Here is a 56038-nt window from a genome sequence, read left to right on the forward strand (position 1 = left end):
AGGCAGCGTGCCGAGCGGCAGGCGGTAGCCGACCGGCGAATCGCCGGGCACCAGGAACAGCCTGCCGCGCCGCGTCTTCCACTTCTCCGAGCGCCAGCGCGGTCCGGAAGCCTGGCTGTTCCAGCGCTGGACGGGCAGCACGTAGCCCGACGGCTTGGTCAGCCCGCGTTCGAACACCCGCGCCATGCGGCTGCGCTCCTCCGGGTCCTCCAGCTTCGAATTGGAGGGATCGACATTGTCCGGCAGCTTGCCTTCCTTGAGCAGCCATTCGGCCGGGTCCTCATAGGCTTCGCTGACCATCGTCTTGTCGATGCCGAGTTCGTCGGCAATCGCGGTCAGCAGGCTCTCGGCCTGCGTCGGTCCGACATCCGCCTCGCTCTTTTCATGCGCGATCAGTGACGGATCGCTCCACACCGGCTCGCCGTCGGTGCGCCAGTAAAGCGAGAACGTCCAGCGCGGCAGGCTTTCGCCGGGGTACCATTTGCCCTGTCCGTAATGCAAAAAGCCGCCCGGCGCGAAGCGTTCGCGCAGCCGGCGGATCAGCGCATCGGCCTTTTCGCGTTTGGTCGGCCCGACGGCGGCGGTGTTCCACTCGGCCGCCTCGAAATCGTCGATCGAGACGAAGGTCGGCTCGCCGCCCATCGTCAGCCGCACGTCGCCGGCCTGGAGTGCTGCATCGACCTCGACGCCCAGCGCGTCGAGCGCCTGCCAGCTCTCGTCGGAGAACGGCTTGGTGATGCGCGGATGCTCGGCGATGCGGTCGACCCGCATGTCGAAGCCGAATTCGACATTGGCGAAGCTCGCCATGCCGGAGATCGGCGCGGCATTGCGGAAATGCGGCGTTGCCGCGAGCGGCACATGGCTTTCGCCGGTGAGCAGGCCGGAGGTCGGGTCGAAGCCGATCCAGCCGGCGCCCGGCAGATAGACCTCGCACCAGGCATGGAGGTCAGTGAAATCGGTCGCCGTGCCGGGCGGTCCGTCGAGCGCGACGAGGTCGGGTTTGAGCTGGATCAGATAGCCAGAGACGAAGCGCGCGGCGATGCCGAGGTTCCTCAGTATCTGCACCAGGAGCCAGCTGGAATCCCGGCACGATCCCTTGCCGGCGGCCAGCGTTTCCTCGGGCGAGAAGACGCCGGTTTCCATACGCACGATATAGGCGATCTCGCGCTGCAGGCGCGCATTGAGGTCGACGACAAAATTGACGGTATTGGTCGCACTGCGGTCGATGGTTTTGAGGAACGCCTGCAACAGTGGCCCTGCCGGTTCCGGCGTCCGGTAGATGGTCAGATCGTCCCTGATCTCTTCCGGGTATTCGAACGGAAACGTCTCGGCCGACGGTTCGACGAAGAAATCGAACGGATTGTAGACCGTCATGTCGGCAACGAGATCGACCTCGATCTTCAATTCCGCTACCGGCTCGGGGAAGACGAAGCGGGCAAGGAAATTGCCGTAAGGGTCCTGCTGCAGATTGACGAAGTGGTTTGCCGGCCCGACCTTCAGCGAATGGCTGAGCACCTTGGTGCGGGAATGCGGCGCAGGCTGCAACCTTATGACTTGCGGGCCCAATACGACCGGCCGGTCGTATTTGTAGTGGGTCAGGTGATAGACGGCTGCCAGAATTGCCATGGTGCCCCTGAAGTCGGCGTTTCAAAAGGAGTTCGCTGAACCCTGACACGAATGCTGACCATTCTCCAAGCAGAGATGTTGCGCTGCACCTAAATTAAGCAGCCTTCACAGCCTCACAAACGGGGCGCCGACCCTGGGATTCCGCAGCGTGGCGGCAGACGTTGCAACGCTGCAGAGCCGAAGGCCGGTGGGTCAGCACCGGGCACTGTCCCGCCGATATCGATGATCGGCAACCCGCGCGACGCTTGGTCCAAAAGAGCTGAAAAGAAAACCCGCCTCGGTGGGCGGGTCGTCGGTGCCAATTAGCACCATAGCCAAATTAGTAGCATAGCTGCCGGCACAAAGCAAGAACAAAATGTGGCACCGTCGGCGAAAATTGCCGATCTCCCGCTTTGCGAGGGGAGATGCGAAGCAGTGGCGTCCTGGAAGCGGAGGACATCTGCCAATGCTAAAAGAACGCCTGCAACCCGGTCTGCGCCCGTCCGAGGATCAGCGCATGCACGTCATGCGTGCCCTCATAGGTGTTGACGGTTTCCAGGTTCTGGGCGTGGCGCATGACGTGGTAGCCGATCTGGATGCCATTGCCGCCATGCATGTCGCGGGCCTGGCGGGCGATGTCGAGCGCCTTGCCGCAATTGTTGCGCTTGACGAGTGAGATCATCTCCGGCGCCATCTTGCCTTCATCCATCAGCCGCCCGACGCGCAGGCTGCCCTGCAGGCCGAGCGCGATCTCGGTCTGCATGTCGGCGAGCTTCTTCTGGAAAAGCTGCGTGCCGGCCAGCGGCTTGCCGAACTGCTTGCGGTCGAGGCCATACTGGCGGGCGCGGTGCCAGCAATCCTCCGCCGCGCCCATGGCGCCCCAGGAGATGCCGTAGCGCGCGCGGTTGAGGCAGCCGAACGGCCCCTTCAAGCCCGAGACATTGGGCAGCAGCGCGTCCTCGCCGACTTCGACGCCTTCCATCACCACTTCGCCGGTGATCGACGCTCGCAGCGACAGCTTGCCGCCGATCTTCGGCGCCGACAGCCCGTTCATGCCCTTTTCCAGGACAAAGCCGCGAATCTCGTTGTCATGCGCGGCCGATTTTGCCCAGACGACGAACACGTCGGCGATCGGCGCGTTGGAAATCCACATTTTCGAGCCGGAGATCCTGTAGCCGCTCGCAGTCTTCTCGGCCCGCGTCTTCATGCCGCTTGGGTCGGAACCGGCATCCGGCTCGGTCAGGCCGAAGCAGCCGATCCATTCGCCCGACGCCAGCTTCGGCAGGTATTTCTTGCGCTGCTCTTCCGAGCCATAGGCATGGATCGGATACATCACCAGCGACGACTGCACGCTCATCATCGAGCGATAGCCGGAATCGACGCGTTCGACCTCGCGCGCCACCAGCCCGTAGGTGACGTAGTTGGCGCCGAGCCCGCCATATTCCTCGGGGATGGTGATGCCGAGCAGACCGGCCTCGCCCATTTCGCGAAAGATCCCGGCGTCGGTCTTCTCCTCGAGATAGGCTTCCTCGATCTTCGGAGCGAGCTTGTCGGCGGCAAACGCCGCGGCGCCATCACGCACCATGCGCTCGTCTTCCGAAAGCTGGTCCTCGATCAGGAAAGGATCGTCCCAGACGAATGCATTCTTATCGGCGGCCATGGCTCTCGGTCTCCCAAACTCATGCATGTCGCCCAAAGCTTGCCCACGGGCCTGACCCGAGGGTGTTCGGCAGCTTGGGGATAACGACATGCATCAAACAGAAATCTTGAAACGCGCGGCTTATCGGCTTCCGTCCCCAAAAAATCAAACGAAATAGCTTCGCCGATCCATGAGCATTGGTGATGGATCATCAATGTCGAGCGCCGCCTTCTGACCTGGCGTAGCCCTGCTCGCGAATTACTTGCGCTTCAACGCATCGGCCAAAGCGGCGCCGAACGCGCCCTGCTGCGCCGGCCGCTCCGGCTGGCGTTGGGGCGTGGGCGCGCGCGGCACCGGCCTGTTGCCATTGTCGCGCGGCTTCGGTGCGCCACCGTCGCCGTCCTTGCGCATCGACAGACCGATGCGCTTGCGCTTGATATCGACGTCGACGACGCGCACCTTGACCACGTCGCCGGCCCTGACCACCTCGTGCGCGTCCTTGACGAACCGATCCGCCAGTTGCGAGACGTGCACCAATCCGTCCTGGTGCACGCCGATATCGACGAAGGCACCGAAGGCCGCGACATTGGTGACGGTGCCTTCAAGCTGCATGCCGGGCTTCAGATCCTTGATGTCGTCGATGCCGTCGGCAAAGGTCGCGGTCTTGAAGCCGGGGCGCGGATCGCGGCCGGGCTTTTCCAGCTCCGACAGGATGTCGCGCACCGTCGGCAGGCCGAAGCGTTCATCGACGAAGACGCGCGGATCGAGTGCCTTGAGTGCGGCGCTGTCGCCCATCAGCGAGCGGAGGTCGCGCCCGCAGGCGGCGACGATCTTTTTCGCCACGCCATAGGCCTCCGGATGCACGGCTGAGGCATCGAGCGGTTCGCTACCGTTGGGAATGCGCAGGAAGCCGGCGCATTGCTCGAACGCGCGGGGTCCGAGCCGCGCCACCTTCAACAGTTCGCGGCGGCTGGCGAACGGGCCGGAGGCATCGCGATGCGCAACGATCGCTTCGGCCAGCGATGTGCCGAGACCCGAAACCCGCGCCAGAAGCGGCGCCGACGCCGTGTTGAGATCGACCCCGACGGCGTTGACCGCATCCTCGACCACCGCTTCCAGCGAGCGGCCGAGCCGGTACTGGTCGACATCGTGCTGATACTGGCCGACGCCTATCGACTTCGGCTCGATCTTGACCAGTTCGGCGAGCGGATCCTGCAGGCGCCGCGCGATCGACACCGCCCCGCGCAGCGACACGTCGAGGCCGGGAAATTCCGCCGCCGCCGTTGCCGACGCCGAATAGACCGAGGCGCCGGCCTCGCTGACGATCACCTTGAGCGGCTTCGGCCCGGACCCGGCCGGCATATCAGCCAGCATGTCGGCCACCAGCCTTTCGGTCTCGCGGCTGCCAGTGCCGTTGCCGATCGAAATCAGCTCGACCTTGTGCAGCCGGATGAGCTTGGCCAGTTCGGCCTGCGTGCCGCGGACATCGTTCTTCGGCGGGAACGGATAGACCGTCGTCGTCGCCAGAACCTTGCCGGTGCCGTCCACCACCGCCACTTTGACCCCGGTGCGGATGCCCGGATCGAGGCCCATCGTCGGCCGTGAGCCGGCGGGCGCGGCAAGCAGCAAATCCTTGAGATTGCGGGCGAAGACATGGATTGCTTCCTCCTCGGCCCGCTCGCGCAAGTCCCGCATCAGATCGAGCGTCAGGTGCAGCGACAGCTTTATGCGCCAGGTCCAGCCGGCGACCTCCATCAGCCACCGGTCGCCTGGCAACTGGCGGCCGATGGCGTAGGCGTCGGCGATCATCCGCTCGACCGGTTTCACCGGCGAGGCATCGTCGGCATCGACCTCGATATCGAGCGACAGAACCTCCTCGTTGCGGCCGCGCAGCATGGCCAGCGCGCGATGGCTGGGCACGTTGGCCCAGCGCTCGACATGGTCGAAATAGTCGGAGAATTTCGCGCCCGCCTCCTGCTTGCCGTCGACGACGCGCGAGCGCAGGAAGGCGCGTTCCTTCATGTAGGCACGGAGCTTGCCGACCAGGTCGGCATTCTCGGCGAACTGTTCGGACAGGATATCGCGTGCACCTTCGAGCGCGGCCTTGGTATCGACCACGTCTTCGCTGATGTAGGCCAGCGCCAGCTCGGCCGGCACGGCCGCACGATCGGCCAGGATAGTTTCCGCCAGCGGTCCCAGTCCGCGCTCGCGTGCGATCTCGGCCTTGGTCCGGCGCTTCGGCTTGTAAGGCAGGTAGATGTCTTCGAGCTCGGCCTTTGTGACGGCCGCAGCGATCTTTGCCTCAAGCTCTTCCGTTAGCTTGCCCTGCTCGCGGATCGAACCAACGATGGTGTCGCGGCGCGCGTCGAGCTCGCGCAGATAGGCGAGCCGCTCGGCGAGGTCGCGCAACTGCGTGTCGTCGAGGCCGCCGGTGACCTCCTTGCGGTAGCGGGCAACGAACGGCACGGTCGCACCGTCGTCGAGCAAGCCGATCGCCGCCGCGGCCTGTTCGGGCCGGGCGCCGATCTCGGCGGCTATGATGGTTGCGATGCGCTTGATGTCGGATGCCATGTCGATCCTGCTCTTCGTCGAAAAGAGACGCGACCATAGGCGCAGAGCACCGATGCGCCAACTGCGCCATTTTCAACCCGGCGAGAGGTCCACAGGAAAGGCGCGGCTGTCTGGATCGGATCAGACCATCCGGCTCAGCGCCTCGAAGAAAGAAATCATATCCAAATCGAGCGGATCGTCGACCGGTACCGGCTGCGACGACATCTTTGCGATTACCATTTCGGCCTTCGGATTGACGTAAAGCCACTGGCCGTGGATGCCGATGCCGCAGAAGGCGCCGCTTGCCGCGCCCGTCTGGTACCATTTGTTGCGATAGCGGCCACGCGGAAACAGGAACGCCATCGTGCCGCGTTGCCAAGCCTCGGCGTCACCGCCAGTTTCGGTCGTGTCGCGCACCCAGCTCTCCGGCACGATACGGCAGCCATTGGCCATGCCGCCTTGCCGCATCATCTCGCCGACCCGGGCGAGGTCGCGCGGCGTCACCGAAATGCCGCCGGCCGTACGCGCCGTGCCTTCCATGTCCACGGTTACCGAAGCTTCGCTGACAGCGCCGAGCGGCTCCCATAATTTCTCGCGCATCAGATCGGCGAAGCGCCGGCCCGACGCACGTTCGAGCAGGATGCCGAGCAGGTCGGAATTGGGCGAACGGTAGCGGAACGTCCGGCCATGCGGCTCGGCCAGGCCCTGCAGCGTCATGAGGAAAGTGGCCAGGCTCTCGGTGCCCCCGCCTGGATTCCACAGCATGGCGCGGCGATAGCGGGCGAAGGCGCTTTCCGGATCGAGATAGGCCTCTTCGAAGTCGAGGCTGACACTCATGTCGAGCACGTGCCGCACACTCGCATCGCCATAGGCCGAGCCGGCAGCTTCGGGCAGATAGCGGCTTACCGGAGCCTGCGGATCGAAAATCCCCTCGCCTGCCAATATCCCGGCAACAATCGCGGTCAGCGACTTGCTGATCGAAAAGACGATGTGGCGCGCCCCGAATTCCATATGCGGTGCGAACCAGTCGCCAACGAATTTGCCGCTTTTCATGATCGTCAGCGCGTCGGTATCGGAGCGCTTGAGAAAAGCTGCGACAGTCTCCGCGCCGCCTGCAAGAGCGACCTTTTCACCAAGTAGCTCGCCGAAATCCCGCGCCGGCGCCTCGCTGCTGCCCGGCTTTGCCGCCACGGCAGCGCTCGGCACCAGCTCGCCGGCATTCTGGAACGACCACCGGCTGAACGGGCTTTCCCGCCAATTGCCGAGCAGCACCTGGTTTCGGGCAAAGCCATATCTGGTTTCGAACGCGGTCTTGCCGGCCATGGCGCTTCCTTCCGGATTATTGTTGTGCCCTAAGCGAGCACCGCGTCGATGCCGTGCACGGCCGATCGCCGGAAAAACCCGGCGGCAATGCCGCCGGGTGGGCCGGGTTACTTCTGCAATTCGGTCCAGATTTTGCTGTAGATGTCCTGCACCTCCGGGGAACACAGTCTCTGCAGCTCGCCACGCGCTTTGACGGCTTCCGGGATAATGACCTCCGGCGCGTCCTTCATGTCGGCCGGCATGTACTTGTCCGAACCGACAATGCCGTTGGCATAGCGGTGGAAAGCCGACAGGCCGGCGGCGTTCTCCGGATCCATGATGAAGTTCTGGAACAGCTTGGCGTTCTCGATGTTCTTGGCATCCTTCAGGACCATGACATTGTCGCTCCAGAGACCAAAACCTTCCTTGGGATAGAAATAGTGGATCTTGGGGTTCGCCAGCCGCTGGCGCAGAGCCGAGCCGTTCCAGTCGCTTGTCGCCTTGAAATCGCCTGCGCCCATCTTCTCGATTGTGTTGTATTCCATCGCGATCCAGTTCGGCTTGGCCGCGACCAGCGTGTCGCGCACTTTCTTCAGCGTTTCCTTGTCGCTGGCGCATTGCGTGCCGCCGACATATTTGGTCGCCGCGAACATGACGTCGTTCATTTCCGGCACGACGTTGACCTTGCCCTTCAGTCCATCGGGCGTATTGAAGATGATGCCCCAACTGTCCGACGGCCCGTTGTAGGCGTCGGTGTTCACCACGATGCCTACGGTGCCCCAGGCCCAGGGCACGGAATATTTGCGGCCGGGATCGAAATCGGGATTGGCCCATTCCGGCGCCACGTTCTTGAAGTTCTCCATCTTGCCCGGATCGGTTTCCTGAACGAGGCCTTCCTTGATCCAGATCGGCACGAAGGTTTGTGAGGGTACCGCGATGTCGAAGCCGGTGCCGCCCTGGCGAACCTTGGCCAGTGCCGTGTCGTTGGAATCGTAGTCGGTGATGGTCACCTTGACGTTGTATTTTTCCTCGAACTTCTTGATCACGTCGGGGCTGGTGTAGTTGCCCCAATTGTAGATGTTCAATTCGCCGTCGGCGCGAGCCAGGCTCGTCGAGGCGAGCAATGCCAACCCGATGGCGGTCGCTGTTGTCTTCCAGTTCATGTTCTAACTCCCATTTTCATGCTCAGTCCCGTTTCCTGCTGATGAAGAAAAACAACGTCACGATGGCGACCGACAAGAGCAGGAACACGGTCGAAATCGCGTTGATTTCAGGCGTTATGCCTCGGCGTATCTGGCCGAGCATGTAGGTTGGCAACGTGTCCTGGCCGCCGGATTTCACGAACTCGGTGATGACGACATCGTCGAGCGAGATGACGAAGGCCAGCATCAGTCCGGCCAGAATGCCGGGCCACAGCAGCGGCAACGTGATGCGACGGAACGTCCGCCACGGCGTCGCATAGAGATCGGCGGCAGCGCGCTCCAGCGTCAGGTCCATGTTCTCCAGCCGTGCCCGAATCGGCAGATAGGCAAAGGGAATGCAAAAGGCCGTATGCGCGGCGATCAGATAGCCGAGACCCGAATAGCCGGTGAATATCTTTATGCGCGAAAAAAAGATCAGCAGCGCCACGCCGGTGACGATCTCCGGCACCATCAGCGGTTGGTTGATCGCCGCATATTTGAAAGTCAGGCCCGGATAGGCTGCCGTGCGCGTTGTCGCGAGCGCCGCCATGGTCGCCGCGATGGTCGCAAGGGTTGCCGCAATGGCGCCGATCTGGAAGGAACGCAGCGTGGCGTCGATCACCTGCGTATTCTGCCAAGCCGACTGGAACCATTTGAGCGAGAAACCGCCCCATTCGGAGGTCGAAGTCGCGGCATTGAAGGCATAGACGACGAGTATGACGATGGGCAGATAGAGCACGACGAAACAGGTCGCGGCGATCGCGGTGAATCCTGGCTGATGCTTGATTGCGAAGCTTCTAGCCATGGCGCATCTCTGAGCGGCCGGCGTTACGCACATAGGCAAGCAGCGCCACCATGACGATGATCATGACGGCGATCGACAGGGCCGAGCCAAGCGGCCAGTTGCGGCCTTGCCCGAACTGCATCTCGATCAGGTTGGAGAGCATCATGGTCTTGCCGCCGCCGAGCAAGATGGGCGTGACATAGGCGCCGAGCGCTGGAATGAAGACGAGGATCGAGCCAGCGATCACGCCGGGCTTGACCAGCGGGAAAATGATGCGTCTGAGCACCTGAAAGCGCGTCGCATAAAGATCGTAGCCGGCCTCGACCAGCCGGAAATCGAGCTTCTCCATGCTGGCATAGATCGGCAGCACCATTAGCGGGAGATAGACATAGGCCATCCCGATAAGGATCGCTGTGTCGGTGAAGAGTATCTGGATCGGCGCGGAAATGATGCCGAGCTTGAGCAGCACTGTATTGATCAGACCTTCATTGCGGATGATCTGCAGCACGGCGAAAGTTCGGATCAGCAAGTTGGTCCAGAACGGTATGGTGATCAGGAACAGCCAGAGATCGCGCGTCTTCTCGCTGCGCGTTGCCATGAAATAGGCGGTCGGAAAACCGAGCGCCAAGGTGGCGAGCGTGGTCGCGATGGCAAGCTTGATCGAGCGCCAGAAAATGGTGACGTGGGCGGCGGCGAGCGACAGCGTGTCGTCAAAGATGTCGCGTTCCATGAACACCGAAATCCAGGCCTCCGGCGAAAATTGCCACTTCACGTCGCCATAAGGACCCGGCGTCAGGAGCGAATAGACCAGCACGATCAGCAATGGGCCGGTCGCTGCCAGGAAGATGATCAGCAGGGCCGGCGCCGACAGCAGCCAGCGGTCGCGGATGTCGCGCCGTTCGGCCGCCTTGGCGACTTCTTCCGCGCTCGCCATCAATCCCTCAGCACTTGCGCGGCGTCGTTGCCGATCGAGACGCCGACCTTGTCGCCCCGCTCGAAACCGCAGCCTGCGCTGCGCGTGTTCTGCTGGCGCACGGTGAAGGCTTCGCCGCTGTCCAGTTGGACATGAATATGCGTGTCGGTGCCGAAATAGACGATGTTTTCGACGGTTCCGGAAAGATCGCCCTTGCCGCCGGTCAGCTTTGCGTGTTCCGGCCTGACCACCAGGGTGGCATTCGCCTTCGGCTGGAAGCCCTCAGCCACGGTCGCGTCGATCGTCGCGCCGGACTTGAGTGTCGCACGCGCCTTGCCGTTGTCGATGCCGGTGATGGCAGCGGTCAGGAAATTGGTTTCGCCGATGAAGTCGGCGACGAAGCGCTCGGCCGGCTTGTCATAGATGTCCCAGGGCGTGCCGACCTGCAGGATCTTGCCGGCCGACATCACGGCGATGCGGTCCGACATGGTCAGCGCTTCTTCCTGGTCGTGGGTGACGAAGATGAAGGTGATGCCGGTCTGGTGCTGCAGCCGTTTCAGTTCGATCTGCATTTCCTTGCGCAGCTTGTAGTCGAGCGCCGACAGTGGCTCGTCGAGCAACAGCACTTTCGGCTGGGGCGCCAGAGCGCGCGCCAGTGCCACGCGCTGTTGCTGGCCGCCGGAGATCTGGCTGGTGCGGCGGGCGCTCAGCGCCTCCATCTTGACCAGCTTCAGCATCTCGGCGACGCGTGCCTTGATTTCGGTCTTCGGCTTGCCCAGCATCTCCAGCCCGAAGCCGATATTCTCCGCCACCGTCATGTGCGGGAACAGCGCATAGGACTGGAACACGGTGTTGACCGGCCGCTTGAACGGCGGCAGCGGCGCGATGTCCTGGCCGTGCAGCAGGATTTCGCCTTCGCTGGGGAAATCGAACCCGGCGATCAGCCGAAGCAGCGTCGTCTTTCCGCAACCGGACGGCCCCAGCAGCGTGAAGAACTCGTTCTCGCGGATCGACACCGAAACCGTGTCGAGAGCGGCGACTTGTGCGTCCCCGGTACCGAACACCTTGCGGACGCCGCGGACCTCGATTGCACTCTTACCCGGTTGATCCGGCACGCATTACCCCATTTTCATGTCCGCTCTTGATGGCGGATCCAGTTCCCATTCGATTGTCAGCATATGCCGGTCGGCTTGGCAACCATGCATCTGGACCTCGGTTCAGAATGCAAGCTCCGTGCCATCGTCAGCGTCATCATCAACCCTGGTAAGTGATCTTGCCGCCGCAGATGGTGCTGACCGGATGCACCTTGTGTAGCAAACCCGGTTCAGTTGCCTCGATATCGGCCGACAGCACCACCAGATCGGCCAGATAGCCTGGTTTCAGCCGGCCTTTGCGGTGCTCCATGAATTCGGCATAGGCACCTTCGACCGTATAACCGGCAAGCGCCTCGATCAGCGAGAAGCTCTGGTCTGGATCGCCCTCTGCCCAAGGCTTGCGCAGCACCGCCGCCTGAATGCCCAGGATCGGGTCGACCCGCGACACCGGCCAGTCGGAAGCGAAGACGACATGCGCGCCCGCCTGTTTCAGTGTCCGCCAGGCATAGCTCAGCGGCCATCTTTCGCGGCCGATGCGCGAAAGCGTCGGCTCCAGCGGGAAGTCCATGGCGCCGGGCGGGTGCGGCGGCTGCATCGAGGCGATGACGCCGAGTTCGGCGAAGCGCGGCACGTCGGCGGCAGTGGTGACCTCGATGTGCTCGACCCGGTGCCGGCTGTCGCGCCTGCCGTTCTTCCGCTGCGCCGCCTCGTAACCGTCGAGAACCGCGCGCACCGCGCCGCCGCCGATCGAATGCACGGCGATCTGCAGGCCGCGCCGGTCGGCCTCCAGCGCCACCTCGGCGAAATGCTCGGGCGTAAACAGCGGCTCACCGCGCCAGCCCGGCCGGTCGGCATAGTCGTCGACCATGACCGCGGTCCAGCCTTCCAGCACGCCGTCGTAAAACATCTTGACCATGCCGGACGACAGCCATTCCGATTGGTAGGAGTTGGCCATGCTCGATGCCTTTTCCAGCACGTCGAGCGTCATGAAATTCTTGAAATGAAAAGGTATCTTGGTGCGGCAGAGCAGCCGCCCTTCCTGTTCCAGCCCGGCTAGCAGCTGGAGCTGGTAAAAATTGCCGTCCATGTTCTGGATCGAGGTGATGCCGTGGCGGGCGCACCATTCCAACCCGCGATGCATCAGGTCGCGATCGGCAGCGACTTCGGCGGCGGAAGGGTACGGCTCGGGCTCGCCGCCTGTCGCAAGGCCGAGCCGCACGCGGTTCTGCCCGGAAAGCTCGAGGATCGGCCCGAACGCCTCGCCCTCGCGCAATTCGCCCGCCGCCAGGCCATCCGCTCCCATGACGATCTCGTTGCCGGGACCGAGTTGCTTGCCGTGCAGGATGCCAGCCAGTTCCAGCGCCTTTGTGTTGGCCCACATCGTGTGGTGATCGGAAGCCGACATCGCGAACGGCCGGTCGGCGATGATGCGATCGAGATGATGGCGGGTGACCGGCTCTTCCTTGGAAAGGATAGTGTAGTCGACGCCGGCCCCCAGCAGCAATTTGGCGTTCGGCCGTGCCGCCGCGTAGGCGCGGATCGCGTCGCTCAGCGCATCGAAGCCATGCACGCCCTGAAGGTGCAGATTGTCGAGTTCGGCCGCGCCGCCGAAAAGATGCATATGCGCTTCGATAAAGCCCGGCACCACCGACCCGCCTTGCGCATCGATGACCTTCGTGGCCGGCCCTTTCAGCGCCTCGATCGTCCGGCGATCGCCAACCGCCAGGATGTTGCCGTCCTTTATCGCCACCGCGTCGGCCGTCGGATTGCCTTCATCCATGGTCAGCACGCGGGCATTGGTGACGATCAGGTCGGCATTTGAACTCATGATTTCCCACGGTTTGGTTGCGCTGCCGGCAGGCTAGACGACCGGCTGCCGTGCCAGCAAGCCATGGCTGGTTGGCCCAGCGCCTTGTGAAGGGCCATGCAGGACGGTTAGGGTCGCCGCGTCTCACCACGGAAAGATTTCATGAAGACTGTTTTTTCGCCTCTCCATGCCGGCCATTCCGGCAATGTCGAACTGATCGCCGGCGCCATCGTGCCGGCTTTTGAAAAGCCCTCGCGCGCCGAGTTCATCAGGGCGCGGGTGGAGAGCGAAAAGCTCGGTCCGATCCTGTCACCGGAAAGTCACGACCTCGCCGCCGCCAAGAAGGTTCATGCCAGCGACTACATCGATTTCCTGCCGACCGTGTGGCCGCTCTGGGAAGCGTCGGGCCGCACCGGTTCGGCCATTCCCTTCACCTGGCCGACGCGCGGCCTGCGCGGCGACGTGCGCCCGAAAGGCATCGATGCGTTGCTCGGCTTCTACTCCTTCGACGGCGGCGCGACTTTTGTCAAAGGCACATGGGACGCTATCAAGTCGTCCTATGATGTCGCGCTGACAGCCGCCGCGCTGGTCAAGGCCGGTGAGCCTTCCGCCTTCGCGCTGTGCCGCCCGCCGGGGCACCATGCAGGGGCGGCCTTCATGGGCGGCTATTGCTTCATCAACAACGCCGCCGTCGTCGCGCAAAGGTTTCGCGACCATGGCGCCGGGCGCGTTTCGATCCTCGACATCGACTATCACCACGGCAACGGCACCCAGGAGATATTCTATCGCCGCGGCGACGTGCAGGTGCTGAACCTGCATGGCGATCCGATGACCGAATATCCGTTCTTTCTCGGCCATGCCGACGAACGCGGCGAGGGCGACGGCGAAGGCTTCAACGACAATTATCCGATGCCCTTCGGCACCGGCTGGGACGTGTGGAACGCCTCACTCGAGGAGGCCTGCACGAGGCTTTCGGCTTATGCTCCTGACGTCGTCGTGGTTTCACTCGGCGTCGACACTTTCGAGAAGGACCCGATCAGCCAGTTCAAGCTGAAAACGGAAAACTATCCCAGAATCGGCCGCCGCATCGCCAGGCTCGGCCTGCCGACGCTGTTCGTCATGGAAGGCGGCTACGCCGTCGAGGAGATCGGCGTCAACGCCGTCGGCGTGCTGACCGGCTTCGAGGACCGCTAGAAGTGCCGCCGGTGCCTGCAATCATGTAGCGGCGCTCGGCGTGGCAAGCGGTGCGGCCTGCCTGCGCGAGCGGCCAAGATAATAGACCGCCGCCGCCGCGATGACGCCGGCGGCCAGGATGCCTGCCGCCAGCACCGGCCGGTACCAGAACCAGGCGATCGCCATCGTCGTCGTGCCGACCAGGATCGCCAGGAAAAAGGCAATGATGCCGGTGCCCATCCGCGCCACGCTGCCGAGCAAAGGAATAACGTCGAGGACGACGCCAATCGGGCTGAGCAGCAGGGCAAAGCCGATGGCCAACAGCAGCAGGCCGGCGGCGCGCAGCAGCCAGGTGATAAGCATGTTCTGGCTGACCGCGTCGGCGAACATCTTTTCCGCCGGCACATTGCCGATGTCGACCATCAGCAACTGGTCGCCGGCCTTTGTCTGGTAGGGTTCGAGCCCGCCCGCTGCCTGGCGCGCGACGACGCTGACCAGGCCGAGCGGCGCCAGCTCGTAGCCAATGCGATAGTCGCCGAGCGCCGGCGACGTGGTGTTGAAGCCGAGATAGATCTTTCCGTCGACGATGTTGACCCGCTTGGTGCCGGTGTAGGCGGCATCGATGGTAGCCGACTGGTCCGGTGACAGTGAAAACTCCTTGTCGCCGCCGATCAGGTCCAGCACCGGCCGGTCGAGCGTGAAGGCACCGAGCTTGCCGTCCGGGATCTGGAACCTCGTGCTGTGGATCTCCATCGGCGGATTCTCATGGCCGTCCGGCTTCTTGAACTCCGACGAGTTGATCTGGCTGTCGTCCCACACTTTCGAATAGCTGTAGGTCGTCACCGTCTCCTCGCCGCCACCAAGCTTCTTCGTCGTCTCGGATTTCTGTTCTTCTTTCCACTGGTACATCTCGGCGCTGCGCGACAGCCGCAATCCTTGCGCCGAAATGCCAAAGTCCGGATCGGCAAGGCCGCTGCTCGCCGTCACCGCCCCGGTGACATGGACAAGCTTACCGTCATTGCCAGCATCGATGCTATCGGCGCCAACCGAGATCACCGCGCCCGACCCCTCGGCCAGCGAACGCGCCGTCTGCACGGCGCGACCCTCGTTCCAGAACAGGCCGATCACCATCAGCACGATCAAGAGCAAGCCGAAAACGATCCCGCCGACCGCGCGCTTGATCCGCCCGAACCACGAGACGGACGTTATTTCCTGAATTGAATCGCCCATTGTTTCCCCCAATTCCCCAAAGCCAGTTTCACGAATCCGCGCTCTGTCGCGCAGTGGCATGCAACCGGCGTTACCCCAAACCGAGACAGACGCCCCATCCGTCCCGACAGCAGGAGCCTATCGCAATCGACGAACTGCCGATACGGCACACTTGCAGTTGGATCCGACCGCCGCAAAGCACACGGGCGCTTCGAAAATGTACCGTCGGAGCGCCTCGACCGATGGAATTCGTTTCAGTCAAATCGCGTTTGATGTCGGATTCGTCTACGGTTAGATTGTAGCCGAATCAGCCGTTCCTCGGGGGACGCGGCGACCACCAAAACCTCATGTTCCGGAACCATTCCGGAGCCGGATTCGCGCTCCCTGCAACAGGTGCGATTTTGTGCGCGGCGTCGCGTGGTGGTGTCCCTGGTGAAGTGATGCGTATTCGGCAGCTGGCGATGCCAGCATCTGGATCAAATCTCGCAACTCGATCTGTTGAGTTTCCTGACCTGACAACGCCGACGGAGCGGTAGAGCAGCAACGATGTATCAATTCCCCCGAGCCGAAATGCAGACCGCTGCCGGGGCCAGGCATCGGCAGCTTCTTAGCCGTTCGATCCACATGCTGTTGGCGGCGATGGCGGCTGGCCGCGATTCGCTGGAAGCGGCCGAGGCCCTGCATTTCACCAGTCGCGTCTGGACCGCCTTCGTCGAAGATCTCCGCTCTGGCGACAGCGCCCTGCCCACGGAGCTGCGCGCCAATCTCATCTCGATCGGTTTGTGGCTGCTGCGCGAAACCGAAGACATCCGCCAGGGCCGCACCGACAATTTCGAAGGCTTGATCGAAGTGGCGGCGATCGTCAGGGACGGCATGCAGTGAGCCCGCTATGGCGCGCGCGGACGGGCTCCGCGCTCGCTATCTTGTTGTTGGACCATGATCTTTCTCGAGAATGCGTTCGCCCTTTGCGCTGTGATGTTCTATTTTTTGAATCCATGGCTTGAGGGGCCGATTCATCGCAAGAACAAACGCATTTGAGCCCGGGAAAGCATCGATGAACGACGACACACCGGAAAGCGAAAGCGCCTCGGCGCTGGCGCCGTTCCGGCACGGCATCTTCCGGGCGGTGTGGTCCGCCAGCCTCGTCTCCAATTTCGGCGGCCTCATCCAGGGCGTCGGTGCCGCCTGGATGATGACTACGATCGCTACCTCGTCCTACCAGGTCGCATTGGTCCAGGCCTCTACCACTTTGCCGATCATGCTCTTCGCGCTGCTGGCCGGCGCCATCGCCGACAGTTTCAACCGGCGCAAAATCATGCTGATCGCGCAGATCTTCATGCTCGCCGTCTCGGCTCTTCTCACCGTCTTCACCTATCTCGACCTGATGACGCCGTGGACGCTGCTCGCCTTCACCTTCCTGATCGACAGCGGCACCGCGCTCAACAGCCCGTCCTGGCAGGCTTCGGTCGGCGACATGGTGCCCCGTCCCAAGGTGCCGGCGGCGATCGCGCTCAACTCGATGGGCTTCAACCTGACGCGCAGCGTCGGCCCGGCGATCGGCGGCATCATCGTTGCCGCCGCAGGCGCCGCCGCGGCCTTTGCCGTCAACACGCTGAGCTATGTCGGCCTTATCGTCGTGCTGGCCCGCTGGAGACCGGAACTGCCGGCATCGACTTTGCCGCGCGAGACGCTGGGCGCCGCAATGGGCGCCGGCCTGCGCTACGTCGCGATGTCGCCCAATATCGGCAAGGTGCTGGTCAGGAGCTCGGCTTTCGGCTTCAGCGCCGGCGCGGTCCTGGCGCTGCTGCCGCTGGTCGCGCGCGACGTCGTCAAGGGCGATGCGCTGAGCTACGGCATCATGCTCGGCGCCTTCGGCATCGGTGCCGTCGGCGGCGCGCTGACCAGCGTCAGGCTGCGGCAGCTGCTGTCCAGCGAAACCATGGTGCGCATGGCATTCGCCGGTTTCGCTGTCTGCGCCTTCAATGCCGCCGTCAGCGAGAATGCCTGGCAGACCTCACTCGGCCTGCTGGTCGGCGGCGCCTGCTGGGTGACAGCGCTTTCGCACTTCAATGTCACCGTGCAGATGTCGACACCGCGCTGGGTGGTCGGCCGCGTGCTTTCGGTCTACCAGACCGCAACCTTCGGCGGCATCGCGCTCGGCAGCTGGGTCTGGGGCGTCGTTGCCGACGCCCATGGCGCCGAAGTCGCCCTGATGGCGGCCAGCGTCGCGATGCTGGCGGGAGGCGCCATTGGCCTGCTGCTGCCGCTGCCGCAGCAGGCCGTGCTCAACCTCGATCCGCTTAACCGCTTCCAGGAGCCGCATCTGGCGCTTGATCTCAAGCCGCGCAGTGGTCCCATCGCCATCATGATCGAATACGTGATCCGCAACGAGGACGTGCCGGAATTCCTCGCCACCATGGCCGAACGGGGCCGCATCCGCCGTCGTGACGGCGCCCGCAACTGGACATTGGCGCGCGATCTCGAAAATCCCTCGATATGGATCGAGCACTACCACACGCCAACCTGGGTCGAATATATCCGCCACAACAGGCGCGCCACCTACGCCGACGCGGTCATCGGCGAGCGCATAAGGGCCCTGCACAGCGGCAACGAGCCACCCCGCGTCCGCCGTATGATCGAGCGGCCGACGACAGCCGGCACGGCGCTGGTGATGCCGAAGGGACCGATCGAGCATTAATGGCCGGCGGCGCGTCCAGTTGGTCGAGCAAATGAAAATTGCGGCGCTTGGCCCAATCCGCGAATGCACGAATGGGATGGCCATTGTGGAGAGACGGTTTATATCAGTTGATGTGACTATGACCACTAAGGGGAGACGATGCGTTACATACGTCCGCTTTCAATTGAAGACGCCGCCGGCCTGTTGGCCGGCTCAGCCGGCACGGCCGCCATCCTTGCCGGAGGCAGCGACCTCTTGGTGAGAATGAAAGGCGGCTTTATCGAACCCGACCTGATCGTCGACATCAAGGCGATCGACGGGCTTGGCGAGATCAGGGAAACAGCCGAGGGCTTCAGCATCGGCGCGGCGGTCCCCTGCGCAGTGCTGGGCGAGAGCAAGGCCCTGAAGAAGGCATGGCCCGGCGTCGTCGAAGCTGCGAACCTGATCGGCTCGAAGCAGGTGCAGGGACGCTGCACCATCGTCGGCAATCTGTGCAACGCCTCGCCGGCCGCCGACAGCGTGCCGGCGCTGGTGGCCGCTGGCGCCAAGGCGGTGGTCGTCGGCCCGGGAACCAGGCGCACGATTGCAGTGGAAGCGGTACCGACTGGGCCGGGCAAGACGTCGCTGGCCAAGGGCGAGATCATCGAGGCAATCCTGCTCGACAAACGTCTGCCGCGTTCGGGCGATGCCTATCTGCGTTTCATTCCTCGCACGGAGATGGACATCGCGGTGGTAAGCGCCGGCGTGAACCTGATGCTCGATGAGCAAGGTCGCGTCAAATTCGCCCGCCTGGCGCTGGGCGCCGTGGCGCCGACGGTGATTCTGGTCGAGGAGGCCGCCGAGGTTCTCATCGGCTCCAAGCTGGACGAAGCCACGCTGGAGAGGCTCGCCAAGGTCTGCTCGGGGGCCTGTCGTCCGATCGACGACAAGCGAGGCACTATCGAATTCAGACGGAAAGTTGCGGGTGTGCTGGCCAAGCGGGCCGCCACGACCGCCTATGCACGTGCAGGAGGCAAATGATGGCTGGTGTGGCAGTATCAACGACAATCAATGGCGACAATGTCGAGTACCTTTGCCAGCCGGACGAGACGCTGCTCGATGTCCTGCGCGATCGCCTGGGGCTGACGGGCGCCAAGGAAGGCTGCGGCACCGGCGACTGCGGCGCCTGCAGCATCATCCTCGACGACCGGCTGGTGTGCTCGTGCCTGGTGCTCGGCGCGGAGGCTGAAGGGCGGCGCATCGAAACCATCGAGGGCATGGCGCATGGCGACAAGCTGCATCCGCTGCAGCAGAAATTCCTGGAACACGCCGCGCTTCAATGCGGCATCTGCACGCCGGGCTTCCTCATGGCGGCCAAGGACCTGTTGGCCAAGAACCCCGATCCGACCGAGGAGGAGATCCGCTTCGGCCTCGCCGGGAACCTCTGCCGCTGCACCGGCTATGACAAGATCGTGCGTGCCGTTCAGGACGCCGCGAGCGTGATGAAGGGAGCATGACGATGAATTTCGATCCACGTTACTCCGGACGCAATTTCACCTCTGTCGGCACGCGCCCCATCCGTCCCGACGGCGTCGACAAGGTGACGGGCCGCGCACGCTATGGCGCCGACTTCAACATGGCCGGGCAACTGGTCGGGCGCGTTCTCAGAAGCCCCCATGCGCATGCCACGATCAGGAAGATCGACACGTCGAAGGCGGAGAAGCTCGCCGGCGTCAAGGCGGTGATCACCGCGGCCGACCTGCCCGACCTCACCGACGGCGATGCCGCCATGTACGACATCCTCGACAACTGCATGGCGCGCAAGAAAGCGCTCTACGACGGCCATGCTGTGGCCGCGGTCGCTGCAGTCGATGCCCGCACGGCGAGGCAGGCACTGAAGCTGATCGAGGTCGACTACGAGGTGCTGCCGCATGTCACCGACGTCGACGAGGCGATGAAGCACTCCTCACCCGTGCTCAACGACGCCATCTTCACCGAGGGCCTTGAGCAAAAGCCCGTCAAGCCTTCCAACGTCACCAAGCGCACCCAGTACGGCCATGGCGACATCCATGAAGGTTTCGGCCAGGCCGATTTCGTCGTCGAACGCTCCTTCAAGACCGAGCAGACGCACCAGGGTTATATCGAGCCGCATGCCTGCGTCGCCAATTTCAGCTCCGACGGCACCGCCGATCTTTGGGTCTGCACGCAAGGGCATTTCGTCTATCGCCAGCACTGCGCCCAGCTGCTTGGCATGGAGGCCTCGAAGCTGCGCGTCACCTCGTCGGAGATCGGCGGTGGTTTCGGCGGCAAGACCCATGTCTGGGCCGAGCCGGTGGCGCTGGCGCTGTCGCGCAAAGCCGGCCGGCCGGTCAAGCTGGTCATGACGCGCGACGAGGTGTTCCGCGCCTCCGGCCCGACTAGCGCCACCTCGATCGACGTCAGGATCGGCGCCCGTAAGGACGGCACGATCACGGCGGCCGAGGCCACGCTGCGCTATTCCTGCGGCCCCTATGCCGGCATGTGGGCTGAGATCGGCGCCATGACCGCCTTTGCCTGCTACAAGCTCGAGAACGTCAGGACGGTCGGCTACGAAGTGCTGGTCAACCGGCCCAAGACGGCGGCCTATCGCGCGCCGTCGGCACCGATGGCGGCGTTTGCGGTGGAAAGCGCGGTCGACGAGCTGGCCAAGGAGATCGGCATGGACCCGGTCGAGTTCCGGATCAGGAACGCGGCGCAGGAAGGCACCAGATCGTCCTACGGCCCGGTATACGGCCCGATCGGCATCGGCCCAACGCTGGAGGCGGCGAAGAGCCATCCGCACATGAAGGCGCCGCTCGGCAAGAACCAGGGCCGCGGCATGGCCTGCGGCTTCTGGTTCAACTTCGGTGGCCAGACCTGCACCGACCTCAACATCGGCATGGACGGTTCGGTCTCGCTTGCCGTCGGAACCGTTGACGTGGGTGGCTCGCGCGCCTCGCTTTCGCTGGTGGCGGCAGAGGAGCTCGGTATCCCCTATGAGCAGGTCAAGGCGGTGGTCGCCGATACCTCCAGCCTCGGCTACAACGATATGACGGACGGCAGCCGCGGCACCTTCTCGTCTTCGATGGCGACGATCTCCGCCGCTCGCAACGCCATCAAGATCCTGCGGGATCGCGCCGCGCAGACGTGGGACATCCCGGTCGACGACGTGGTCTGGGAAAAGGGCCACGCGATCGCTAGGGGCGAGAAGTACGGCAACCTTGCTGCGCTGTCGCTGAAGGAGATCGCGGCCGCTTCCGGAAAGACGGGCGGACCGATCGCCGGCCACAGCGAGCTCGTCGCCGACGGCGCCGGCGTCTCCTTCGCCACCCATATCTGCGATATCGAGGTGGATCCGGAGACCGGCTTCACCAGGGTGCTGCGCTACACCGTCGTTCAGGACGCCGGCAAGGCGGTGCATCCGACCTACGTCGAGGGGCAGTACCAGGGGGGTGCCGCGCAAGGCATCGGCTGGGCGCTCAACGAAGAGTACATCTACGGCAAGGACGGGCGGCTGCAGAACCCTGGCTTCCTGGACTACCGCATCCCGGTCTGCTCGGACCTGCCGATGATCGACACACAGATCCTCGAGATCCCCAACCCTAACCATCCCTACGGGGTGCGCGGCGTCGGCGAGACCTCGATCGTGCCGCCGCTGGCGGCGATCGCCAATGCAGTCTCGAACGCGGTCGGCGTGCGCATGGCGCATATACCGATGTCGCCGCCGCGCATCCTGGCGGCGATCGAGGCGGAACGGGAAGGCTGATGGTTGAAGTAACGCTCTGGGGATCGCTCGGCGCGATCGCCGGAGGCAAGAGCAAGGTCGAGATCGAGGCGAAGGATATTCGGGAGCTGTTCAGGAAGCTGGCTGAACAGTATCCCGGCCTCGAGCCCTACATCGATCGCGGCATCGCCGTCGCCATCGACGGGACGATCTATCGCGACACCTGGTCGAAGGAACTGCCGGAAGGGGCGGAGATATTCCTGCTGCCGCGTCTTGCCGGGGGATAACTGGACAACCGTGTCCCTACCATCGACGACCAAGACTTGGCCTAGGCTCGAGAAAAACCTTGGCTATCCACGAGAATTCTTGGCCAGTTCAGCCGGCGAGTTTGGCTCCTTTTCGATGACTGCTTCTGTGTCAATCACAGACATAGAGGCGAGCGAGCTACACGTCTGCTTTGAGGCGAAAGCAGCCGCCCGCAGCGTAGAAGTCAAATGGCTTGGATCAGAACCTACCATTTACCAATGTCAGCTTCATGATTCATAGGCACAGTCTTGGGAGTCAGATGCGATGGCGGAGCGCCTCAATGATCACCGCCATCGCAGGCGAGAGCTGTCGCCTGCTCGGGTAGTAGAGGTGATAGCCCGCAAATGGCGGACTCCAGTCGTCAAGCACGAGCCTAAGGCATCCCTTGGCGATGTGGTGGCTGACGAGGTTTTCCGGGACATAGGCGATCCCGAAACCGCTTATCGCAGCCTCGATCATGGGAATGGACGAATTGAAGGTGAGCTGGCCTTCCACGCGCACACGAAGGTCGCGGCCATCCCTGGCGAATTCCCAGGCATATAATCCGCCGAACGTCGCCTGCCGCATATTAATGCAGTCATGATCGACCAGATCCTGCGGTGCGGTCGGAACCGGATGGCGGGAAAAGTACTCCGGCGAAGCCACGGCCACGAGCCTCCAATCCGGCCCGATGCGCACTGCGATCATATCCCTGTCGATGCTCTCACCAAGCCGCACGCCTGCGTCGAAGCGCTCCTCCACAATGTTCTTCATGCCGTTGTCGCTGTAGAGTTCGACGCACACGTCAGGATAGTCGCTGAGCAAGGGCTGCAGCTTCGGCCAGACGGTCGTCTGGAGCGCATGGTCGGAAAGCGTGATACGGACCGTTCCGGAGGGCTTGTCGCGAAAGGCCACCAGGCTTGCGAGGTCCGCTTCGATTTCCTCGAAGCGGGGAACAAGAGATTGGAAAAGTCGCTCGCCGGCCTCGGTCGGTGCGACGCTCCGCGTCGTACGTGTCAGCAGGCGGACGCCGAGACGAGCTTCAAGCTCCTTGATTGTCGAACTCAGGGTCGACTGCGAGGTTCCGAGCTTGGCCGCCGCCTTGGTGAAGCTCCGTTCCCGCGCGACCGCCACGAACCATAGCAGATCCTTCATGCCATCGCGCTGCATAGGGTACCTCCCGTCGGATATTTATATCATGAGCAGATAAGTCCATGCGAATTACTTAGTCTAATAGAATGGGTTCCTCTGCAATATCTTCTGGCATCGCGACGGCGTTGGCGGCTGATCCGCCCGGTCGCCCTGCAAGGATGCCAATTATGGAAACGACGTACGACACAAGGCTTGTCGGTGACCGCGCCGCATGGGGCGCGGTTTTGGCGATGGCGCTGTGTGTTTTCGTGCTCATCGCGTCGGAATTCATGCCGGTCAGCCTGCTGTCGCCGCTAGCGGCCGATCTCGGCATCACCGAGGGCCGCGCGGGACAGGCGATCTCGATTTCGGGCGTTTTCGCCGTCGTGACCAGCCTGCTGGTCGCCGGCCTCACGCGCCATATCGACCGCCGACTGGTCGTGACCGGCTTCACCCTCCTCCTCATCGTGTCCGGTTTGGCTGTCACCTTCGCGCCGAACTACGCGTTCCTCATGGTCGGCCGGGCGCTGCTCGGCATCGCGATCGGCGGGTTCTGGTCGATGTCGACCGCGATCGTCATGCGCCTCGTGCCGCAAGACATGGTTCCGAAGGGTCTCGCCATGCTGAACGCCGGCAATGCCATTGCGGCCACCATCGCCGCGCCGCTGGGCAGTTTTCTTGGCGCCTATGTCGGCTGGCGCGGCGCTTTCTTCCTCGTCGTGCCGTTTGGGCTTCTGGCGCTGGCCTGGCAGTGGACAAGCCTGCCGGCGCTGCCCCCGCGCCGGGGGAAGCGTTCAGGCAATCCACTGGCGCTCCTCGGCCGTCTTCCCGTCGCCATCGGCATGGCGTCGATCATGATGCTGTTCATGGGCCAGTTCGCGCTCTTCACCTATCTGCGGCCCTTCCTCGAGGGCGTCACCCGGCTCGACATCGCTGCTCTCTCGGCGATCCTGCTGGCGATGGGGCTGGCGGGGGTGCTCGGCACATGGTGCGTCGGCCGGCTTTTGTCCACGCGTCTGTTCAGCATCCTCATCGTCATCCCGCTGGTCATGGCGGCCTTGGCCGCTGCGCTCATCGCCCTTGGTGCCCTCCCCGTTCCCACAGCGCTGCTGCTCGTTGCCTGGGGCTTCTTCGGCACGGCCGCGCCCGTTGGCTGGGGCACGTGGCTCAGCCGGACGTTGCCGAACGACGCAGAGGCCGGCGGCGGGCTGCAGGTGGCAGTCATCCAGCTCGCCATCACCGGCGGCGCCGCGATCGGCGGCACGCTCTTCGATACGGTCGGCTGGTGGGGAGCGTTCACTCTAGGTGCAGTGCTGCTCTGCGGATCGGCGCTCGCCGCCCTTGCCGCATCGCATATGGCCCGGAGATCTTTGCCATGATCATCGAGCGTGCGCCGCTTAACCGCCGGACATTGCTCGGCGCCGCGCTCGCGGTGGCGGCCCTGCCTCGAGCAGCCGCCAGCCAAGAAGGCGAAGCCCCAGTCAGCCATGAGTCAACCAACATGAAGATCAGGATGATTTTCAACGGCCGCATCATGACCGCCACGCTCTACGACAATCCGTCGGCGCGCGATTTCTTTTCCATGCTGCCGCTCGATCTCAAGATCGAGGACTACGCGCATAACGAGAAGATCGCCTATCTGCCGCGCAAGCTGACAGAGAAGGGAAGTGGTCCGTTCGCCAACGAGCAGCCCTACGACCTCTGCTATTTCACGTCCTGGGGTAACCTGGCCATGTTCTACGCCGACTATCGCCATCCCGGGCTGATCAGGCTCGGCCGCTTCGACGAGGGCGAGCAGGCCCTGCACATTCGCGGCGAGTTCCCGCTTCGCATCGAACGCACTTGAGGACACAAAGGAGATCACCATGGACATTCTTCGCGCTGGCACGAGGCCTTCCGGCAAGGGACCACCTGACTGGTTCACCGGAACGGTGCGGATCGATCCGCTCTTCAATCCCTTCGATGCCGGGCGGGTTCAAGGCGCACAGGTGACCTTCGAGCCCGGCGCCCGCACCGCTTGGCACACGCATCCGCTCGGCCAGACGCTGATCGTCGTCTCGGGCCTGGGCCGCGTGCAGCGCGAGGCTGGCCCGGTCGAGGAAATCCGTGCCGGCGACGTCGTCTGGTTCGCGCCCGGCGAAAAGCACTGGCACGGCGCGTCGGCTCAGATTGCCATGACCCACATTGCTCTCCAGGAGGTCAAGGACGGCAAGGTCGTGGACTGGCTGGAACATGTCAGCGACGCCGACTACCGCGCTTGATCTTCTCCACTCGAAAGGAACCAAAATGCTCGCAACCGTTCTTCACAAACCGGGCGACATCCGCTGCGAGGAGATCGCTGATCCGAAAATCATGCGGCCGACGGACGCCATCATCAAGCTCTCGGCAAGCTGCATCTGCGGCTCGGATCTGTGGCCCTATCGCGGGCTGCAGCGGGTCGACGGCCCGATGCATATGGGCCACGAATATTGTGGCATCGTCGTCGAGGTCGGCGCAGAGGTGCGCACGGTGCGCCCCGGCCAGTTCGTCGTCGGCTCGTTCTGCCTCTCCGACAATACCTGCCCGCATTGCCGCTTCGGCTTCCAGTCGTCCTGTGTGCAGCGCGAGTTCATGTCGGGCGCGCAGGCGCCTTACGCCCGCGTGCCGTTGGCGGATGGCACACTGGTCGCCACCGCCGAGGTGCCGCCGGCCGAACTCATCCCTGACCTGCTGGCTGTGTCCGATGTGCTCGGCACCGGCTGGTATGCGGCCGACGCAGCCGAGGTCCGAGAAGGATCGACGGTGGTGGTGGTCGGCGACGGTGCGGTCGGCCTGATGGGCGTGCTTGCGGCCAAGGAGATGGGCGCCGAGCGCATCATCGCCATGAGCCGGCACGCCAGCCGCCAAAAACTCGCCCGCGAGTTCGGCGCGACCGACATCGTCGCCGAGCGCGGCGAGGAAGGTGTGGCCCGGATCAAAGAGCTCACCAAGGACGTCGGCGCGGACTCGGTGCTGGAATGCGTCGGCACGGCGGAATCCTTCGACCAGGCGCTGGCCTGCTCTCGCCCCGGCGGCACCATCGGCTATGTCGGCGTGCCGCACGGCGTGAACTTCGACGGCCAAAAACTGTTCTTCGGCCAGAAGCGCATGCTGGGCGGCCCGGCGCCGGTGCGCCGCTTCCTGCCCGACCTTATGGGCCGTGTGCTGCAAGGTCGGATCAAGCCCGGCAAGGTCTTCGACCTCAAGCTGCCGTTGGCCGAGGTCGCTGAAGGCTACCGCGCCATGGACGAGCGGCGCGCCATCAAGGTCATGCTTTCGGTGTGAGCGAAGATTGGGCGGACGGCCTGTCCGCACCCACAAATCAGAAAAGGAACAACGACATATGACGATGAGATTGAAGATTGCCGCCCTTGCGCTTTCGGTCGCCACGCCGGCTTTCTCGCAAGAGTCGCCGATCATCGGCGCATGGCGCATGAGGTCGCTCGAGGCCGGTGCCGAGGGAAGCCTCAAGCCCGTGCCATATTCCGGCCAGGTCATCTTCACCGAGGCCGGCACCCTGTCGGTGCAGGCGCAGAACCCCGACGCCAAGGCACCGGACACGCCTTACACAGAGAATGGCTACGAAGCCTATTACGGGCCGGTCGCTATCGACGACCAGGACAAGACCTTCGTCATCACGATCGAGTCCTCCCTGGTCCGCAACCTTGTCGGGAAGAGCATGAAACGCAAATTCGAAGTCTCGGACAACAAACTGGTCCTGACGCCGGACAATCCGGCCGAAGGCTGGCGCGTGACCTACGAACGTTACTGATCGGAACAGCCCGACTGTCAAAGTTTTATCGGTGGCCACAATGGCGCGGACTTCAGACCGAAATGGCGCGATAGCGGAACTGGTGCCAATCATGGCGGCTGTCTTCGCCGGCTTCCTCCTGATCGGCTTGGCGCTACCCGTCCTGCCGCTGCATCTTCACCAGCAGCTCGGCTTCGGCCCCTTCGCGGTCGGGCTGGTCACTGGCAGCCAGTTCGTCGCCTCGATGCTGTCGCGCATTGGGGCTGGAAACTATGCCGATGGGCGCGGCGGCAAGAGGGCCGTCGTCGTCGGCCTCATTGCCGCTGCCGTGGCGGGGCTATTTTACCTCGGCTCACTGACATTGCTCGACCGGCCGGTGGCGTCCGCATCGGCGCTGTTCGCCGGCCGGGCGGTACTGGGCGCGTCTGAGAGCTTCATCATCACCGGTGGCGTCGCCTGGGGCCTCTCCCTTGCGGGCGGACAGAACTCCGGAAAGGTCATAGCCTGGGTGGGCACGGCGATGTTCGCAGCACTCGCGCTAGGCGCGCCGATCGGATCTGCGCTTTATGCGGCGAGCGGCTTCACCGCGATCGCACTGGCGACGATCGTCCTGCCACTTGCAACGCTGCTTGCCATCCTGCCGATGCGCGGCGCCAGCGCCGCCGCGAGCAGCGTGCCGCAGTCATGGAGGAGCGTGGCGCAAGCGGTCTGGCTTCCCGGAGTGGGAGCAGCTTTCAGCAGTCTCGGCTATGGTGCGATTCTGGCCTTCGGCGCGCTGCTCTTTGCCGAGCGGGGCTGGCAGCCGGTCTGGCTTCCCTTCACGGCCTATGCCGCGTCGCTGATCGTGGCAAGGCTATGCTTCGGCCACCTGCCTGACAGGTTAGGGGGCGCACGGGTCGCCATGATCTTCGTGGCTGTCGAGGCTGCAGGGCTGATGCTGATCTGGCTTGCGCCCGGGCCCGTTCTAGCCGCCATCGGAGCGGGCCTGACTGGCCTTGGCTACTCGCTGGTCTATCCCGGCCTCGGTGCCGAGGCCGTGAGCCGTCTTCCGCCACGCAGCCGCGGCCTGGCCATGGGACTCTACACCGTCTTCCTCGACGTGGCGCTCGGCTTCGGCAGTCCGGCGCTCGGCTTGGTCGCCGCATCGGCCGGGCTGCAATTCGTCTTCTTCGCCGTCGCGATGGCGACGCTTCCGGCGTTGGGCATCGCTCTGCTGCTGGGTCGCCGTAACGCTCCACTATAGAGCCGGATAGTCTGGGCTCGAGATGTCGCGCAACTACGATCGCTCCCGCTTCGCGGGAAGCTGAGGCATCAGCCGAACCTGCTTTTGGTGGCGATAGAGGCCGATCAGGTCGTCGGATCGATCATGGCCGGGTATGACGGCCATCGAGGGTAGATATCGCGCATCGCTACCCTGCAGTCCCATCGCCAAAAAGGGATCGGCGAGGCCCTCATCCATGAGGCCGAAAGGCGGCTCGCCGGCCTTGGTTGCATAAAGATCAACCTCCAAATTGTCGCTTCCAATTCGACGGTTCTTGGGTTCTACCGAAAGTGCGGATACGAGGTCGAGGAGCGCATAAGCATGAGCAAACTGTTACCGAAAGCTTGAGGTACTCCGCCGATTAACTCCTCGTCGCGGCTCGACGGCTCAGGTCCATTGGAATCTTGCTGCCGGTGATTATTGTGGCAGGCGAATCTCTCCGGGTGAATCGCGCTGCGGGACACGGCCGAAGCCGGGCGAAGTCCAGCCAGCCGGAGGGGCACACAACGCCCTACATATGGTCCAATTACTGGTGCAGTGAGAACATGCATGCAAATCGCATCCAAGCCACGCGTCCGGCTGGCAAGCCGTCAGGAACTGGATGAAATTGGCGGGCTCGTCTCCGACGCCTTCGCATCGTTACGGCCCGTTCTGGCGCCACACATCTTCGAGCCCTACGTGAACGACGCGCGGGATATCGCGGGGCGATGGGCGAAGGCTAGCGTCGCGGTGCTCGAAGCCGAGGGACGGCTCGTCGGGACGGTCACCTACTACGCCGATGCCGCCTTTGACCGCATGGGCTGGCCGCCCGGGCTGGCAGGCCTCAGGACCCTCGCGGTCGCTCCCTCGGCACAGGGCCGCGGATACGGCCGCGCGCTTTGCGAATGGTGCGTCATGCAAGCGCGTCGGCAAGGCTCAGGCGGCCTTGCGCTTCACACTGCCTCGTTCATGCCGTCTGCATGCAAGCTGTACGAGAGCCTTGGCTTCGAGAGACGCCCTGCTCACGACCTTTTCGCATCCGACATTATTGGCTTTGATCCAGCTCTCGGCGATCAGCAGATCATCGCCTACCTGCTGCCGCTCAAGCAGGTCGAGAGCAGCCACGATCGATAATGTTTGACCGCCGTTTGAACGGACGGGGGTATCATCTCGCTTCCGGACGCTGTCCTCAGCTTCCGCCGTTTGTCTCGATGCGAGCAGATCCTAGTCTTTCGTATAGTCAGGCCCAAAACGGGTCGGCAGGTTGTCGGCGAGTTTCAACCAAGCGAGCTTCTCCTCAAAGGCGACATGCAGCGTAGGTGCAAATTTTTCTGGCTCCTCCATCGCTGCCGCAAAAAAATGCATGACATCAGACATGTTCTTTGAGCGGAAGGACAGCGGCGTGCCACAGTGATCGCAAAATGTTCTTTCCACACCGGGAGAAGAGTTGAATACCTTCGGTAGCTTGCTCAGCCATCGCCATTGGCCGTTCAAGACGCCAATATAGGAGGTCATCGGCGCAGAACATTGCCGCCGACAACTTTCACAATGACAGACCACGCAGGCCTGTGCCGGGCCATCGACTTCAAAAGCAATAGCGCAACATAAGCAATGACCACGCATGCAAATTCTCCTTGAGTCAACAAGGACAGCTTCATGCCTGGGCGTGAGGGAGGCGCCATGAAATGCGTCGAGCTGGCGCCCAATTCCGACATTCGGCGCCAGCGATTGTCCTAGCGTGCGCTAGGCGTTCCTTCACTACCGCCTTTGCGGCATATTGAAAGTTCGTAAAGTTTCTTCGCCGGGCCGCTGAATTCACGGCCTAGCAGGTCTATCGCAACCCGAACACTACAGTGGAATTGCGGTCACTTCTTTGGCCGTTCGGATCACGAACATCGTTTGGTATCGCGCGACGTTGCTTCGGTCTCGGAACAGTCGCTCGCATAGCGCATCGAACTCTTCCATATCCGTCAGGCGGAGCATAAGGACGGCGTCGGTTTCGCCGCTCACGCTGTAGGCCTGAGTGACGGCCGGTTCCTGAGCGGCCAACTCGAGAAAGTCCCGCATATACTGCTCGCCATGACGCTCCAGTTCGACGGTGACGATCGCTTTCAAGCCCCGGCCAGCCTTTGCAGGTGCGAGAAGCGCGACAACGCGGCTGATGACGCCGCTTTTCTTCAGTCGTCGTATGCGGCGCAGGCAGCTCGAAGGGGAAAGCCCGACTAACCCCGCCAGTTTGGCGTTCGTTCGTGAGGCATCATCCTGGAGCAGGTTGAGAAGCCTTCTGTCGATCTTGTCCATCTCGGTCGCGCTCATCGTCGGTGTATTGCAATTTTATTGCACGTAATCGCAAACTTTGACCACAAATGCGAAGCGTCTCAGGTTACCCAGATGGCTCCAGGGATGATGGAGCAGCATGATGGCAATTTGCGCCGCCTTCTATCGCAAGACATTGGAAACGCTTGAAATCTATTGGGAGCTGGTTCGCGTGATCGTTCCGGTTGCGATAGCCACGCGGCTCCTGCAGGACCTTCGCGTCATCCAGGCAATTTCTCCGTTCTTCTCCCCGCTCATGTTGCAGGTGGGGTTGCCACCTGAACTCGCCTTTGCCTGGCTGACGGGATTGCTGGTCGGGATCTGGGGCGCGCTTGTGATCGTATTCACCTTGGTTCCGGTTTCGGCGCTCAGCACTGCCGACATGACGGTTCTTTCGGCTCTCTTGCTGTTTGCACATGCCATTCCGATCGAGCAACGGATCATTCAGAGGACCGGGCCGAGCTTCCTGGTCACCGCGGCGCTTCGTATTGGCGGGGGTTTGGTCTTTGCTGTCCTTCTGCATCAGATATTCGCCGTGACCGGATGGCTGTCAGGACCGGTGGCGCCGGCGTGGATGCCGACGAATGAAAGCACCGACTGGGGCGGCTTTCTCCTGGGCACAGTCAAAACCCTGGGCATCATGCTCGTCGTTTTGCTTGCGCTAAGCTGGGTTATCGAGCTTCTCAAGATGGCGGGCATTTTGGAGTGGATGAACAGAGGGCTTGCACCGCTCTTTCGGCTCGCCGGCATCGAAAAGCAGACGGTACCTCTCGCCGCTGTCGGCCTGTTTCTCGGGATTTCCTATGGCGCAGGACTGCTGATCCGCGAGGCGCGCACGCCTAGCGCGGAGCCGCGTCAGATATTCCTCGCCTGCGTGTTCATGGGTTTTGCCCATAGCCTCATTGAGGACACGTTGGTCGTTGTCGCACTTGGCGCCGATGTCACGAGCGTGCTTCTCGGTCGCCTAGCGTTTGCCGTGCTCGCGACCGCCGTGATCGCAAAAGTAATCAATGCGGTTCCCGACGCTCTTTTCTTCAAGACACTCTTCCACAAGGAAGAAGACAGTTCGCGCAATCGGATTTCGGAGCCGGCGATTAGCGGGCCGTTGACGTGAGCCCTCCTTGCACAGCGGCCGACATGTGTGTCGTGCCGCTATCGGGACAGGACGCGAATTCGGCTCTGAAACTCACCACGATCGACATAGCATCCGCGCAGATGTCGCGGCCCGGTGTTCGGGTTGAACGATTGGCGGCCATGCAACACCCGGCGATTGTCGAAGACCGCCATTTCGCCGGCCTTCAGGCGGTAGGCTATTTGGAAACGCGGCCCGCGGATCATCATCATCAGCTTGCGATAAGCCGCATAAAAGGGCGCGCATAGGTCGGAGGGAAGGTCGATGACATCGACAAGATGGGCGTTGAACCGCAACTCCGTCACTTCCCCGTCGCGTTGCGTTACAATCACAGGAAACCGACCGCGCAGATCGTAGTTTTCATCGTGAAAACGATAGGGGATCTCGATCTCGCACAATAGGCGGTAGGCTTCCGGATCTTCCGCCTGTAGCGCGGCGACGACCGCAAACCCGTCGGCAAAGATCGATCCACCGCCCTCAGCGTCATTGGCGATACAATGCAGGAACTGGTAGCCGGGCGGCACCTCCTGGTTCGCGAGATCGGTGTGTAGCGGCAAGGCGACCGGCGTATAGGCCAGATTGTTCGGGTTCGGCATCGACACGACTTCGAACATCGTGCCGAAATTTGTCTGGCGCAGGAAACCAATCCGCTCGGCCGAACGCCGCCCCGCATCGGGATCATCGTCAAGCCCATCGACGATGGAGAGCCCGTATGCAGCCGTTGCCTTCAGCCAGGCGAGCAGATCGGCATCGCTTTGCAAGATGTCCCCGGCGGCGTGACGCGGCATGGTTTCAAGATTGATTGAGGCGTCCCAGAGTTTCGGAGCGATGTCGGCCGGATCGTCCCGCTTTCTGCCGGGACGGTAGGACTCAAAGAACTGGCTCGGGAATTCCTCCTCAGCCTGGTCGTTCTGCCAGACAATGCCCACAGCGCTGCCCCTGTCCCGCACGCTGATGGGTCTGAGCGAGGGGTCTACGCTGGTCAGGTCGAAAGTTCGTTCTTCGGTCTGCGGGTGAAACGCCGATGGTGCATTGTCCTTTAGCCAAAGCCAGGGGTAGCAGACTGTTTCGCCCGACACGAAAGTCACGGCAAGCGCGGTCTCCCGGGCTTCCACGGAAAGCAGGGTATTCATGATGATGTCTCTCTGAACACAGAATTTGATTTTCAGCTTGGATCAGGCCCGCAGGCCGTCAACCCAACGGTGGTGGCCACCACAAGCTCGGCTTCCCATAGCGATGGGATCCGGGATTTCTGTTCGGTTCTTCGAGCACGCCATCTCCAGGCGGAATCTGGCTCCAGATGAAATCTGGTTCAAAGCCACCGCGATGGTAGCGGTCATTCGCCGGCGGTGTCCAGCTAAATGCAGCGGGATCGCCATCCCCTCTCGGCTACCCCTCGCCCGACAGATCGCGCCGCGCCTTGTCGAGTTCCTCGGCATAGCGGCGCATCAGGTGGCCTTCGGTCAGCAAACCGACCACCTTGCGGTCGGTGAAATCCTCGACCACTGCCAATTCCTCGGCGCCGGCGCGCTGGAAGGTCTCGGCCGCCGACTGCACGTTCATGCTCGGCACCAGCACCGCATCCCTAAATTTGGCGAAGGACAGCACCGGCATCTCGTCATCCGACAAATGGCTGTGCAATTCGGCGACGATCAGCACGCCGACATAGTGCAGTTCGGCATCCACCGCGATGACGCGCTGCGAGGCACCGAGCGGCACCTGCTTGCGGAATGTTGCAAGCGTCGTTGAGGCGTCGATGGTGCGGACATCCTTGCGCATCATCGAGCCGACCGTCAGGCTGCGCATCCAGCCTACATCATGGGCGCTGCGGATGGTTTCGCCGCGCAGGTGAAAGCGCCATGTCGAGAAGGAATAGCCAAACGTTTCTCGCACCAGGATCGCCGCCATGAGCGAGGCGGCCAGCACCACGCCGGTCAGCGTCAGGTCGCGGGTCGATTCCAGCGCCAGGAAGGTCATCGTCAACGGGCCACCGACGACGCCGACGGCGAGCGAGGTCATGCCGACGACGGCGGCGACGGCGGGGTCGATGCCGGTCGCCGGCGAGACGAACGCCATCGCGCCGGCGAACATCTTGCCGAGCAGGGCACCGAGGAACAAAGAGGCAAAGAACAGCCCGCCGCGGAAGCCGGAGCCGAGCGAGATCGCCGACGCCGACAGCTTCAGCACGAAGACGCTGGCCACCACGGCCAGCCCGTAATTCATCGCGAATTCGCGGTGCAGCGCGCCATGGCCGCTGGACAGGACCTGCGGCGTGATCAGCCCCAGCAGCCCGACCATCACGCCGCCGATGGCTGGGCGCAACGAGGCGTCGATCGACAGCCGCGCAAAGATGCGCTCGATCAGGCTCACCAGATGCATGATGGCGATCGAAGCACCGCCACCCAAAAGCCCGAGCAGCATGAACGGCAAATACTGGCTGACGGTGAGCGCCGGCAGACCCGCGAGCTCCAGCGGAAACGGCACGCCGCCGAACATTTCGGCGGTCAGCGAGGCCGAGATCGCGGCGGCCATCACCGGCGCGACATTGGCGACCGAATAGATGCCGATGACCAGCTCGAAACCGTAGAAGGCGCCGGTCAGCGGCGCATCGAAGGCGGCGGCGATCGCGCCGGCCGCACCGCAGCCGACGAGGATGCGGACATCGTTGCGGCGCAGCCTGAACAAGCGCGCCAGCCGCGACGCCAGGCCGGAACCCACCTGCGTGTAGCCGGCCTCGAGCCCGACCGAAGCGCCGAAGCCGCTCGAGATCATCGTCTGCCCGGCGATGATGAAAGTGTCGGTCAGCGACATGCGGCCGCCGTAAAGGGCGTTGGCTTCGATCGGATCGACCGGCGTGCGGAACTTCCGCTTTCTCAGCCAGATCACCGTCAGCCCGAGCAGGATGCCGCCGATCGCCGGTATCAGCGCTTGCTCCGGCCTTTGCAGCGAAAACATCGCCGAAAGCCGACCACCGGGCTGAACGCCGAACATAAGCCCATGCAGGACCTGCACCAGTTCGCTCATGCCGGTGACCAGCGCACCCGCTATCACCCCGACCAAAGCCGCCAGAATGACGACGGCGATGCCGCGCGCCTCGAGCAGCGGGATCGATCGGATCAGCACCGCGCGCAGTCGGCGGGCATAGACTTGCGGTTCGTTTCTGGAAAGCACCGGGGCGGCTCGCCGATATCAAAAGGGGAGTGGTGCCTGATACGCCCGGCGGCTTTGCATGGCAACAATGCCGGCCGCCAAGGTGTCATGCCCGCGTGATGCTGCGGCGATAAAGCCCATCTTCAGCTCGGGGAACCGCGTTGACGTAAACGTCAACCCGAAGCTATATGCGCCGACCGTGGCTGTAAAACCAGGCAAGCGGCTTCGGCCGGGTCGAAGCGCCAAGGCGCGACAAACGCAACCAGACGAGGAGAACCGCCATGAGCGTTCAGGAGATTGCCGACAAGATCAGGTCGCGCGTGGCGAGCGCCGGGTTCGATCGCTCCGTGAAATTCGACACCGGCAGCGACGGCGTCATCGTCATCGACGGCGCCGATGTCTCGACCACCGATGCACCGGCAGATTGCACCATACAGCTGTCGCTCGACGATTTGGACTCGCTGATATCAGGCGATCTCAACCCGACCATGGCCTTCATGTCCGGCAAGATAAAGGTCGAAGGCGACATGAGCGTCGCCATGGCGCTCAGCCAGCTGATCGGCTGATCGCTTAAGGTGAGACAAGCCGCCGCGCGCGACGACGGCGGCTTCGAACCATCAGCCAGCGAGCGACAGCCGCTGCGCCTTCAGCTTGCGCCCGGCCGCCTTCAACGTGCCCTGCGCGCCGTCGAGCGCGCCGACCACCAGTTCCCGCGCCAGCAGGCGGTGCCGCTCGTAAGGCCCCGGCATGGCCAGCGAGCCGGTCTTTGCGGCCGAAAACCCGAAGCGCTCGTAATAGGGTGCGTCGCCGACCAGCAGGATCGCCGCATGGCCAAGCCGCTCGGCCTCAGTCACTGCATGGCGCATCAGCGCCGAGCCGATGCCGGCATTTTTCAGCGCCGGGTCGACCGCAAGCGGGCCGAGCAGCAGCGCTGCCTTGCCGCCCTCGCCCAGCACCACGTCCCACAACCGCACGGTGCCGGCAACAGTGCCCGACGCATCGCGCGCGACAAAGGCAAGGCCCTCCGAAGGCCGGCGGCCGCGCCGCAGCTTTTCCGACGACTTTTTCCGGCGCTTCGGCCCCATGGCGCGATCGAGCAAAGCCTCGCGCGCGCCAACGTCGGCGGCGGTTTCGGCAGTGATGACAAAAGCGCCGGCAATCTCCCCCCTCGAGGGGGAGATTCCCGCGGCGCCTTCAACAATGAAATCCAAAACGTCCATTTCCGCGATCCTTCACGAGCGGATTGTTCCACAGGCGAGCCCGGGCGGGCGACAGGCGCCCACCTCGGGATGATCTGATCGGTTCTTTCGAACCGTCAGATCACGTAGGATCGGAGAGGTTCGAAGCCGTTGAAGGCAACCGACGCGTAGGTCGTCGTGTAGGCACCGGTGCCCTCGATCAGCACCTCGTCGCCGATGGTCAGCGACAAGGGCAGCGGATACGGCGTCTTCTCGTACATCACGTCGGCCGAATCGCAGGTCGGGCCGGCGAGCACGCAAGGCGCGGTCTCGGTGCCGTCATGCGCGGTGACGATCGGGTAGCGAATCGCCTCGTCCATGGTCTCGGCCAGACCGCCGAACTTGCCGATGTCGAGGAACACCCAGCGCACATTGTCGTTGTCGGCCTTCTTCGAGATCAGCACGACCTCCGACTTGATGACGCCGGCATTGCCGACCATGCCGCGGCCCGGCTCGATGATCGTCTCGGGGATCGCGTTGCCGAAGTGCTTCCTGAGCGCCGAGAAGATCGCCTGGCCATAGGCCTGCGCCACCGGCACATCCCTGAGATAGCGGGTCGGGAAGCCGCCGCCCATATTGACCATCTTCAGCACGATGCCCTCTTCGGCGAGCGTCGCGAACACCTTCTTGGCGTCGCCCAGCGCGCGGTCCCAGGCGGTCAGGTCGGTCTGCTGCGAGCCGACATGGAACGACACGCCATGGGCGGCGAGACCGAGCGCCCTGGCATGGCGCAGCACGTCGACCGCCATCGCCGGCACACAGCCGAACTTGCGCGACAGCGGCCATTCGGCGCCCTCGCCGTCGGTCAGGACGCGGCAGAACACGCGAGCGCCGGGAGCGACACGGGCGATCTTCTCGACCTCCTCGACGCAGTCCACCGCAAACAGCTTAATGCCGAGCTGGTAGGCGCGCTGGATGTCGCGCTCCTTCTTGATGGTGTTGCCGAAGGAGATGCGGTCCGCCGGCGCACCGGCGTCCATCGCCATCTCGACTTCGGCAACGGAAGCGGTGTCGAAGGACGAGCCCATCGCAGCAAGCAGGCGCAGGATTTCCGGCGCCGGGTTTGCTTTCACCGCATAGTAGATCTTGGAATCGGGAAGCGCCTTCTCGAAGGCGCGGAAATTGTCGCGCACCACATCGAGGTCGACGACGAGGCACGGGCCGTTCGGACGTCGGGTAGCGAGGAAATCAAGGATGCGCTGGGTAGCCATCGGGGTCTCTCCATCAGCGCCTTTCGGCGCGCACAAAGGCTTGCGGACGCGGGCTCTCGGCCTCGCGAACACGCGGTGGACAAAGGCGGGACGGAAATCCATGGAACCAGCCGGTGGAGACCCCGGAACCATGAAGCGCCGTCTCGCGGCGGTGAACCTTGGCCTTGCCCGGCCTCGGTTCGCTTTGTCTGCCTTGGCTTGGATGGGAGACCCCGTCCGCACTGCCGGCAATGAAGGTGTGCCTCTTCAGTAACCCCGGTCTTTGGACGACCGGCAGAACACCAGAAAGGCCCGCACCGTCGTTGCTTCAAGGTGTCCTCGGTTGGCGGTTGGCCGCTAAACCGACTGAAGGGGTTGGCTCCAGTTACCTTACCGATTGCCCTCACCATTCGAGGATCGGCGGACACCCACAGGCACGTGCGACTTTGGGCAAGCGCGATATAAGAGCGAAAGATTTCACAATCAATAAAAATCGTATGGCAGGTTGTAAAATTTGTGGCATCGAACAATGCTGCGGCAACCAGAAGAACAATGCTGCGGCAAGCACATCCGGATATCGAACGCATGACAGGCACTCGCGGCCCGCTGAACGCTTTTCTCGACCTTGATCAAACCCCTGTAGCCAATGCGAAATCCGGCCCGCTTGCCGGCTTGCGGCTGGCCGTCAAGGACATCTTCGACGTCGCCGGCTACCGCACCGGCTGCGGCAATCCTCAGAAATACCGGGACGCTTCACCGGCCATGGCGACCGCGCCGGCCGTCCAGGCGCTGCTTGATTCGGGTGCGCGTTTCGTCGGCAAGACGCAGACCGACGAACTCGCATTTTCCCTGCTGGGGCTGAACGCGCATTTCCCGTCGCCGGTCAATCCGGCGGCACCCGATCGCGTCACCGGCGGCTCGTCCTCCGGTTCTGCCGCGGCTGTCGCCGGCGGGCTTGCCGACATCGCCACCGGCTCCGACACCGGCGGCTCGATCCGTGCGCCGGCAAGCTTCTGCGGCCTGATCGGCCTCAGGACGACGCATGGCCGCATCCCGCTCGACGGCACCATGCCGCTGGCGCCTTCGCTGGACACGGTCGGCTGGTTCGCCAGGGATATCGTCGCCTACGAAAAGGTCGGCACGGTGCTGCTCGGCGACGATCCGCATCGCCACGAACTGGTAAGCCCTCTTGCCCTCGACGCGCTGGACAGCCTCGTGCTCGGCCCGCTGGAGGCCGAGGAATATCGCGCCATGGTCCGCGGTGTCGCTACGGTGCTGGGAGCGCCGCGCAGCGTTGGCCCGCTGTCGCATTCAATCGACGATCTTTATTGGTGCTTCCGTAAGCTGCAGGGCTATGAAGCCTGGCAAAGCCACGGCGCCTGGATCGCCGGCGGCGACCGCATGCTCGGCCCCGGCGTCAGGGAGCGCTTCGAGCATGGCGCGACCATCAGCGCGACAACCGCGCAGCACGAAACGGAACGTCGCGTTTCGTTTCGCCTCGAACTTGCCGGCCTGCTTGGCGACGACGGCGTTCTTGTGCTTCCGACCGCTCCGGGTGCCGCGCCGCTCAAGGCCGCGACATTCGACGATTTGCAGACCTATCGCGAGCGCGCGCTGAGACTGCTATGCCTTTCCGGCCTGTCCGGTTTTCCGCAAATCACGCTGCCGCTCGGCAGAGCCGAAGGCGCGCCGTTCGGACTTTCGCTGCTCGGTCCGAAGAACAGCGACCGGCAGCTGATTGCGCTGGCCGCCCGCATCCTTTCAGCCCGCCAAGGAGGCGCATGACATGGATACGCTGACCCGCATGCGTGCCTTCATCGACGTGGTCGAGGCCGAAGGCTTTTCGGCGGCGGCGCGCAAGATCGGCCGCTCCAAGGCGCTGTTGTCGAAATACGTGCGCGAGCTCGAGGACGAGCTCGGCGCGCTGTTGCTCAACCGGACCACCAGGCAGTTCTCCCTGACCGAGGCCGGCCACACCTATTACCGGCGCGCCTCGGAGATCGTGCGCGAGGTCGACAGCCTTGCCGATGCGGTGCGCGAATCCTCCGGCGACGTGCGCGGCAGGATCAAGCTGTCGGCGCCGCGTACTTTCGCCGACGCGCCGATCGGCCAATCGCTGATCGACTTCGCCAAGCAGCATCCCGACATCGTCCTCGACATTCATCTCGACGATCGCTTCGTCGATCTAGTCGAGGAGGGCTTCGATCTGGCGGTGCGCATTTCGCGGCTGGAGAATTCCTCGCTGATCGCCAGGCGCCTGGCGCCATTTTCGGTACGGCTTTGCGCGTCTCCCGAACTGATCGCCAAGCACGGCATGCCGGTCAGGGCGCAAGACCTTGCCCGCGTGCCTTGCATCATCGACACCAATGGCCGCTGGCTCACCAACTGGCCGTTCAAGGGCGACAGCGGCGATACCGTGAGCGTTTCGGTTTCCGGCCCGATCGAGGTCAACAGCCCGATGGCGGCAAGGGCCGCTGCCGTGGCTGGATTGGGATTTTCCATCCTGCCAGATTTCATCGCCGCGCCCGACATCGAAAGCGGCAAGCTGGTGACTGCGCTGGATGACCGCATCCTGCCCGGCGGCGGCATCTTCGCCGTCTATCCGCACCGGCGCTATCTGCCTGCAAAAGTTCGCGTATTCGTCGACTTCCTGGTGCAGTGGTTCAAGGCGCTGGACACCGCATGAGCTTTCAGCCGGCTTGCGGTCCCATTTTCGCCCCCTTTCTGGTAACTGTCGGCAATTCACCGAAGCCGATTGAATCGCGACCGAGAATGCACCTGAAACAGCAAGCAATCATGCTGGCTTCGGCCTTGACCGCGACTATCGCCGCCGTCGGACCGGCCGAGGTGCATCCCCACGTCTTCGCCGAGGCACGGCTCGAAGTGGTCCTCGGCCCGGATCACCAAACTGTGAAGGCATTGCGCCATGTCTGGCGCTTCGACGACTTGTTTTCGAGCACGGTGATGATGGAGTTCGACAAGAATTCCGACCTGAAGCTCGACGACAAGGAGCTGAAGGATGTTGCCGACACCGTCCATGCCTCGCTTGCCGAATTCAACTACTTCCAGCTCGTCACCGTCGACGGCAAGGACGTGGCAATGACCCCGCCGCCGCAGCTGATGGCCAATTTCGACAACGACCAGTTGATCATCCTGTTCGAATCTGAACCGAAGGCGCCGATCAAGCTCAGCGGCAAGATCGACATCGGGGTGTACGACCCGACCTTCTACACCGCGATCGATTTCACCGAGGATGCCCATCTGCAGGTCGATGGCCTGCCGCCGACCTGCACCAGCAAGGTTGTCCGCCCGAATCCGGATGAGGCGATCGCCCAGAACCAGAAGACCCTGACCGACGCGTTCTTCAACGATCCGACGGGCACCGACATGAGCAAGATCTTTGCCACCAAGCTTGAACTGACCTGTCAGCCGGAAGGATAGATCCAGTGACGAAACCGTCCCTGCGTTTGGCAGTCGGTCTTCTGGCCGCCGCCTTTGTGATGACGCATTTTCTCGGCTCCGCCCACGCCCAGAGCTCGCTCGGCATCGGCACCAATGACGGCATGGCTCCAACCGCCACCGGCCCGTTCGCCCACATCCTGATGTGGATCAATCTGCGCCAGCAGGAATTCTATCATGCGCTTGCCGGCGCGATGAAGGCGATGCGCCAGGACGGCAGCAACATGTGGCTGCTCATCGGCCTGTCCTTTGCCTATGGCATTTTCCACGCTGCCGGCCCCGGTCACGGCAAGGCGGTGATCTCGTCCTACATGGTGGCCAATGAAGTGGCGCTCCGGCGCGGCATCATGCTGTCCTTCGTCTCGGCCCTGCTGCAGGCGCTGACCGCGATCGTGGTGATGCTGCTCGCCTATTTCGTGCTGCGCGGCACCGCGATATCGATGACCGACGCCGCATGGTTCCTCGAAATCATGAGCTATGTCTTCGTCACCCTGTTCGGCGCCTGGCTGCTGTGGCGCAAGGCCGGCCCGGCCATCCTTCGCCTGTTCGGCGCAAATCCCGGCTACAGCCTCTCGGCTGCCCATGCCGGCCATTCACATGCCGGCCATTCACATTCCGCGCATGCCCATGCGGCACATTCCCACGCGCTTCATGCGCATGACGATCACGACCATGCGCATGACCATCATGACCACGGCGCACAGGACCACGCCCATGCTGCGCACGATCACCACAGCCATGCGGCGGGGGAGGTCTGCGAGACCTGCGGGCACTCGCATGCGCCCGACCCGGCGCTGCTTTCCGGCGATCGCTTCGACTGGCGCACGGCTTGGTCGGCGGTGGCTGCCGTCGGTATCCGCCCCTGTTCCGGCGCGCTGATCGTGCTGAGCTTCGCCTTGCTAAATGGGCTGTGGTTCGGCGGTATCCTGTCGGTGCTGGCCATGGCGTTAGGCACCGCAATCACCGTCTCGGCTCTGGCGACGCTTGCGGTCACCGCGAAGAACTGGGCGGTGTATTTCGCCGGCGACGGCCGCATGGGCAACCGCATCCATTCCTTCGTCGAAATCGGCGGTGCCGCCTTCGTCTTCCTGTTCGGTCTGCTGCTGCTATCGGCCAGCCTGACTGGCGCCTGACCTCGTTGCGCCCGATCGGGGTGCTTTAACTAGGGATCCTGCCGCCCAACTCGTCCTCGATATGGACGCGTATGATCTCGTCGAAGCTCGTTTCGGCAGCGAAGCCAAGCTCCCTCGAGCGCCGCGCCTCGAAGCGTGTCGGCCAACCCTTCACGATCGCCCAGATCGTCTCGTCGGGCTCCTCGCGGATCAGTTTGACCGCCTTGGCGCCGGCAACACGTTCCAGCGCTTCGATCTGTTCGCCGACACTGACGGCGACGCCCGGCATCGTCAGGTTGCGGCGCGGCCCGACTGCAGCGCCGTCAATTCCAGCCGCATGGATCAAAAAATTCACCGCCGAACGCGGGCTGGCGTGTGTGTGGACGACCGAGCGCGGCACCGGCAGGATGGCTTCATGGCCGCTCAGCGGCTCGCGGATGATGCCGGAGAAGAAACCTGAGGCCGCCTTGTTCGGCTTTCCCGGCCTGACGCAGATGGTCGGCAGCCTGATGCCGATGCCGTCGAAGAAGCCACGCCTGGTATAGTCGGCAAGCAGCGCCTCGCCCATCAGCTTCTGCGTGCCGTAAGAGGTCAGCGGCGTCGGGTGGAACTCGTCCGGAATGATTTCGGGAAACGGCGCGCCGAACACGGCGATCGATGAGGTGAAGACGAGGCGCGGCGCAAATGCCGCCAGCCGGACGGCATCGAATAGCGCCCTTGTGCCATCGAGATTGACGCGGTAGCCGAGATCGAAATTGGCCTCCGCTTCACCCGACACCACGCCGGCGAGATGGAAGATCACGTCGGGCCGCGGCGCGACCAGATTTGTCGTCGCGCCCGGCGCGGCAAGGTCGCCGGTGTGGACGCTGATGCTGACGCCTTCGAGGGCGGGCGCCTGCGGTGGCACGATGTCGTGAAGGTCGAGCGCGGCGATCTTGCGGCCGCCGAGTGTCCCGTCCTTGGCCAGCCGGGCAATGAGCTTGCGGCCGACCATGCCTGCCGCGCCGGTAATCAGAATGCGCATGTCACTTTCCCTTTTTGCGCTGGCTGCGGCTACGCAGCCAGAACACGACGAAGATTGCCACCATGAAGATCGCGGCGACGACGCCGGCAAGAACCGTCGAGACGTTGCCGACCGCCAGCATCACGGTTGGAAGATAATAGGCTGCGATGCCGAACAGCAGCAAAATCCAGGCGGCGCCGATTGCCGCATTGCGGGTGTCGCGGTCCATCACGCGGCCCCAGGGTAGCGGGCGTTCATGTCGATCGTTGCCAATACCAGGAACTCCCGAAATCAGTGATAGTGGCCACGGTGCGGTGCCGCATCATGCGCGTGATCGTGCTCGCCATCATGCTCATGGCTGTCGGCACATTGGCCGAATTCCGGTTCGACGGTGGCATGGGCTATGCCATGCTCCTGCGCAAGCCGTTTCTTGATCGCGCTGACCGCCATATGCGCGTCGACGCCGTCATTGAGGCAGGCATGCAACGTCGCCATGTTGCTGGAACCGTCGATCGACCAGACATGCATGTGATGCACCTCGCGCACGCCCTTGATCGAGCCTTCGATGTCCCTCGCGATCAGGTCGCGGTCGAGGCTTGCCGGCACGCCTTCGAGCAGGACGTGGGCAGCCTCGCGCATCAGCGACCATGCCGTGGACAGGATCAGCAGCGCGACAAGGACCGATAGGATCGGATCAATAGGCGTCCAGCCCGTCGCCAGGATTATCAGCGCCGCGATGATCGCCGCGGCCGAGCCAAGCAGGTCGCCGAGCACGTGCAGGATGGCGCCGCGCATGTTCAAGCTGTCACGGTCGCCGCCATGCAGCACGAAGAAAGAGCCGATGTTGACCGCAAGGCCGGCAATCGCAACGACCAGCATCGGCCCACCGAGCACGGGCTCAGGCGTCAGCAAACGCCCCCAGGCCTCATAGACGATCCACAGCGCAATGGCGAAGATGGCGATGCCGTTGGTGTAGGCGACCAGTGTCTTGACCCGGCCGAAGCCGTAGGTGAGGCGCACGGTCCCCGGTCGGCTCGCAAGATGAAAGGCATACCAGGCAAGGCCGAGCGCAATGCAGTCGGCAAGCATGTGGCCGGCATCCGCCAGCAGCGCCAGCGATCCCGTCAGGAGACCGCCAAGCGCTTCGACGACCATGAAGCCGGCGGTCAGGCAAGCCGCGATCAGCACGCGCTTCTTGTCGGTCGAGCCATGCACATGCCCGGCACCGTGACTGTGGTCGTGGCCCTGCGCGGCATGGTCGTGGGTATGCGCCATCTATGAGCTCCTGCTACGCGCCAAACTCGGCGCGGAAATCCTCGAGCCGCCGCTTCTGCTGGCCATCGCTGTCGAAATTGGCCGGATCGAGCCACGCCTCATAGGCTCTGCGCAGATCAGGCCATTCCTTATCGATGATCGAATACCACGCGGTATCGCGGTTTTCGCCCTTGACCACAAGATGCTGACGGAAAACGCCCTCGAACTTGAAGCCGAAACGTTCCGCCGCGCGCTTCGACGGCTCGTTGCGATTGTTGCATTTCCATTCGTAGCGGCGGTAGCCAAGCTCGTCGAAGACGTACTTCATGAACAGGAACTGCGCTTCCGTCGCCGCCGGCTTGCGCGAGATCAGCGGTCCCCAATAGATGTTGCCGATCTCGATCACGCCATAGGCCGGATCGATGCGCATCAGCGTCTGGCGCCCGGCGACCTTGCCGCTGGCCTTGTCGATGACCGTGAAGAACAGCGGGTCATCGCTGGCTTCGGCCTTGTCCAGCCATGGCTGGAAGGCGGCGCGGGTCTGCGGCGGGTCGTCGAACAGCCAGGCGAAGCGGCCGCCGGCATCGACCACTGACGAGGCCTCGAACAGGCCGTCGCCGTGCTTTTCGGCGTTGAGCGGCTCCAGCCTGACAGTGCGCCCCTCCAGCAACTTGCGTTCGGGCCGCGGGCGCGGATGCCAATTCTTGAGATTTTCCGACACCGAAAACTCCAATCCGTTTGACTTTTGCGGGCGGACGCTCACAAAAACGCACGCTCGCTGAAAGAACCACACGGACGGGAAAAATGCTCCACACGATTTCGGCCTTCGACCGCCTCGGCGAGGAAAATGCGTTCGCAGTGCTGGCGCGTGCCACTGCACTTGCCCACCAGGGCCGCGACATTGTCAATCTCGGCATCGGCCAGCCCGACTTCAAGACGCCGCAGCATATCGTCGAGGCCGCGATCAAGGCGCTACGCGATGGCCATCACGGCTATACGCCGGCCAACGGCCTGCTGGCGACGCGGGAAGCGGTGGTACGCCGCACGCTGGCCACCACTGGCGTCGAAGTCTCGCCGGAAGCGGTGATGATCCTGCCCGGCGGCAAGCCGACCATGTTCGCGGCGATCCTGATGTTTGGCGAGCCGGGTGCCGAAATTCTCTATCCCGATCCCGGCTTTCCGATCTACCGCTCGATGATCGAGTTCACCGGTGCTGCCCCCATCCCGGTGCCGATGCGCGAGGAGAACGGCTTTGCCTTTTCGGCCGCGGAGACCTTGGCGCTGATCACGCCGAAGACCAGGCTGCTGATCCTCAACTCGCCGGCCAATCCGACCGGCGGCGTCACACCGCGCGCCGAGATCGAGAAGCTGGTCAAGGGCCTGGAAGCGCACCCGGATGTCGCCATCCTTTCCGACGAGATCTACGACGTGATGACCTATGACGGCGAGACGCATTGTTCGCTGCTCGCTTTCCCCGAAATCCGCGACCGGCTGATCGTGCTCAACGGCTGGTCGAAGACCTGGGCAATGACCGGCTGGCGCATGGGCTGGTCGATCTGGCCGAACGGCGACAAGGGCGCGCATCTCTACGATAAGGTGCGCAAGCTGGCGGTCAATTGCTGGTCCTGCGTCAACGCGCCGAGCCAGTATGCCGGCATAGCCGCCATCGACGGCCCGCAGGACGATGTCGACACGATGATGCGCGCCTTCGACCGCCGCAGAAAGGTCGTGGTCGAGGGGTTGAATGCCTTGCCCGGTGTTTCCTGCATTACGCCGAAAGGCGCCTTCTATGCCTTCCCCAATGTTTCCAAGACCGGCTGGAAGGCCAAGAAGCTCGCCTCGGCGCTGCTCGAGGATGCCGGCGTGGCGCTGATCGGCGGCCCCGATTTCGGTATTCTCGGCGAAGGCTATGTCAGGCTATCCTACGCCAATTCCGAAGAGAACATCCTGCGCGCGCTGGAGCGGATCGAGACGTTTCTGACGAAGTGAGGCCACGATCGACGAAAGGAGACGCCAGATGTTCTATGCCATTCTAGCCTATCACGAGGAAGAAGCGATTACGGCGCTGACGCCGGAGCAGGATTCGGCGCTGATGACCGATCTTCTCCAGATCAACGATCGGCTTTACCGGCAAGGCACCCTCGGACCGGCGGCGCGGCTCGGCGCGACACAAGACGCCTGCACCTTGCGCGGGCCAGGCACCGGAATGGTTGTTGACGGCCCCTTCGCCGAGACCAAGGAACAATTGCTGGGACTCTATGTTGTCGACTGCGCCAACCGTGACGCCGCTGTCGACATTGCGCGCGACCTTCGCCGCGTCAATCCGACCGCCGTCTACGAAATCCGCCCGATTTCGCTGTATCTTCCCGGCGTGCCGCTTCCCGTCACGCGGCCCTAATGCATGTCGCGCAAAAGTGTGCAGCGGTTTGTGATAACGACATGCATAAACAAGAACCTAAAGCGCGTCGCATGAGGCCGGTCGAACGCGACCGGGCTGAGACTAGCCGCGGCCGACAAACGGCATCTTGGTCGCCATCACGGTCATGAACAGCACGTTGGCGTCGAGCGGCAGGCTGGCCATGTGAAGGACGGCATCGGCGACGCGCTCGACATCCATCACCGCTTCGGCGGCAATGGTGCCGTTGGCTTGCGGCACGCCGACCGTCATCGCTTGCGCCATGTCGGTCAGCGCGTTGCCGATGTCGATTTGACCGCAAGCAATGTCGAAGGGCCTGCCGTCCAGCGCCAGCGTCTTGGTCAGCCCGGTGATGGCGTGCTTGGTCGCCGTATAGGGCACCGAGCCCGGCCGTGGCGCATAGGCCGATACCGAGCCGTTGTTGATGATGCGGCCGCCCATCGGCTGCTGCCTGCGCATGGCGCCGAACGCGCCGCGAGCACACAGGAACGAGCCGGTGAGATTGACCCCGACGATGTCGTTCCACACCTCGACCGGGATATCGTCGATCAATGTCGATTTGTAGCTCGTGCCGGCATTGTTGAAGAGCAGGTCGACGCGCCCGAAGGCCGCTGCCACCGTCTCGAACAGATCGTCGACCTGATCGGCCTTGCTGATGTCGCAGGCGACCGCCAATGCCTTGGCCTGTGTCGGCCCGGCGGCGGCGATCGCATCCTCCAGCACCGGCTTGCGGCGACCGCAGAAGACCGTATTCCAGCCGGCCTTGAGCAGCGCCGTGGCGACGCTTTTGCCGATGCCCGTACCGGCGCCGGTGACGATGGCGGTTTTATAGTCGCTCATGGCTGTACTCCCTGAAAGGGATGAGGCATCGCAAATGACGGGAACCATGGCAAGCCGGCCCAAGGCCTGTGCTCGCAAAAAGGGCGGCCATTGGCGACCGCCCCTGATCCGAACCGGGCTTGGGAGGAGGAAAGCCGATCCGACTGCCTGAAATCATGCGCTCACCGGATTAACGAGAGCTAACGCGAATGCCGCCGAGCGCTCCGAGGCTCTCCCCTTCAAGCTACCAGCGCGAACCGGTCACCGGCTTGGCCGTGCTGCCCGCTGCCGGCACCTTCGCCGCCGTCACCGTCGCCTCGACATGGTCGACCAGCGCGTCCGGCAGGCCGAGGCGGCCAGCAAGCAGGTCGAGATAGCCGCGTTCGGCCCGCGTGTCCGGATCGATGGCAAGACGCGAGGCGGTGTAGAGTTCCAGCTTTTGCGCATCGGTCTTGGCGCCGGCGATCAGCACATCCAGATCGAGCGGCGCGTCCAGTTCCGACATCAGGAATTTCTCCGCTTCGGCGCCGACGCCGGCGAGGCTGAGCTTGCCGGCGATCTTCTGCCGCTCTTCGTCATCGACATGACCGTCGGCCTTCGCCGCCGAGATCATCGCCCTGACCAGCGTCAGCGTGAATTCGTCTTCGCCCTGCGGCGCTTGCGACGGATGGAAGGCGGTATCGGCCGGCGGCGGCAGCAATTCCGGTTCACCGGCGGCTTGCGTTTCGGCCGGCGCGTTGCCGCTCTTGTAGTTCTGGTAAGCCTTGTAGGCGAGGCCGCCGATCGCGGCCAGGCCGCCGAGCTTCACCGCCGCACCGGTGACCTGACGGCCTGGGCCGGTTCCGAGCAGCACCGCGGCCAGCGCACCGGCGGCAAGCGGATTGTCCTTGGCCATCTGCACCGCCTGCCCCGCCTTGTCACGGACGGTCGATCCGGTACCGGGAACTTGCGAGCCGAGCAGGTCGTCGAGGAGCTTCTTGGGATCGAACATCTATGCCTCCAGAATTGGCCCGGCCGAAGGTGCGCGGGCAGGTTTGCACGTCGAAGACCTAGGTCCCGCAGTTTGACATTACAATGACGCGGTGCATCCTTTTGCCCGCTGCCACGCGTGACCTCGCACCGACATCTGCTGGGATTTCACACGGAAATCAAAGTGCTGCAGCCTCCTTCCACCCAAAAACACTCGTCGCTCTGGACATTGGACGTGTCGAAACCGCCCTCGACTTCGAGTAATGTCGCAGCATGTCGCTTGCGAGGAGCCTGGCATGACCGATGAGACTGACCGCGAACCCGCACGCGATCCCCAGGAACTGGAGCGCCTGCTGATTTCACGGCAATGGCTCGGAGACATTGACGGCATGGCCGCGCTTTTTGAGCCGCATGCAATCATCGACAGCGGTGGCGGACAACTGACGTTCGGCCGCGAAGCCATCCAAACGCTGTTGGCGGAGATCACCGCAACCGGCCGCAAATTTCAGTCCGGAGATCAGCGTCCGGCTGTCATCAATGGCGACCTGGCGCTCACCTCGACCCGGCTTCCCGACGGCACGATCACCACCGAGGTCGCGCGTCGGCAGAACGACGGGACATGGCTGTGGGTCATCGATCGCTTCTCTGTTGCTTAACGTGAAGTTGCTTGACGTGAAGCTAACTTCCGATGTGACGATCGCCGCGCGCTTGCGCCAGCTCGACCTGGCGCTGGCGCTCAGCATAGCGGGCGCGATCCTCGTCCGAGCGGGCATCGAAGCAATGCGGGCATGAAACGCCGGTGGCGTATTCCGGCGATAGCCGGTCTTCTGCGGCTAGCGGATGCCGGCAGGCGCGGCAGAGTTCGGCCTCGCCTTCGACCAACCCGTGCGATACCGAAACGCGCTCGTCGAAAACGAAGCATTCGCCCTGCCAGAGGCTCTGTTCGGCGGGCACGTCTTCGAGATACTTCAGAATGCCGCCCTTGAGGTGGACAACGTCCTCGAAGCCAAGCGACTTCACATAGGCCGTCGCCTTCTCGCAGCGTATGCCGCCGGTGCAGAACATGGCGACCTTGCGCCCCTCGAGCGCATGCCGATGCCGCTCGACCCAGGCTGGGAATTCGCGGAAGCTGGTGGTGGCGGGATCGACAGCGCCCTTGAAGGTGCCGAGCGACACCTCGTAGGCGTTGCGCGTATCGATGACGATGGTGCCTGCATCCGAGATCAATGCGTTCCAGTCGGCCGGCGCAACATAGCTGCCTGCACCTGCCGCCGGATCGATATTGTCCACGCCCATGGTGACGATCTCGCGCTTCAGCCGCACCTTCATGCGGTGGAACGGCATCGCTGCGGCGCTGCTGTATTTAATCTCGAGGCCGGCGAGACCTTCGATGGATTCGAGATGATGGATGAGCGCGGCGATTGCCGCTTCACTGCCGGCGACCGTGCCGTTGATGCCCTCACGCGCCAAAAGCAGCGTGCCTTTGATGCCGCATGCGCGGCAGAAGGCGGCGAGCGGCGCGCGCAGCGCCTCGAAGGTGTCGAGCCGGGCGAAGCGGTAAAGCGCGGCAACACGGAAGGCTTGGCTGGACAGTGTCATCTCCAAGCCACTAAACGCTCACGACAGCCGGATCAAGGCAGAGCCGGGAGCGGTCTGACCGCGGGTGCGTTTCGAACACCACGCGTGACATCGCGACACGCCGCGTTTCGTGGACAGAAAAACCGCCTTCTGCTAACCGGTCGACTTGATCAACAGAGGAGAGACGACGAATGCCCAGCACGACCGAAAAGCTCCTGTCGCTCCTCAACGGCCAGCCGGTCATCCCAGTGCTGAAGATCGCCAATCTCGCCGACGCGGTGCCGCTGGCCCGGGCGCTGGCCCGCGGTGGCCTGCCGGCGATTGAGATCACGCTGCGCACCGCCGACGCGCTGGAGGCGATCCGCCGGGTGGCGGGCGAGGTCGAAGACGCCGTCGTCGGCGCCGGCACCATCCTGGACGCCCGCCAGTTCGGCGAGGCGGCGGCCGCCGGTTCGAAGTTCATCGTCAGCCCCGGCATCACCCGCGAGCTTCTCGCGGCAGCCAAGGACAGCGAAGTGCCGTTGCTGCCCGGTGCCATCACGCCGGGAGAGGTCATGGCCGCGCGCGAAGCCGGCCTGCGCTTTCTGAAATTCTTCCCGGCCGAACAGTCGGGCGGCATCGCCTCGCTCAAGGCCTTCGCCTCGCCGCTCGCCGACGTGAAATTCTGCCCGACCGGCGGTATCACCGGCCAGAATGCCGCCGACTATCTCAGCCTGCCCAACGTCATCTGCGTCGGCGGTTCCTGGGTGGCGCCGGACGATCTGGTCAAGGCCGGCAAATGGGACGAGATCGAAGCCTTGGCGCGCGCCGCGAGCAAGCTCGGGCGCTAGCATCGCCGCCGATCTGGCCTGCTGCCGATCTGGTTCGCCGGCTGGTTCCCGCTCATGGGCTCGAACCACGATTCACGCCTTCAAAGGGCGCTGTCCTACCATTAGACGAAGCGGGAGAATGCTGACCTTGGTTAGCATCCCGGCACGAAGGAAGCCAGTGCCGGCGGTGGCGGCAGCCGCGCCGGTTGCCAGCGCGGCCTCTACGATATTTGCCCAGCTGTTATTCGGTCTGGAAGCGGGCCACCGACATGAACTTGACGGCCTTGCCGGTGAACCGGTTGGCGTCGGCCATCTCGTTGCCCGGCTGGAAGCCGACGGTATAGACCTCGCTCGGTGCCGTACGGACGAAGTCGTAAGCGTAGCGCGGCGCCGTTGTCGCGTCTGAAACGGTCGCGACATACTCGCCGCTGTGCAGCGCCCAACGGGCAGCCTGCGGCGCGGCAGCGACCACCACCGGCTTGGGGCCTGGTTTCAGGTCGCGGGCGGTGGCCCTGGGTTCCTTGCGTGTGGTCTTCACGCCCGCGCCGATGACGGCCGTCGGATCGGAGCCGGCCGGGCGGGCAACGATGGCCTTGCGCGGCGACGCCCCGTCGCTCGATGCGTCGTCGCTCGCCGGTTCCTCGAACACCGATGCTTGCTCGGAAAGCGAAGCGACCTTGTATTCGTCGGTCGCGCTGACCCGTTCCAGAACGGCCTTGACCTCGTCGGGCTGCGAACTGTCGGGCCGCGCCGACGGCAATACCGAGAATGCATCGGTGGCGGTGTTGCTCCGCTCGGCCGCACTCGCGAGCGCCAGCAACACTTGCTTGTCCTGCGGCGCAAGACCAGCCGACGAAAGATCGGCCGGCAGCGAATGATCGGGCCGCCAGCTCGGCACGGGAATGTTGTTTGCCGCGACCTGCACCGGGCCGGCCGTAGCCGACGCGTCTGCCATGCCGAACGGAACACTTGCCGACGCCACACTTGCCGGCGCTTGCGCGGTTGCCACCGCCTGTTCGGTGGATGCAGTCGCATCCGCCACGCCGAACGGAACGTTTTCAGGCGGCTGGGCACCGATGTCGGCCTTCGGGCGCGGAGCAAAATCGGGCAGCGGAATGCTGCGCGCCGGCAATGCCGCGATGATCGTCTCCGGCGTGTCGTTCTCCGGTTCCGGCGCAGGCGCCGGAACATCGGCGACTTCCGGAATCTCGGCACGCTTGGCATCCCGAGGCGCCACGATGGCGATGCCAGGCAGATTGCTGCTCTTGGCCGACGGCGCCGGCTTCACGTTACGGGGCTTTGGCGCTGGCTCAGCCATCGCCACATCGGCGCTGTCGTCCGCCTCGTCGTCGCCGCCGCCGAAGAAGGCTGCCAGGAAGCCGCGGGATTTTTTGCCACCGCCGCTTGCGCTGGCCAGTTCGATGGCCGGCGCGCCGGCGCCCTTGCGGGCTTTGTAGGAGGCGAGCGCCTGTTGATAACCAGGCAGCGGCTTGCCGTCGCTCGGCACATGCAGCGTCTTGCCATTGGGGAACACGCGCGCCAATTCCTGGCGGCTGATGCCGGGCCAGTGGCGCACATTGCCGACGTCCATGTGCACGAAGGGCGAGCCGGAGCTGGGATAATAGCCGACGCCGCCGCCCTGCATCCTGAGGCCGATGTCGCGCAGCTTCTTCAGCGGCACGCCGGGAATGTAGAAATCCATCGCCCTGCCGAGCATGTGCTGGCTCTTCTCGGCGACGCCCCTGCTGCGGCTGCGCAGCATCGAATTCGTCGACGGCGAACGATAACCGCAGACGACCTGGATATAGTCGGTGGCGCCGCTCTCACGATAGGCTTCCCAGACCAGGTCCAGCAGGCGCGGATCCATCTTGGTCGGCTCGTTGCGACGCCAGTCGCGCAGGATGATGTTGATCTTTCGCAAGCCCGCTTGATCGTAGCGGCCGTTGCGCTTGTAGACGATCTCCGCCTTTTCATGCGTGTGGAGATGATAGAGCTTCAGCGAACGTGTCTCGGCGCTGGCGCCGGTTGCCGCCGCTGCAAGGAACCCGACGGCAACAATCACCGCTGCCAGCCATCTCGGCCAGACGCTCATGTGATAATGCCGCCCGTTTTTGTGTCGTTCGATTCTGTTCAAATCAAAAGGCCTTGCAGGCTGCCGTTTTGTCCCCGGATTTGACCAAACGGATGCGTTAGATGTGCATCCGAATATCGATCCTAATGGTTAATCATCGCTTATTGAAGCCGAAATGCGGTAACACCGTGGCGATATCCCGCCAAAAATATTGCGCAGGAGATCTTGGTAAACCGCTGGTTTAGATCATGTTTTGGCGCCAGCTCGAAACACGATCTGTTACCGTCCGCCTTAATACGTGAACATTGCGGCGAACACGTCATTACGAGACTCAGTTGCCTGGAATGATGTCCGGATGAGAACCGGCTTGGCCCTGTGACTCAGGAAGCGAGCCTCTCGACACGGCCGGTCTCCGGGTCGATGCCGTATTCCTTGAGCTTGCGGTAGAGCGTCGACCGGCCGATGCCGAGGCGGCGGGCGACCTCGCTCATCTGGCCGTTGTAGTGGTCGATGGCGAGCTTGATCATTTCGAGCTCGACATCGGCCAGCGCACGCACATTGCCGCGCTCGTCGAGCGCCCGCAGCGTGCCGAAGCGGGGTCTGGCCGGCGCGTCGGGCTCGGCCGCGGCGGCGCCGACGGCGGCCGGGACGTTATCACGCGGCAGGCTGCCCGAAGCCAATCCGGAAGCTGGCCACCCTGAAGCTGGCCCTCCTGAAGCTGGCCCTCCTGAAGCTGGCGAGGCGATATCCGCATCGAGATTGACCGTGCCCTCGACCTGCGCCCGGATCTGCGGGAACTCTTCTTCGGTCAGCATGTCGCCCTCGGCGAGCACCGAAGCCCGGAAGACGGCATTTTCGAGCTGCCTTATATTGCCCGGCCAGTCATAGGCCTGCAGCATGGCGAGCGCCCCAGCGGAGATGCCTCGCAGACGGTGGCGCGGATCGGCGGGCGCCACCTTCTCCATGAAGTGCTCGACCAGATGGGGAATGTCGTCGCGACGGTCGCGCAATGGCGGCACGAAGATCGGATAGACGTTCAGACGATAAAACAGATCCTCGCGGAACTTGCCGTCCTTGACCTGCTGCAGCAGGTTGCGATGGGTTGCCGAGATCAGCCTGATGTCGACCCTGACGGTCGAGCGCCCGCCAACCGGATCGACTTCGCCGTCCTGTACGGCGCGCAACAGCTTGACCTGCACGTCGAGCGGCAGGTCGCCGATTTCGTCGAGGAACAGCGTGCCCGAATGCGCTTCGACGAACTTGCCGGTGTGTTTTTCGGTGGCGCCGGTGAACGAGCCCTTTTCGTGACCGAACAGGATCGATTCGACCAGATTGTCGGGGATGGCGCCGCAATTGACGATGACGAAGGGTTTCGAGCGGCGGTCGCCGCTGCCCTGGATGGCGCGCGCCACCAGTTCCTTGCCGACGCCGGATTCACCCTCGATCAGGATCGGAATGTTGGACGCCGCCGCCTTGCGGCCGAGCCGGATCACCCGATCCATCGCCGGACTGTGAGTGATCATGTCCTTGAACGTCAGATGGCCGCCGCGCTGCCGTGACGAGCGCTTCACTTCGCCTTCGAGCGCTTCGACCTTGAGGGCATTGCCGATCGACGCCTGCAGCCTGTCGGGAGAGGCCGGCTTGACGACGAAGTCGAAGGCGCCGTGACGCATTGCCGAAACGACGGTTTCGATGCCGCCCTGGGCGGTCTGCACGATGACGGGAATGTGGATGCCGCGCTCGCGCATTGCCTTCAGCACGCCGATGCCATCGAGGCCCGGCATCATCAGGTCGAGGATGACCACCGAGACGTCGCGCGCATTGGGCCCGTCGACAACATCGAGACCGGCCTCGCCGCCATCGGCGACGATCGCGGTGTGGCCGAATTTCGTCACCGCTGCCTCGAGCAGCCTGCGCTGCACCGGATCGTCATCGACTATGAGTATGGAAGCTGCCATGACTGATCCGACCGTGCCCGCCCGAGAATGCGCCCTATGGATCATCTTGGCACAGGGTTCTAAATAAGCTTTCAAAAAACCCGGTGAATGAATTCCTTAGGATTTGACCGGCTTCTCGTTTCCTCGAATTTTCGTGTTTGGAAGGATCGGCAATGCGCATGGTTTTTGCTCGAAAGCTGGCGGCGGCGTCCGGTCAGGGCGTGGCGGAGCTTGGCGACCTGCCGGAATGGAATCTGGCCGATCTCTATTCGGGCATGGAAGCGCCCGAGTTGAAGCGCGACATCGCCAAGGCCGCCGCCGATGCCATCGCCTTCGAGAGCCGTTGGAAAGGCACGCTCGCCGCCGAGGCCGGGCGTGGCAGCGCCGGCAGGCTGGGCGAGGCGCTCCAGGCCTATGAAGCGTTGGAGGAGCTGATCGGCCGGATCGTCTCCTATGCCGGGCTTGTCTATGCCGGCAACACGTCGGATCCGCAGCGCGCCAAGCTCTATGGCGACATCCAGGAAAAGATGACCGATGCCAGCGCGCACCTGCTGTTTTTCGCGCTCGAGCTGAACCTCATCGACGATGGCGCGATCGAAAACGCACTCGCCGCCGATCCGGCCTTCGCCCACTACCGGCCCTGGGTGCTCGATCTGCGCAAGGACAAGCCCTATCAGCTCGAAGACCGCATCGAGCAACTCTTCCACGAAAAGTCGATCACCGGGCGCGGGGCCTGGAACCGCCTGTTCGACGAGACGATGACCGATTTGCGCTTCGGCCTCGACGGCGAGGAGTTGACGCTTGAGCCGGCGCTCAATCGCCTGCAGGACGCCGACGGCGAGGTGCGCCGCCGGGCGTCCGAAGCGCTGGCCGCAACTTTCCGCAAGAATTTGCGCGTCTTCACGCTGATTACCAACACGCTGGCCAAGGACAAGGAGATCTCCGACCGCTGGCGCGGCTTCGAGGACATTGCCGATTCCCGCCATCTCGCCAACCGCGTCGAACGCAGCGTGGTGGACGCACTCGCCGCGGCGGTTCGCGACGCCTATCCGCGCCTGTCGCATCGCTATTATGCGATGAAGGCGCGCTGGCTCGGCATGGACGTGATGAACCATTGGGACCGAAACGCGCCCCTGCCGGAGACCCCGCAGGCGGTCATCGGCTGGGACGAGGCCAAGAACACCGTGCTTTCCGCCTATCAGCGCTTTTCACCCGACATGGCGGAGATCGCCAGAACTTTCTTCGACCGCAACTGGATCGATGCACCGGTGAGACCCGGCAAGTCGCCTGGTGCCTTCGCCCATCCGACGGTGCCTTCGGCGCATCCTTATGTGTTGCTCAACTACATGGGCAAGCCGCGCGACGTGATGACGCTGGCGCACGAGCTCGGCCACGGCGTGCACCAGGTGCTGGCCGGCGGCCAGGGCGCCTTGATGGCGTCGACGCCGCTGACGCTGGCCGAAACCGCATCGGTGTTCGGCGAGATGCTGACCTTCCGCTCGCTG

At 63.5% G+C, this 56038-nt stretch carries 53 protein-coding genes and 1 tRNA gene (2 of these 54 running past the window's edge); 26 read left to right on the plus strand and 28 right to left on the minus strand.

The genetic code is table 11. The features are described 5' to 3' along the window. The 9 genes from NKH29_RS11215 to NKH29_RS11255 all read right to left on the minus strand — a co-directional run. Positions 1 to 1626, minus strand: the beginning of a protein-coding gene (locus tag NKH29_RS11215; protein WP_352999592.1) for a transglutaminase family protein. 1746 nt of this gene lie to the left of the window's left edge; only the first 1626 of its 3372 coding nucleotides appear in the window; it begins with the start codon at positions 1624 to 1626; the stop codon falls past the left edge of the window. Between the two features lie 448 nt (positions 1627 to 2074). Then, positions 2075 to 3265 carry an acyl-CoA dehydrogenase gene (locus NKH29_RS11220; protein WP_352999593.1) on the minus strand — a complete coding sequence of 397 codons (1191 nt, stop codon included), beginning with the start codon at positions 3263 to 3265 and terminating at the stop codon, positions 2075 to 2077. Between the two features lie 237 nt (positions 3266 to 3502). After that, positions 3503 to 5815 carry a Tex family protein gene (locus tag NKH29_RS11225; RefSeq protein WP_352999594.1) on the minus strand — a complete coding sequence of 771 codons (2313 nt, stop codon included), beginning with the start codon at positions 5813 to 5815 and terminating at the stop codon, positions 3503 to 3505. A 120-nt stretch (positions 5816 to 5935) separates the two neighbouring features. Further along, complete coding sequence (locus tag NKH29_RS11230; protein WP_352481984.1) at positions 5936 to 7117, minus strand: serine hydrolase domain-containing protein; 1182 nt, start codon at positions 7115 to 7117, stop codon at positions 5936 to 5938. A 107-nt stretch (positions 7118 to 7224) separates the two neighbouring features. After that, a complete protein-coding gene (locus tag NKH29_RS11235) occupies positions 7225 to 8259 on the minus strand; it encodes an ABC transporter substrate-binding protein (RefSeq protein WP_352999596.1) in 1035 nt (344 codons plus the stop codon). A gap of 22 nt (positions 8260 to 8281) precedes the next feature. Next, entirely contained in the window at positions 8282 to 9082 is an 801-nt protein-coding gene (locus NKH29_RS11240) for an ABC transporter permease (protein ID WP_023720239.1), read from the minus strand. Further along, entirely contained in the window at positions 9075 to 9995 is a 921-nt protein-coding gene (locus tag NKH29_RS11245; RefSeq protein ID WP_352857055.1) for an ABC transporter permease, read from the minus strand. Before NKH29_RS11245 ends, NKH29_RS11240 begins: the two co-directional genes overlap by 8 nt. Continuing rightward, entirely contained in the window at positions 9995 to 11089 is a 1095-nt protein-coding gene (locus NKH29_RS11250; RefSeq protein WP_352909176.1) for an ABC transporter ATP-binding protein, read from the minus strand. The genes NKH29_RS11245 and NKH29_RS11250 overlap by 1 nt, the downstream gene beginning before the upstream one ends. Before the next feature lie 139 nt (positions 11090 to 11228). Then, the gene (locus NKH29_RS11255) at positions 11229 to 12896 is read right to left on the minus strand and encodes an amidohydrolase (protein WP_352999598.1); all 1668 of its coding nucleotides are present in this window, start codon (positions 12894 to 12896) and stop codon (positions 11229 to 11231) included. A gap of 141 nt (positions 12897 to 13037) precedes the next feature. Between NKH29_RS11255 and NKH29_RS11260 the strand changes: the two genes are divergently transcribed. Next, on the plus strand, positions 13038 to 14069 hold the full coding sequence (locus NKH29_RS11260) for a histone deacetylase family protein (RefSeq protein WP_352481981.1): 1032 nt from the start codon (positions 13038 to 13040) through the stop codon (positions 14067 to 14069). A 21-nt stretch (positions 14070 to 14090) separates the two neighbouring features. Here the strand turns inward: NKH29_RS11260 and NKH29_RS11265 are convergent, their stop codons facing one another. Next, positions 14091 to 15278, minus strand: a complete 1188-nt coding sequence (locus NKH29_RS11265) for a TMEM43 family protein (RefSeq protein ID WP_352999599.1) — start codon at positions 15276 to 15278, stop codon at positions 14091 to 14093. Positions 15279 to 15803: 525 nt separating this feature from the next. On the opposite strand from NKH29_RS11265, the gene flaF reads away from it, so the two are divergent. From flaF to NKH29_RS11295, 6 genes are all read left to right on the plus strand, one after another. Then, positions 15804 to 16139, plus strand: a complete 336-nt coding sequence (flaF, locus tag NKH29_RS11270; RefSeq protein ID WP_352481979.1) for a flagellar biosynthesis regulator FlaF — start codon at positions 15804 to 15806, stop codon at positions 16137 to 16139. 172 nt (positions 16140 to 16311) lie between these two features. Continuing rightward, positions 16312 to 17955, plus strand: coding sequence for an MFS transporter (locus tag NKH29_RS11275; RefSeq protein ID WP_352590627.1), 1644 nt, complete (start codon positions 16312 to 16314; stop codon positions 17953 to 17955). A 138-nt stretch (positions 17956 to 18093) separates the two neighbouring features. Then, the gene (locus NKH29_RS11280; RefSeq protein ID WP_352494731.1) at positions 18094 to 18954 is read left to right on the plus strand and encodes an FAD binding domain-containing protein; all 861 of its coding nucleotides are present in this window, start codon (positions 18094 to 18096) and stop codon (positions 18952 to 18954) included. Further along, positions 18954 to 19430: a (2Fe-2S)-binding protein gene (locus tag NKH29_RS11285; RefSeq protein ID WP_023720228.1), complete on the plus strand. Its 477-nt coding sequence runs from the start codon at positions 18954 to 18956 to the stop codon at positions 19428 to 19430. The genes NKH29_RS11280 and NKH29_RS11285 overlap by 1 nt, the downstream gene beginning before the upstream one ends. A gap of 2 nt (positions 19431 to 19432) precedes the next feature. Then, entirely contained in the window at positions 19433 to 21697 is a 2265-nt protein-coding gene (locus NKH29_RS11290) for a xanthine dehydrogenase family protein molybdopterin-binding subunit (protein WP_352494729.1), read from the plus strand. Then, positions 21697 to 21942, plus strand: coding sequence for a MoaD/ThiS family protein (locus tag NKH29_RS11295; protein WP_023675441.1), 246 nt, complete (start codon positions 21697 to 21699; stop codon positions 21940 to 21942). The genes NKH29_RS11290 and NKH29_RS11295 overlap by 1 nt, the downstream gene beginning before the upstream one ends. Before the next feature lie 274 nt (positions 21943 to 22216). On the opposite strand, the gene NKH29_RS11300 is transcribed toward NKH29_RS11295, so the two are convergent. Continuing rightward, positions 22217 to 23110, minus strand: a complete 894-nt coding sequence (locus tag NKH29_RS11300; protein ID WP_023720226.1) for a LysR family transcriptional regulator — start codon at positions 23108 to 23110, stop codon at positions 22217 to 22219. A 149-nt stretch (positions 23111 to 23259) separates the two neighbouring features. On the opposite strand from NKH29_RS11300, the gene NKH29_RS11305 reads away from it, so the two are divergent. Genes NKH29_RS11305 through NKH29_RS11330 form a run of 6 tightly spaced genes read left to right on the plus strand, consistent with a single transcriptional unit; the run spans position 23260 to position 28083 of the window. Beyond that, entirely contained in the window at positions 23260 to 24450 is a 1191-nt protein-coding gene (locus NKH29_RS11305) for an MFS transporter (protein WP_352481976.1), read from the plus strand. Next, positions 24447 to 24917, plus strand: a complete 471-nt coding sequence (locus NKH29_RS11310) for a cyclophilin-like fold protein (RefSeq protein ID WP_023720225.1) — start codon at positions 24447 to 24449, stop codon at positions 24915 to 24917. The genes NKH29_RS11305 and NKH29_RS11310 overlap by 4 nt, the downstream gene beginning before the upstream one ends. Positions 24918 to 24936: 19 nt before the next feature. After that, complete coding sequence (locus NKH29_RS11315) at positions 24937 to 25332, plus strand: (R)-mandelonitrile lyase (protein ID WP_352481974.1); 396 nt, start codon at positions 24937 to 24939, stop codon at positions 25330 to 25332. A gap of 25 nt (positions 25333 to 25357) precedes the next feature. Then, positions 25358 to 26374 carry a zinc-dependent alcohol dehydrogenase family protein gene (locus NKH29_RS11320; protein WP_352494728.1) on the plus strand — a complete coding sequence of 339 codons (1017 nt, stop codon included), beginning with the start codon at positions 25358 to 25360 and terminating at the stop codon, positions 26372 to 26374. A 58-nt stretch (positions 26375 to 26432) separates the two neighbouring features. Beyond that, positions 26433 to 26861: a lipocalin-like domain-containing protein gene (locus tag NKH29_RS11325; RefSeq protein ID WP_352481972.1), complete on the plus strand. Its 429-nt coding sequence runs from the start codon at positions 26433 to 26435 to the stop codon at positions 26859 to 26861. Positions 26862 to 26901: 40 nt separating this feature from the next. Beyond that, complete coding sequence (locus NKH29_RS11330; protein WP_031194356.1) at positions 26902 to 28083, plus strand: arabinose transporter; 1182 nt, start codon at positions 26902 to 26904, stop codon at positions 28081 to 28083. Positions 28084 to 28116: 33 nt separating this feature from the next. Here the strand turns inward: NKH29_RS11330 and NKH29_RS11335 are convergent, their stop codons facing one another. Beyond that, entirely contained in the window at positions 28117 to 28350 is a 234-nt protein-coding gene (locus tag NKH29_RS11335; RefSeq protein WP_352481969.1) for a hypothetical protein, read from the minus strand. On the opposite strand from NKH29_RS11335, the gene NKH29_RS11340 reads away from it, so the two are divergent. Together NKH29_RS11340 and NKH29_RS11345 are read left to right on the plus strand one after the other, a co-directional pair. Next, a complete protein-coding gene (locus NKH29_RS11340; protein ID WP_352515705.1) occupies positions 28294 to 28449 on the plus strand; it encodes a GNAT family N-acetyltransferase in 156 nt (51 codons plus the stop codon). The genes NKH29_RS11335 and NKH29_RS11340 overlap by 57 nt on opposite strands. Before the next feature lie 201 nt (positions 28450 to 28650). Continuing rightward, a complete protein-coding gene (locus tag NKH29_RS11345; RefSeq protein ID WP_352481968.1) occupies positions 28651 to 29214 on the plus strand; it encodes a GNAT family N-acetyltransferase in 564 nt (187 codons plus the stop codon). 90 nt (positions 29215 to 29304) lie between these two features. Here the strand turns inward: NKH29_RS11345 and NKH29_RS11350 are convergent, their stop codons facing one another. Further along, positions 29305 to 29703, minus strand: a complete 399-nt coding sequence (locus NKH29_RS11350) for a GFA family protein (protein ID WP_352999601.1) — start codon at positions 29701 to 29703, stop codon at positions 29305 to 29307. 225 nt (positions 29704 to 29928) lie between these two features. After that, entirely contained in the window at positions 29929 to 30381 is a 453-nt protein-coding gene (locus tag NKH29_RS11355) for an Lrp/AsnC family transcriptional regulator (protein WP_023720217.1), read from the minus strand. A gap of 118 nt (positions 30382 to 30499) precedes the next feature. Here NKH29_RS11355 and NKH29_RS11360 point away from each other — a divergent pair, with 118 nt between their 5' ends. Continuing rightward, positions 30500 to 31510, plus strand: coding sequence for a nucleoside recognition domain-containing protein (locus NKH29_RS11360; RefSeq protein WP_352999641.1), 1011 nt, complete (start codon positions 30500 to 30502; stop codon positions 31508 to 31510). Positions 31511 to 31548: 38 nt separating this feature from the next. Here NKH29_RS11360 and NKH29_RS11365 read toward each other — a convergent pair whose 3' ends face one another. Then, positions 31549 to 32661 (minus strand): TauD/TfdA family dioxygenase, encoded by a 1113-nt coding sequence (locus NKH29_RS11365; protein ID WP_352845595.1) that lies wholly within the window; start codon positions 32659 to 32661, stop codon positions 31549 to 31551. A gap of 256 nt (positions 32662 to 32917) precedes the next feature. After that, a complete protein-coding gene (locus NKH29_RS11370; protein ID WP_352494726.1) occupies positions 32918 to 34699 on the minus strand; it encodes a chloride channel protein in 1782 nt (593 codons plus the stop codon). A 260-nt stretch (positions 34700 to 34959) separates the two neighbouring features. Here NKH29_RS11370 and NKH29_RS11375 point away from each other — a divergent pair, with 260 nt between their 5' ends. Next, positions 34960 to 35244 (plus strand): SCP2 sterol-binding domain-containing protein, encoded by a 285-nt coding sequence (locus NKH29_RS11375; RefSeq protein ID WP_023720213.1) that lies wholly within the window; start codon positions 34960 to 34962, stop codon positions 35242 to 35244. A gap of 51 nt (positions 35245 to 35295) precedes the next feature. Here NKH29_RS11375 and NKH29_RS11380 read toward each other — a convergent pair whose 3' ends face one another. Then, positions 35296 to 35898 (minus strand): GNAT family N-acetyltransferase, encoded by a 603-nt coding sequence (locus NKH29_RS11380; protein ID WP_352999602.1) that lies wholly within the window; start codon positions 35896 to 35898, stop codon positions 35296 to 35298. 95 nt (positions 35899 to 35993) lie between these two features. Then, positions 35994 to 37127: an ornithine/lysine decarboxylase gene (odc2, locus tag NKH29_RS11385; RefSeq protein WP_352640204.1), complete on the minus strand. Its 1134-nt coding sequence runs from the start codon at positions 37125 to 37127 to the stop codon at positions 35994 to 35996. Between the two features lie 564 nt (positions 37128 to 37691). On the opposite strand from odc2, the gene NKH29_RS11390 reads away from it, so the two are divergent. From NKH29_RS11390 to NKH29_RS11405, 4 genes are all read left to right on the plus strand, one after another. Further along, entirely contained in the window at positions 37692 to 38891 is a 1200-nt protein-coding gene (locus NKH29_RS11390; RefSeq protein ID WP_352494724.1) for an amidase, read from the plus strand. A 1-nt stretch (position 38892) separates the two neighbouring features. Further along, positions 38893 to 39792 carry a LysR family transcriptional regulator gene (locus NKH29_RS11395; RefSeq protein ID WP_023720210.1) on the plus strand — a complete coding sequence of 300 codons (900 nt, stop codon included), beginning with the start codon at positions 38893 to 38895 and terminating at the stop codon, positions 39790 to 39792. An 86-nt stretch (positions 39793 to 39878) separates the two neighbouring features. Further along, complete coding sequence (locus NKH29_RS11400) at positions 39879 to 40547, plus strand: DUF1007 family protein (RefSeq protein ID WP_352494723.1); 669 nt, start codon at positions 39879 to 39881, stop codon at positions 40545 to 40547. After that, on the plus strand, positions 40544 to 41698 hold the full coding sequence (locus tag NKH29_RS11405; RefSeq protein WP_352494789.1) for a nickel/cobalt transporter: 1155 nt from the start codon (positions 40544 to 40546) through the stop codon (positions 41696 to 41698). The genes NKH29_RS11400 and NKH29_RS11405 overlap by 4 nt, the downstream gene beginning before the upstream one ends. A gap of 25 nt (positions 41699 to 41723) precedes the next feature. Here the strand turns inward: NKH29_RS11405 and denD are convergent, their stop codons facing one another. The 4 genes from denD to NKH29_RS11425 all read right to left on the minus strand — a co-directional run bounded on the left by denD (position 41724) and on the right by NKH29_RS11425 (position 44655). Then, a complete protein-coding gene (gene denD / locus NKH29_RS11410; RefSeq protein ID WP_352590598.1) occupies positions 41724 to 42701 on the minus strand; it encodes a D-erythronate dehydrogenase in 978 nt (325 codons plus the stop codon). Between the two features lies 1 nt (position 42702). Continuing rightward, positions 42703 to 42909, minus strand: a complete 207-nt coding sequence (locus tag NKH29_RS11415) for a hypothetical protein (protein ID WP_031194351.1) — start codon at positions 42907 to 42909, stop codon at positions 42703 to 42705. A 62-nt stretch (positions 42910 to 42971) separates the two neighbouring features. After that, positions 42972 to 43955, minus strand: a complete 984-nt coding sequence (locus tag NKH29_RS11420; protein WP_023720205.1) for a cation diffusion facilitator family transporter — start codon at positions 43953 to 43955, stop codon at positions 42972 to 42974. Positions 43956 to 43968: 13 nt separating this feature from the next. Further along, complete coding sequence (locus tag NKH29_RS11425) at positions 43969 to 44655, minus strand: GNAT family N-acetyltransferase (RefSeq protein WP_352999603.1); 687 nt, start codon at positions 44653 to 44655, stop codon at positions 43969 to 43971. A gap of 83 nt (positions 44656 to 44738) precedes the next feature. Here NKH29_RS11425 and NKH29_RS11430 point away from each other — a divergent pair, with 83 nt between their 5' ends. Beyond that, positions 44739 to 45923: a pyridoxal phosphate-dependent aminotransferase gene (locus NKH29_RS11430; RefSeq protein ID WP_023720203.1), complete on the plus strand. Its 1185-nt coding sequence runs from the start codon at positions 44739 to 44741 to the stop codon at positions 45921 to 45923. A gap of 28 nt (positions 45924 to 45951) precedes the next feature. Next, positions 45952 to 46332, plus strand: coding sequence for a YciI family protein (locus tag NKH29_RS11435; protein WP_023720202.1), 381 nt, complete (start codon positions 45952 to 45954; stop codon positions 46330 to 46332). Positions 46333 to 46434: 102 nt separating this feature from the next. Here NKH29_RS11435 and NKH29_RS11440 read toward each other — a convergent pair whose 3' ends face one another. Continuing rightward, entirely contained in the window at positions 46435 to 47190 is a 756-nt protein-coding gene (locus NKH29_RS11440) for an SDR family oxidoreductase (protein WP_352845592.1), read from the minus strand. Positions 47191 to 47413: 223 nt separating this feature from the next. Beyond that, positions 47414 to 48160, minus strand: coding sequence for a tellurite resistance TerB family protein (locus NKH29_RS11445; protein WP_023720200.1), 747 nt, complete (start codon positions 48158 to 48160; stop codon positions 47414 to 47416). A 274-nt stretch (positions 48161 to 48434) separates the two neighbouring features. Here NKH29_RS11445 and NKH29_RS11450 point away from each other — a divergent pair, with 274 nt between their 5' ends. Beyond that, the gene (locus tag NKH29_RS11450; protein WP_352999605.1) at positions 48435 to 48794 is read left to right on the plus strand and encodes a YybH family protein; all 360 of its coding nucleotides are present in this window, start codon (positions 48435 to 48437) and stop codon (positions 48792 to 48794) included. A 22-nt stretch (positions 48795 to 48816) separates the two neighbouring features. Here NKH29_RS11450 and trhO read toward each other — a convergent pair whose 3' ends face one another. Beyond that, the gene (trhO, locus tag NKH29_RS11455; RefSeq protein WP_352999606.1) at positions 48817 to 49737 is read right to left on the minus strand and encodes an oxygen-dependent tRNA uridine(34) hydroxylase TrhO; all 921 of its coding nucleotides are present in this window, start codon (positions 49735 to 49737) and stop codon (positions 48817 to 48819) included. 170 nt (positions 49738 to 49907) lie between these two features. On the opposite strand from trhO, the gene NKH29_RS11460 reads away from it, so the two are divergent. Continuing rightward, positions 49908 to 50546 (plus strand): 2-dehydro-3-deoxy-phosphogluconate aldolase, encoded by a 639-nt coding sequence (locus tag NKH29_RS11460; protein ID WP_352999608.1) that lies wholly within the window; start codon positions 49908 to 49910, stop codon positions 50544 to 50546. A 42-nt stretch (positions 50547 to 50588) separates the two neighbouring features. On the opposite strand, the gene NKH29_RS11465 is transcribed toward NKH29_RS11460, so the two are convergent. The 3 genes from NKH29_RS11465 to NKH29_RS11475 form a co-directional block, all read right to left on the minus strand. Continuing rightward, positions 50589 to 50662 (minus strand) — tRNA-Gln (locus NKH29_RS11465). A 104-nt stretch (positions 50663 to 50766) separates the two neighbouring features. Then, on the minus strand, positions 50767 to 52617 hold the full coding sequence (gene mepK, locus NKH29_RS11470) for a peptidoglycan L,D-endopeptidase MepK (protein ID WP_352999609.1): 1851 nt from the start codon (positions 52615 to 52617) through the stop codon (positions 50767 to 50769). A gap of 359 nt (positions 52618 to 52976) precedes the next feature. Continuing rightward, the gene (locus NKH29_RS11475) at positions 52977 to 54554 is read right to left on the minus strand and encodes a sigma-54-dependent transcriptional regulator (protein ID WP_352918311.1); all 1578 of its coding nucleotides are present in this window, start codon (positions 54552 to 54554) and stop codon (positions 52977 to 52979) included. A 152-nt stretch (positions 54555 to 54706) separates the two neighbouring features. Here NKH29_RS11475 and NKH29_RS11480 point away from each other — a divergent pair, with 152 nt between their 5' ends. After that, positions 54707 to 56038 carry the 5' portion of a M3 family oligoendopeptidase gene (locus NKH29_RS11480; protein ID WP_352918313.1) on the plus strand. The gene runs 504 nt beyond the window's last position, so only the first 1332 of its 1836 coding nucleotides appear in the window; the start codon lies at positions 54707 to 54709; the stop codon falls past the right edge of the window.

The sequence above is a fragment of the Mesorhizobium sp. M1295 genome, assembly GCF_040318135.1.
Lineage (GTDB): Bacteria > Pseudomonadota > Alphaproteobacteria > Rhizobiales > Rhizobiaceae > Mesorhizobium.

Excerpts from the sequence above, each read along its gene's own strand:
- NKH29_RS11220 (WP_352999593.1), bottom strand. The coding sequence starts at position 3,265 with ATGGCCGCCGATAAGAATGCATTCGTCTGGGACGATCCTTTCCTGATC.
- NKH29_RS11225 (WP_352999594.1), bottom strand. The coding sequence starts at position 5,815 with ATGGCATCCGACATCAAGCGCATCGCAACCATCATAGCCGCCGAGATC.
- NKH29_RS11230 (WP_352481984.1), bottom strand. The coding sequence starts at position 7,117 with ATGGCCGGCAAGACCGCGTTCGAAACCAGATATGGCTTTGCCCGAAAC.
- NKH29_RS11235 (WP_352999596.1), bottom strand. The coding sequence starts at position 8,259 with ATGAACTGGAAGACAACAGCGACCGCCATCGGGTTGGCATTGCTCGCC.
- NKH29_RS11240 (WP_023720239.1), bottom strand. The coding sequence starts at position 9,082 with ATGGCTAGAAGCTTCGCAATCAAGCATCAGCCAGGATTCACCGCGATC.
- NKH29_RS11245 (WP_352857055.1), bottom strand. The coding sequence starts at position 9,995 with ATGGCGAGCGCGGAAGAAGTCGCCAAGGCGGCCGAACGGCGCGACATC.
- NKH29_RS11255 (WP_352999598.1), bottom strand. The coding sequence starts at position 12,896 with ATGAGTTCAAATGCCGACCTGATCGTCACCAATGCCCGCGTGCTGACC.
- NKH29_RS11260 (WP_352481981.1), top strand. The coding sequence starts at position 13,038 with ATGAAGACTGTTTTTTCGCCTCTCCATGCCGGCCATTCCGGCAATGTC.
- NKH29_RS11265 (WP_352999599.1), bottom strand. The coding sequence starts at position 15,278 with ATGGGCGATTCAATTCAGGAAATAACGTCCGTCTCGTGGTTCGGGCGG.
- flaF (WP_352481979.1), top strand. The coding sequence starts at position 15,804 with ATGTATCAATTCCCCCGAGCCGAAATGCAGACCGCTGCCGGGGCCAGG.
- NKH29_RS11275 (WP_352590627.1), top strand. The coding sequence starts at position 16,312 with ATGAACGACGACACACCGGAAAGCGAAAGCGCCTCGGCGCTGGCGCCG.
- NKH29_RS11280 (WP_352494731.1), top strand. The coding sequence starts at position 18,094 with ATGCGTTACATACGTCCGCTTTCAATTGAAGACGCCGCCGGCCTGTTG.
- NKH29_RS11285 (WP_023720228.1), top strand. The coding sequence starts at position 18,954 with ATGGCTGGTGTGGCAGTATCAACGACAATCAATGGCGACAATGTCGAG.
- NKH29_RS11290 (WP_352494729.1), top strand. The coding sequence starts at position 19,433 with ATGAATTTCGATCCACGTTACTCCGGACGCAATTTCACCTCTGTCGGC.
- NKH29_RS11295 (WP_023675441.1), top strand. The coding sequence starts at position 21,697 with ATGGTTGAAGTAACGCTCTGGGGATCGCTCGGCGCGATCGCCGGAGGC.
- NKH29_RS11300 (WP_023720226.1), bottom strand. The coding sequence starts at position 23,110 with ATGCAGCGCGATGGCATGAAGGATCTGCTATGGTTCGTGGCGGTCGCG.
- NKH29_RS11305 (WP_352481976.1), top strand. The coding sequence starts at position 23,260 with ATGGAAACGACGTACGACACAAGGCTTGTCGGTGACCGCGCCGCATGG.
- NKH29_RS11310 (WP_023720225.1), top strand. The coding sequence starts at position 24,447 with ATGATCATCGAGCGTGCGCCGCTTAACCGCCGGACATTGCTCGGCGCC.
- NKH29_RS11315 (WP_352481974.1), top strand. The coding sequence starts at position 24,937 with ATGGACATTCTTCGCGCTGGCACGAGGCCTTCCGGCAAGGGACCACCT.
- NKH29_RS11320 (WP_352494728.1), top strand. The coding sequence starts at position 25,358 with ATGCTCGCAACCGTTCTTCACAAACCGGGCGACATCCGCTGCGAGGAG.
- NKH29_RS11325 (WP_352481972.1), top strand. The coding sequence starts at position 26,433 with ATGACGATGAGATTGAAGATTGCCGCCCTTGCGCTTTCGGTCGCCACG.
- NKH29_RS11330 (WP_031194356.1), top strand. The coding sequence starts at position 26,902 with ATGGCGCGGACTTCAGACCGAAATGGCGCGATAGCGGAACTGGTGCCA.
- NKH29_RS11345 (WP_352481968.1), top strand. The coding sequence starts at position 28,651 with ATGCAAATCGCATCCAAGCCACGCGTCCGGCTGGCAAGCCGTCAGGAA.
- NKH29_RS11350 (WP_352999601.1), bottom strand. The coding sequence starts at position 29,703 with ATGCGTGGTCATTGCTTATGTTGCGCTATTGCTTTTGAAGTCGATGGC.
- NKH29_RS11355 (WP_023720217.1), bottom strand. The coding sequence starts at position 30,381 with ATGGACAAGATCGACAGAAGGCTTCTCAACCTGCTCCAGGATGATGCC.
- NKH29_RS11360 (WP_352999641.1), top strand. The coding sequence starts at position 30,500 with ATGGCAATTTGCGCCGCCTTCTATCGCAAGACATTGGAAACGCTTGAA.
- NKH29_RS11365 (WP_352845595.1), bottom strand. The coding sequence starts at position 32,661 with ATGAATACCCTGCTTTCCGTGGAAGCCCGGGAGACCGCGCTTGCCGTG.
- NKH29_RS11375 (WP_023720213.1), top strand. The coding sequence starts at position 34,960 with ATGAGCGTTCAGGAGATTGCCGACAAGATCAGGTCGCGCGTGGCGAGC.
- NKH29_RS11380 (WP_352999602.1), bottom strand. The coding sequence starts at position 35,898 with ATGGACGTTTTGGATTTCATTGTTGAAGGCGCCGCGGGAATCTCCCCC.
- odc2 (WP_352640204.1), bottom strand. The coding sequence starts at position 37,127 with ATGGCTACCCAGCGCATCCTTGATTTCCTCGCTACCCGACGTCCGAAC.
- NKH29_RS11390 (WP_352494724.1), top strand. The coding sequence starts at position 37,692 with ATGACAGGCACTCGCGGCCCGCTGAACGCTTTTCTCGACCTTGATCAA.
- NKH29_RS11395 (WP_023720210.1), top strand. The coding sequence starts at position 38,893 with ATGGATACGCTGACCCGCATGCGTGCCTTCATCGACGTGGTCGAGGCC.
- NKH29_RS11400 (WP_352494723.1), top strand. The coding sequence starts at position 39,879 with ATGCACCTGAAACAGCAAGCAATCATGCTGGCTTCGGCCTTGACCGCG.
- denD (WP_352590598.1), bottom strand. The coding sequence starts at position 42,701 with ATGCGCATTCTGATTACCGGCGCGGCAGGCATGGTCGGCCGCAAGCTC.
- NKH29_RS11415 (WP_031194351.1), bottom strand. The coding sequence starts at position 42,909 with ATGGACCGCGACACCCGCAATGCGGCAATCGGCGCCGCCTGGATTTTG.
- NKH29_RS11420 (WP_023720205.1), bottom strand. The coding sequence starts at position 43,955 with ATGGCGCATACCCACGACCATGCCGCGCAGGGCCACGACCACAGTCAC.
- NKH29_RS11430 (WP_023720203.1), top strand. The coding sequence starts at position 44,739 with ATGCTCCACACGATTTCGGCCTTCGACCGCCTCGGCGAGGAAAATGCG.
- NKH29_RS11435 (WP_023720202.1), top strand. The coding sequence starts at position 45,952 with ATGTTCTATGCCATTCTAGCCTATCACGAGGAAGAAGCGATTACGGCG.
- NKH29_RS11440 (WP_352845592.1), bottom strand. The coding sequence starts at position 47,190 with ATGAGCGACTATAAAACCGCCATCGTCACCGGCGCCGGTACGGGCATC.
- NKH29_RS11445 (WP_023720200.1), bottom strand. The coding sequence starts at position 48,160 with ATGTTCGATCCCAAGAAGCTCCTCGACGACCTGCTCGGCTCGCAAGTT.
- NKH29_RS11450 (WP_352999605.1), top strand. The coding sequence starts at position 48,435 with ATGACCGATGAGACTGACCGCGAACCCGCACGCGATCCCCAGGAACTG.
- trhO (WP_352999606.1), bottom strand. The coding sequence starts at position 49,737 with ATGACACTGTCCAGCCAAGCCTTCCGTGTTGCCGCGCTTTACCGCTTC.
- NKH29_RS11460 (WP_352999608.1), top strand. The coding sequence starts at position 49,908 with ATGCCCAGCACGACCGAAAAGCTCCTGTCGCTCCTCAACGGCCAGCCG.
- mepK (WP_352999609.1), bottom strand. The coding sequence starts at position 52,617 with ATGAGCGTCTGGCCGAGATGGCTGGCAGCGGTGATTGTTGCCGTCGGG.
- NKH29_RS11475 (WP_352918311.1), bottom strand. The coding sequence starts at position 54,554 with ATGGCAGCTTCCATACTCATAGTCGATGACGATCCGGTGCAGCGCAGG.